Origin of the sequence: Streptomyces sp. DSM 15324, from assembly GCF_001514285.1 — a bacterium.
Taxonomy (GTDB): domain Bacteria; phylum Actinomycetota; class Actinomycetes; order Streptomycetales; family Streptomycetaceae; genus Streptomyces.
This window is the reverse complement of record NZ_KQ949045.1, coordinates 1-43,551: the sequence shown is the minus strand read 5'-3', so window position 1 is coordinate 43,551 and position 43,551 is coordinate 1. Positions and strand designations below refer to the sequence as shown.

Below are 43,551 nucleotides of genomic sequence, written 5' to 3'. Positions count from 1 at the left end.
GGCCTGTAACCGACAACGTCCCACGGGGGCATGCCGGTCTCCGCCCGGCATGCCCCTTCGACCTCACGGAGTATGGCGTGGCAATCAGCGTCTTCGACCTGTTCTCCATCGGTATCGGGCCGTCCAGCTCGCACACCGTCGGCCCGATGCGCGCCGCCGGGATGTTCGTCACCCGGCTGAAGCAGGACGGCCTGCTGGCGCAGACCGCGGCGGTCCGGGCGGAGATGTTCGGTTCCCTGGGCGCCACCGGCCACGGCCACGGCACGCCCAAGGCGGTCCTGCTGGGCCTCGAGGGGTACCAGCCGCACACGGTCGACGTCGCACGGGCCGAACTGGACGTGGAGCGGATCCGCGACACCGGGCGCCTCCGCCTCCTCGGCGCGGAGATCGGCCCCGCCCACGCGATCGACTTCGACCCGGCGACCCAGCTCGTGCTGCACCGCCGGCGCTCGCTGCCCTACCACGCCAACGGCATGATCCTCTTCGCGTACGACGCCGAGGGGGCGCCGCTGTCGCAGCGGACGTACTACTCGGTCGGCGGCGGTTTCGTCGTGGACGAGGACGCCGTCGGCGCCGACCGGATCAAGCCCGACGACACCCCCCTGCCCCACCCGTTCCGCACCGGCGACGAACTGCTGCGCCTCACCGAGGAGACCGGTCTGTCGATCTCCGCGCTGATGCTGGAGAACGAGAAGGCCTGGCGCACCGAGGAGGAGATCCGCGCCGGTCTGCTGGAGATCTGGCACGTCATGCGGGCCTGTGTCGCCAAGGGCCTGGGCCGCGAGGGCATCCTCCCGGGCGGTCTGAGGGTCCGTCGGCGGGCCGCCGCCGCGGCCCGGGCGCTGCGCAGCGAGGGCGACCCGGCGGTCCGCGCGATGGAGTGGGTGACGCTCTACGCGATGGCGGTGAACGAGGAGAACGCCGCGGGCGGCCGGGTCGTCACCGCTCCGACCAACGGCGCGGCGGGCATCATCCCGGCCGTCCTGCACTACTTCCTCGACTTCGTGCCGGGCGCCGACGAGGACGGCGTGGTCCGCTTCCTGCTCGCGGCCGGCGCGATCGGCATGCTCTTCAAGGAGAACGCCTCCATCTCCGGCGCCGAGGTCGGCTGCCAGGGCGAGGTCGGCTCCGCCTGCTCGATGGCGGCCGGCGGACTGGCCGAGGTGCTCGGCGGCACCCCGGAACAGGTGGAGAACGCCGCCGAGATCGGCATGGAGCACAACCTCGGCCTCACCTGCGACCCCGTGGGCGGCCTGGTCCAGATCCCCTGCATCGAGCGCAACGGCATGGCCGCGGTCAAGGCGGTCACCGCCGCCCGGATGGCCCTGCGCGGCGACGGGCGGCACCACGTCTCCCTCGACAAGGTCATCAAGACGATGAAGGAGACCGGCGCCGACATGAAGGTCAAGTACAAGGAGACCGCCCGCGGCGGCCTCGCCGTCAACGTCATCGAGTGCTGAGGCCATGGGACGGGTCACCGAGCGACGGCGCGTCCTGCGGATCCGCGACGGGGCGTTGGGCAGGCGCCCGGACACCCTCGTCGCGGAGGAGCCGCTGGAGATCCGTCTGAACGGCAGGCCACTGGCCATCACCATGCGCACGCCCGGCGACGACTTCGCGCTCGCCGCCGGGTTCCTGGTGAGCGAGGGCGTCCTGGGCCGGGCCGAGGAGGTGGCGAACATCGTGTACTGCGCGGGCGCCACCCGGGACGGCTCGAACACGTACAACGTGGTCGACGTACGGCTCGCCCCCGGTGTGCCCCTGCCCGACATCACGCTCGAACGCAACGTCTACACCACCTCGTCCTGCGGTCTGTGCGGGAAGGCGAGCCTGGACGCCGTGCGGACGACGGCGCGTTGGCCGATCGCCGACACACCGCCGCTCCGGGTCGCCCCCGAACTGCTGGCGGTGCTGCCCGACCGGCTGCGGGCGGCCCAGCGGGTGTTCGACCGGACCGGGGGGCTGCACGCGGCCGCACTGTTCTCACCGGAGGGCGACCTGCTGGACCTGCGCGAGGACGTCGGCCGGCACAACGCCGTCGACAAGCTGGTCGGCCGCGCGCTGCGGTCCGGCGGACTGCCGCTCTCCCGGAGCGTGCTGCTGGTGTCCGGCCGGGCGTCCTTCGAACTGGCCCAGAAGGCCGTCATGGCGGGCATCCCGGTGCTCGCGGCCGTCTCGGCACCGTCCTCCCTCGCGGTGGACCTGGCGGCCGAGACCGGTCTGACGCTCGTCGGCTTCCTGCGCGGTGCCTCGATGAACGTGTACACGGGCGAGGAGCGCATCGACCTGCGGGCCCGCGCCGCGGCGGGGGGACGGGACGGATGAGCGGGTACGGCCGTACCCCGGCCGGCGCCGGGGTCGCCCGGCCCCCGTCGTGGCCGCCCGACGGCCGGCACCGCCCCCGCCGGGTCGCCATGCTCAGCGTGCACACCTCGCCCCTGCACCAGCCCGGCACCGGCGACGCCGGCGGGATGAATGTCTACATCGTGGAACTCGCCAGACGGCTCGCCGCGCTCGGCGTCGAGGTGGAGATCTTCACCCGCACCACCTCGGCCGCGCTTCCGCCCCGCGTCGCACTCGCGCCCGGAGTCCTGGTCCGGCACGTGGACGCCGGCCCCTACGAGGGGCTCGCCAAGGACGAACTGCCCGCCCGGCTCTGCGCCTTCGCGCACGGGGTGAGCCAGGCCTGGGCGGGGGAGCGCCCCGGCCACTACGACCTGGTCCACTCCCACTACTGGCTCTCCGGCCACGTCGGCCGGCTCACCGCGGCGCGCTGGGGAGTCCCGCTGGTGCACGCCATGCACACCATGGCCAAGGTCAAGAACGCCGGTCTCGCCGAGGGCGACACCCCCGAACCCGCGGCCCGGGTGGCCGGTGAGGCGGAGGTCGTGCGGGCCGCCGACCGGCTGATAGCGAACACCGCCGAGGAAGCGGGGGAGTTGCACCGCCACTACGGCGCCGACCCCGGCCGGGTCGCCGTCGTGCACCCCGGGGTCGACCTGGAGCGCTTCCGGCCCGACGCCCGCGGGGTCGACGCCGGGCGTGCCGCGGCCCGGTCCCGGCTCGGCCTTCCGCCGGACGCCCTGATCCCGCTGTTCGTGGGCCGTATCCAGCCGTTGAAGGCGCCGGACGTCCTGCTGCACGCGGTGGCGCGGCTGCTGCGGGAGCGGCCGGGCCTGCGGGAGCGGCTCGTGGTGCCGGTGGTGGGCGGCCCCAGCGGCAGCGGTCTGACCCGGCCGGAGGGCCTGCAGAAACTGGCGGCCCGGCTCGGGGTGTCGGACGTCGTGTTGTTCCGGCCGCCGGTCGCCCAGGACCGGCTGGCGGACTGGTACCGGGCGGCGTCCGTGCTGGTCATGCCGTCCCACAGCGAGTCCTTCGGCCTGGTGGCCGTCGAGGCGCAGGCCTGTGGCACCCCGGTGATCGCCGCCGCGGTGGGCGGTCTGCCGGTGGCCGTGCGCGACGGGGTGAGCGGCGTCCTCGTACGGGGGCACGATCCGGCGCACTACGCGCGGGCGCTGTCCGCCTTCGCCGACGACCCGGCCCGCTCCGCCGGGATGGGCGAGGCCGCGGTCCGCCACGCCCGGTCCTTCGGCTGGACCACGACGGCGACGGCCACGGTGGACGTGTACACAGCAGCCCTACGCACGTACCGGCCCCACCGCGTGCCGTGACCCGCGTGCCACGTGCCGCGTGCCGCGTGCCGCGTTCCCTGACCCGTGACGTGCGTCTCCAGACCCACCGGCGAGAGGTCTGGCTAGGCATGCCGGTGGCCCCGGTCGGTGTCGAAATCGGTCCAGGCTCGCTCCCACTGGCGCCTGCGACGCACGTCCAGCGCTTTGCGGGCGGTCCACCAGCCGCCCGTGACGAGCAGGCCGGCGACCGTCGCGGCGGTGGCGCCGAGGGCCGCCCCCTGGGATGCCGCCTGGGTCGGGGTGGGCGGGGTGGGCCGGACGCGGCCCGTGTCGTCGAGCCACACCGTGGTGGGGGAGCCCGCCCCGCTGCCCGACGGCACCTTCGCCTCACCCGTCACGGACGAGCCGTCGGGCCCGGTCCAGCGCACGGCCGCCCGCACCGACACGTCCGTCGTCCCGCGGAAGCGCGTCGGTGTCGTGGGCGCGTCCTCGACGAGGTGCGCGGCGGTGCGGTGCAGGCCCCGCGCCTGGTCGAGAGCGGAGCGCTCGCCGAACCCGGCCATCACCACACCCACCACCGGGACCGTCAGGAGCAGCGTCGCCGCCGCCGCGGCGCCGACCCACGCCTCGGCGATGTCGGAGCGCCGCCGCAGCGGGTTGCGCCGCCAACGCCAGAACCACACCCTGCCCCCGCGTTTCGGCATACGTGCATCCCTCCGTGCGGGCTGTGCCCGACCGTCACCTTCTCACGATGACGCATCGGCGTTCGAGGGTGGCAGAGGCCGAACGGGACGCCCCGTGAGGGCCGTCCGGCCCGGTGCCGGTGCGGCGCGCCGCCGGTGGACCCGGTGCGGCCGGACCGAAGGGCCGACGGGGATCTGGACGTTGCCGACATCATGGCGACGCGGCGCCTGACGGCGGCGGCCGAGTCCGCACGCCCGGGCCGGGCCGCGGCCACCACGGCCTGCGGCCCCGCCCGTGGCCGCGTCATCACCCCCGGATCAGTAGCCGTAGATCATCTTGTAGGCGGCCTCCGGCAGGAACTGGCCGGCCGAGGAGCCGCTTCCCACGCCGCAATTGCCGTCGGACTCGCCCGGGACCTTGATCCACAAGAGCATCTCGGCGCCTCCGCCCAGCTGGGTGGGGGTGCCGATACGGCGGCCGGAGGGATTGCACCACTGGCCGTTGGAGCCGTTGCCATTGCGGCTGGTGTCCACGACGAACGGCTTGGTGTAGCCGTACCGTGCGGAGAGTTCCCTGTTGACGGCGTTTCCGTAGGCGGTGTTCTCGGCCGTGGTCAGGTAGTTGGAGACGTTGAGCGAGAATCCGTGGGCCTGCCGGAGGCCGGCTTCGTGAAGGCGCTGGGCCATGGTCGCCGCGCTCGCCCAGGCCGGGTTGCCGGAGTCGAGGTAGACCCAGGTGTTGGGGGCCTGGCGGTTGAACGCGGCGATCGCTCCGCTCAGCATGCCCCGGCGCTCGTCGATCTGGGCCTGGCTCATGCAGCCGTAGTCCCCGAGGGAGTCCGGTTCGAGGACGACGACGGCCGGGCGGCCGGCGATCCCACCCGCGAACTGATTGATCCAGTTCGCGTAGGCGGACGGCGAGGAGGCTCCGCCCGCAGAGTGCCCGCCGCAGTAGTCGCGGTTGTAGATGTTGTAGGCGACGAGGACGGGCAGCTTGTCCCGGGCGTCCGCGGCGCCCACGTACGCGCCGGTGGCGGTGCCGATGGCGCCGCTCCAGGAGCCGAACCAACGGGCCGTCGGCGTGTTGGCGATGGAGGCGTTGATCGCGGACGCCCGGCCGTCGCCGGGGTTGGCGGCGACCCACCGCTTGGCGCTGGAATCGGGGTCCACGTAGAACCCGCTGGTCATGGTCGTCGGGTCGGCCGCGTGGGCGGACGGGGCGGCGGCGAGCGCCAACGGCAGCGAGGAGAGCGCTGCCGCCAGGGCGAGGAGTCTACGGCGCATGACGGGTACCTCGGCTTTCTGACAGGGGTGCGTCCGAAGGTCGGCGGCGAGCGGGGGAAGTGCTCCCGTCGGAAGCGCTTCCCGCGGCACGGTCGGTCAGCAGGTCGAGTTGGTCTGGGTCAGGAGGCCGAGCCGCCACGGCAGGAGGTTGTACTCGCCGCCCGCGTTGGGGTTCAGGCCCTGGTAGAGGTACTGGAGCCGGCAGGCGGGAATGGTGAGTGTCTGGTCGTAGCCGGCACGGATCATCTCGCCGTGACTGATGTCCCGGCTCCAGGCGCCCGAGGGGAAGGAGACGTTGTTCGCCCGGGCGAAGGGGGTGCCCTCGGACGCGGCCAGGGGCGTCCAGGAACCGGCGAGGCCGCCCGAGGTCCAGGAGCGGAAGTAGCGTCGGCCGTCCGTTCCGATGGCCTCGACGAGCAGCAGGTACTGGTTGCCGCCCTGCACCTTGTACACGTTGCTCGCCTCGAACAGGGCGTTCCTGTTGGCGTCCTGGGCGGCGATGACGGTGTTGGTGAAGCCGTTCGGGAACTGGCCGACCCCGGTCCGGGAGCGGTACAGGTGTCCGTTGTCGTCGGAGGAGAACAGGTAGCAGTCGGCGCTGTCGCAGATCACCCACATGTCGACCCAGTTGCCGTTGCCGATGTTGCGCCGGATGATGTCGGGCATCGAGGGGTAGAAGTTGCGCGGCGCGCTCCACCCGTTCGGATTGCTGATGTCGGGGTTGGTGGAGTACGAGGCGTTTCCGGTCTGGTAGACGAGGTACCACAGGCGTTGCGGCGCGAAGTAGAACACCTGCGGTGCGGCCCGGTAACCGGTTCCGACGGCGGTGCGGTCCAGGTAGTGGTGCGTGGCCGAGCCGGCCTGGGACCAGTCACTGAAGTTCAGGTACACCAGGCCGTAGCCGGAGCGACTGGCGACGCTCGCGAACACGTGGTACTTGCCGTTGTACTGGACGACCGTCGGGTCCTTGATCCCGGCGATGTTGTGCGCCGCGTCCGGCTTCGGCGCGATCAGTGTGCCGCTGGAGCTCCATGAGTAACGACTGGGCAGCGCGGCGGCGTCGACGGCACCGCGCGAGACGGCCGGCGTGCCAGGGGTGGCGGCGGGCGTGCCGCCCAGCGTCGTCAGGATCGCGTTGTACGCGGCCTTCTTGCCGCCATTGCGGTCGAACGGCAGCGGGTTCTCCGAGGCCCGCCAGGAGTCGCTGTCGCGGATGCCCCAGACCGTGATGCCGTTGCAGCGCGCGACGTTCATACAGGCCCTGACCGTGTTCGCGTACGCGGTCGGCGACGCCTGCGCGATGTCCAGCTCGGTGATCTGGACGTCCACGCCGAGGGCGGCGAAGTTCGCCAGCGTGCTCTGGAAACTGGCGGGCGGGCCGCCGGTGCCGAAGTGTGCCTGGAAGCCGACGCAGTCGATGGGCACGCCGCGCGCCTTGAAGTCGCGCACCATGCGGTAGACGCCCTGGGTCTTCGCGTCGCTCCAGTTCTCGATGCTGTAGTCGTTGTAGCAGAGCTTGGCCGCCGGGTCGGCGGAGCGCGCGGTGCGGAAGGCCTGCTCGATGAAGCCGTCGCCCAGCAGGTTCTGGAACACCGAGGGGCGGTGCTGGCCGCTGCCGCCGTCGGCGAAGGCTTCGTTGACCACGTCCCAGGAGTGGATCCGGCCCTTGTAGTGGTTCATCAGGGTGGTGATGTGGTTGTTCATCACGCTGCGCAGCGTGTTGGCGTCCCTGATGGAGCCGACCCAGCCCGGCAGTTGGGAGTGCCATACCAGGGTGTGGCCGCGTACGCGCTGCCCGTGGGACGCCGCCCGGTTGGCGATCTGGTCACCAGGGCCGAAGTTGAACGAGCCGCGGGACGGCTCGGTCGTCTGCCACTTCATCTCGTTCTCGGGCGTGACCGAGTTGAACTCCCGGTCCAGGATCCTGGTGTACGTGCCGTCGCCGAGCCTTCCGGCGGCCACGGCCGCTCCGAAGTACCGTCCGGACTGGGCCGCTTGGGCCCCCAGGGTGGAGGCTCTGACGGCGTCGGGTGCGCCGGCCGCGACCCCGGGCGTCACCAGGACGGTCGCGGCCAGCAGGCCTAAGAGCGAGGCTCGGCGACGGCCGAGCCGCTTCAGCGGGTTCATGGTTCTCCTCGTACGGGCGGGTGCGGCACGCGAACTGCGACACGGTGCGCTGATGATCAGTACATGACATGCCGAATCACTGATGCACTGTTCGTGATCTCGAACCATGCTCGACTTGCTGGGCATCTGGATGATTGGGGAGTCCTGAAGTGTCGTCAATACCTCACGCATGATTCGAATTGCATCTCGAAACATTCGAACCGGGAGGGCGGCGAGGCCCTGTGGTTCGGTGCAGGCTGAGGCGCATATGGCGCGTTGTCGGCCTGCCGGGAGGGTTTGACGGTCCATTTCCCCGAGGGGTGTTGACATGCTCGATCGCCTCTCTGATTATCCGTGGCACCCTGAATTTCCGAACGGGGACCGAAACTTCCAACGCGCCCTTCGGTCAAAGGAGCCCCTGGTGCCCACACGACCTGGCGGACGACTGCTCCGCCTTCTCGCGGCCGCCGCACTCTCGGTCGCCGCGTCGGTGACGGCCTCCGCCCACTCCACCGCCGCGGCTGCGCCCGGCAGTCCGGCGCTCACTCCACCGTTGGGCTGGAACAGCTGGAACAGCTTCGGGTGCGGGATCACCGAGGCCCAGGTCCGCCAGGCCGCCGACGCGATGGTGTCCTCGGGCATGCGCGACGCCGGCTACCGGTATGTGGTGGTCGACGACTGCTGGTTCGCCCCGCAGCGCGACGCGGCCGGCAACCTGCGGGGCGATCCGGCCAAGTTCCCGAGCGGGATGAAGGCGCTGGGTGACTACATCCACGGCAAGGGTCTGAAGTTCGGGATCTACGAGGTGCCGGGCGACCGCACCTGCGCGCAGACGAGCGGCGCCCATCCCGGGTCGACGGGCAGCAAGGGACACGAGGTCCAGGACGCCACCACGTTCGCCTCGTGGGGCGTCGACTACCTGAAGTACGACTGGTGTTCCTCCAGCGGCACCCGGGACGAGCAGGTCGCCAGGTTCACGCTGATGCGCGACGCCCTGCGCGCCACCGGGCGGCCGATCGTCTACAGCATCAACCCCAACAGCTTCCACGCCATCACCGGGGCCACCTACAACTGGGGCGAGGTCGCCGACCTGTGGCGCACCACCGAGGACCTGCTCGACATCTGGCAGAACGGCAACACCAACAGCTACCCGATGGGCGTCGGCAACGTCCTGGACATCACCGCGCCGCTGGCGGCGCAGTCCGGCCCCGGACACTGGAACGACCCCGACATGCTGGTCGTCGGCCGCCCCGGCCTGTCACTGACCGAGTCCCGCTCCCACTTCGCCCTGTGGGCGCTGATGGGCGCCCCGCTCATGGCCGGCAACGACATCCGCACCATGTCCGCCGACGTGAGCGCGATCCTGCGCAACCCGCGTCTGCTGGCGGTGAACCAGGACGCGCTGGGCGCGGGCGGGCGCAGGGTGCGTGACGACGGCAGCACCGAGGTGTTCGCCAAACCCCTGTCGGACGGCTCGGTCGCGGTGGGCCTGTTCAACCGCGGAGGGGGCACCGCGACCGTCACCACGACGGCCGCGCAGGTCGGCCTGTCCGGCGGCTCGTTCACCCTCACCGACCTGTGGACCGGCGGTACGTCGAGCACGTCCGGGCAGATCTCGGCGAGCGTCCCCGCGCACGGGGCCGCCGTGTTCCGGGTCAGCGGGGGCAGCCCGCTGGCCGCCACCACCTCGCGTCTGCGCGGCACCGCGTCAGGCCGCTGCCTGGACGTCGACAACGCCTCCACGGCGGCCGGGGCCACGGCCCTGATCCGGGACTGCCACACCGCCGCCGACCAGCTGTGGACCACGTGGGCCGGCGGCGAGATCCGCGTCTTCGGCGACAAGTGCCTGGACGCCTACGACCAGGGCACCACCAACGGCACCCGGGTCATCACCTGGGCCTGCAACGGCCAGGACAACCAGAAGTGGACCGTCGGCTCCGACGGAACGATCCGCAACGTCCACGCCGGGCTCTGCCTCGACGTCAACGGTGCCGGCACCGCGAACGGGACCCCGCTGGTCCTGTGGACGTGCAACGGCCAGGCGAGCCAGAAGTGGAATCGCGCGTGACGACGGCACCGCACGGGGGCGCGGCGTAGGCGACGACAGCAGCGCCGTCGCAGGCGCCCCCGGGGTCACGACAACGGCTGGGCCCGAGCCGGCCGGGTGACTCGGCTGGGCCCGAGCCGGCGGGGTGACCGGGTCGCCTGCCGGGTGACTCGGCTGGGCCCGAGCGGGCCGAGTGACCGGCCCACCGGCCGGGTGACCGGCTCGCCTGCCGCGAGGCCGGCCCAGCCCCTCACCGCGGTGTTCTGGACGCTCCGCGCCCGGGGCGACCTCGGGCCATGGCCAGCACGGCGGAGATCAGGGCCCGCAGACAGACCCTCTCGGCCTCCTCGTCCGGCAGGGAGAGGTGCCGCATCGTCAGCCCGTCGAAGCCCGCGAGGAAGAACCTCGCGATCGTCTCGGCGGGCTGGGCGAGCTCGTGCCCGGCGCGCTCGGCGGCCTCGCTGATCAGGTCTCGCCGCCTGGCCCCTGGTGCGCCGGCTCCCGGACGGGCCCGCGGCGCAGGGTGCCGCCTCCGCCGGTACGGGAGGCACCACCGGTGTCAGGCCGACGGCGGTCCTGCTCCTGGGGACCGCGCTCCTGTGGACCGTCACCCAGGGCGCGTGGTCGTACGCCTCGGTCCTGGGCCGTCAGCACACCGGGATGTCGCCCTCGGCCGTATCGGCCGTCCTCGCGGTCTCGAGCGTCGTGGCGCTCGTCGGCGCGGTGGTGGGTCCGGTGGCGGCGCGGCGCTTCGGGCGCCTGCGGTCCATGGCCGCCTTCGTCATGGCACAGGCCCTCGCGATGGCGGGCCTGATCCTCACCCACGACCCGGTGCTCTTCACCGTGGCGGCCGTCCTCCGGCAGGCCTGCCAACTGGCCGTCCTGGTGCAGATGCTGGCCGCCGCGGCGCTCATCGACCCGACCGGACGCCTGGTCGCCTCCCTCAGCGGCGCCGGCGCCCTGGGCACCGGCACCGGGCCCCTGGCCGTCGGCGCCGTGCTCGACACCGCAGGGGCCGGGGTGCTCGGCCTCGTCCTGGCGCTCGGCACCCTCGTCGCCTCGCTGCCCCTGCTCCGGATGACGGTGTCCGAACCTTCACCGTCGCCCCAACCCCTTGTCCGCTCAGGTGGAACAAGTGGAAGCGGGGGTGACGCGGCAGCCGCTTCGTGACCGGCCGTCCAGGGCGGCGAACAGGCTGTCGTGCCGTGCCGGACGGAGGAACAGGGCCCGCCACTCGCACACCGTCTCACGCGAGTAACCGGGCCCCTGCCGTCTCGCCCGGCGGACTCAGAAATCGTGCTGAGCGGGAAGGTCTGCTCGCACCAGCCGGACTCGCTCGGCTGGTATGCGGGAGGGGAGATGGACGAAGCCGTTGCCGTTGTCGAGGAGCAACCCCTCGTCGATGCCGTCCACGGACCAGAGATCGACCGGCCCACCGGTGTTGTTGATCCGAAGGAAGAACCGTACTTCTTCCTCACCCCGACAGACGAAGACCCCTTCCACCTCTGGCTGGCGGCTGCCGGCGATTCCCCGGGCGGCGCCCATGCGGGCCCAGTCCAGGCCATGCCGGGCGATCGACCGCCGGTTGAGCACGGACGAGAGGTGGAAGAGGTTCGACGCATCAGGCACGGCAGGAGTACAGGAAGCCGCGAGGAGACGAGACCGGGTCAGACCGGCAGGTGGAACTGCTGGTCGGCCGTACCGGTGCAGGACCGGATCTGCAGCCGGGCGTTGTCGGCGGTGGACATCTCGGTGACGTCCAGACACGTGCCCGAGGCCGGGGTCGACGCGGTGTGGGGGACCGAAGCGCCGGCCTCCGCGCGCGGCATCCTGCGTACCTGCATTCACCGGCTCCGGAAGGTGCTGGAGCCCGCCGGGGACACGTCGTCGTCCATGATCCGTGCCGCGGGGGACGGCTATCAGCTCACTTCGCCGGGCGAGCTGGATCTGAGCGTCTTCCGGGAGCTGTTCGCCCGGGCCGAGCGGGCGCGGGGGGCGGGAGACGCACAAGGCGCGGCGACGTGCCTGGGTGATGCGCTGGCTCTGTGGCGGGGGGCGGCGTTGGCCGGTATCCGGGGCGAGTACGCGGACAGCCAGCGGCAGCGGCTGAACGAGTCGTCCGGGGGACGGGCAGATCGCCGCCCGTCCCCCGGACCGGTCCAGGGGAGGCAGGGGGGGCACGGCGGCCCCGGGTCTCCTACCGCTTGTGGCCGTTGCCGTGTCCGTTCGGATGCAGGACCACCTTGGTCCAGCCCTCGTCACGGGCGTCGAAGTGCTCGTAGGCCGTGGGGGCCTCGTCCAGGCTGAGCTCGTGGGAGACGACGAAGCTCGGCTTGGCCCTCCCGCCGGCGATCAGGTCCCGCAGGGCCCGGTTGTACTTCTTCACCGGCGCCTGCCCGGTGCCCATGCGCTGGCCCTTGAACCACATCATGCCGAAGTCGATCGGCACCTTCCCCTGGGCTTCCAGCTCGTCCTGCGCCTCTGCGCCGCCGGGGTCCTGGGGCAGGAACACGCCCACCACGCCGATGTCGCCCGTGAACCTGACCGAGTCGATCAGGCCGTTGAGCGTGAGTTTGGCGTCCTCACGCCCCTCGGCATCGTGTGCCTGGTAGCCGACGCATTCGCAGCCGTTGTCGGCGCCCAGGCCGAGGGTGGCCTCCTTGACGACCTCCGCCGGGTCCTGCTCGGCGGTGTTGACCGGGATGGCCCCGAGCTCCTCCGCCTTGCGCAGCCGGTCGGGCTGGTGGTCGGCCACCCAGACACGGCCGGCGCCTTTGAGCAGGGCGGAGTACGTCGCCATCAGCCCGACCGGACCGGCCCCGAAGACGATCGTCTGGTCGCCCGGCTTGACGTGGGCCATCTCGGTGGCGTGATAGCCGGTGGGGAAGATGTCGGCGAGCATCACGTAGTCGGTCTGCCGCTCGGCGGCGTCCTCGCCGAGGCGCAGCGCGTTGAAGTCGCCGTAGGGCACGCGCAGCAGCTCTGCCTGGCCGCCCTGGTAAGGGCCCATGTCGGCGAATCCGTAGGCGGCTCCCGCGAGGGCGGGTTCCGGCTGCATGGTCAGACAGTAGTTGGTCAGCCCCTGCTCGCACTGCTTGCAGAAGCCGCAGGCGATGTTGAAGGGCAGGACCACGTACTCGCCGACCTGGACCTTGCGCACGGCCGAGCCGACCTCCACGACCTGGCCCAGGTTCTCGTGTCCCAGGGTGCGGCCGGACTCGAACGAGGTGCGGCCCTCGTACATGTGCAGGTCGGAACCGCAGATGTTGGTGGTGGTGATCTTGACGATGATGTCGCAGGGGTGCTCGATCTTCGCGTCAGGTACGTCCTTCACTGTGACCGTTCGCGGTCCTTCGTATACCGCGGCTTTCATGGTGACTTCCCTTGGTGTCGCGAGCATGGCCGTGATGGAAGAGGCGCAAGGAGCCGGACTCTCGGAAGTTCTGTGACGGCGTCCTGGGCTCCGGCACGCCTTTGCGGGCCGTTCACCTGGATCAGGTGGAACGGTCGTCTCGCCGCCGGTCCCCGCCGGGCGGCGCTTCGGCGCTCCGGTGCTTCGGCGCTCCCACGGCGTTTTGTCCGGGTCCCCCTCGGTCCCCGACGCGAAACCCACCCGCTAGTCGCCGTGGTCGTCCTGCAACAGCACGCTGCGACGCTCCTGCTCGCGCTTGGAGTAGGCGGCTGCCCGGATCGCCTCGTCGCTCTCCAGGCCCGATCCCAGAGCGCCGCCCACCGTGGCGACCGAAGCGACGAACCAGGCCAGCGTCCAGTATTCGGTGGCGTTCAGCGGGGTTCGTGTCGTGGAGGCGAACACCTGGCGGTTGAGGATGAACAGCGCCCACACCAGGTTGATGACGACCAAGCCCACGTAACAGACGATCACCCCGATACCCACGGTCACGACCGTGGAGGCGTTGTACAGAGCCGTCCGCTTCCTCGCCTCGGGCGAAACCTGATCCGTTCGATGCCACAGGTCCGCGTCCACGATCAGCCAGCCGATCATGAGAGCGACGGACCCGACGGTGGCGATCACCAGCCTTGGCGTGCTCAGGTAGGCGGCCAGGTTCCAGATGGTGGAGTTCACGGTGGCGACTGCTCCCGTGGCGAGTGCGGCGGCCAGGGCTTTCGACAAGCCCGGCACCAAGCGCCACGGCCGGTTGGCGCGGACCATGCCGAGGAGCACCCTCACATAACCGCGCGGCCCACTGACGACGTACCGCAGATCGGCGATCTCCTCCTCACCGACCCGGCCCTCACGCACGGGCGTGAGACGACCGATGAAGGGCCCCCCGAGCGGCTGACTTCCCGGATGCCCCTCAGCCCCCGTGGCCAGCGGGCCCACCAGACTGAGCACGGCTTCTTCCACGGCCTGCCGGGCCCTCGTCTGGAGCCGGAACCCCCCGAGCGAGGGAAGAGACAGCAGCGCCAAGCCGTGTTCGTGACTCAGGTCCACCACGAGCTTGCGCCCCTGTGAGTGCAGCGGAAGGTCGGTGAGGGCCACGACGATGTCCCAGTCCCCGTCACCACCGCGGTCCATGATCCGGTGCATCAAGGTGGCCGGGTCCTCGGCCCCTGCGGTGAAGGGCTCACTCACCACGTCGACGTCGAATCGTCGTCCCCGGCCCGACCTGGCGGCGAGCCGATCAGGAAGCGTCCGGGCCATGCGCTGCGCGATATCCGTCGGCGCATCCGGATCCGCCAGAAGAGCCACGACCGTACGGTCCTGTGACGACACCCGCATGGCTCCCTCTGGTTGTCCGCCCCCGCGATCGCGAGTGCTCACAGGATGCCCCGAGGTGACACCGACGCCGCGTGACACGCTGGCCCCTGCCGGCAGGTGCAGGCGTACGGTCGGATCCCAGGTGGGCAGGGCCTTGGTGGGCAGGGCCCAGGTGGGCAGCGGCCCGCTGACGGCGCCTGTCGCGCGGTTCCCGGCGCGATCGGCCGGGTCGACCGGCATCCCATCGGCCGGACCCCTGATCCAGCCCGCCACCTACACGCGGATGCCCGACGTGGTGCGCAGGCTCGCGATCGTTCCGGCCGAGGCATCAGCCCGGTCCGCCCAGCACGATCTTCCACACCCGGGTCGCCACCTGGAGGTTCAGACGGTCCTCGACGTCCGCGAGGTCGTGGCCGCTGATGTCGCGGATGCGCTGGAGCCGGTAGCGCAGCGTGCTGCGGTGGATCGTGAGGGAGTCGGCGGTCTCGTCGTAGTTGCCGCCGCAGTCGAAGTACCGGGAGAGGGTCTCGACCATGGTCGCGTGGTGCCGGGAGTCGTAGTCGATGAGCTGCCCGAGCCATTCCTGGACGAACGTCTGCAGTTCCTCGTGACCGCTGCCGGGCCCCAGGATGCGGTAGAGACCGAGCTCGTCGAAGAACGAGGTGCCGTAGCGCTCGAGGGAGTGGCGGCGCACGTCCAGGGCGCGCTGCGCCTCCTCGTAGTGGTGGGGGATGTCGTCCACGGAGTCGCAAGGGGCGCTCACCCCGATCGTCCCTGACCGTGTCCCGTTCTCCCGGGCGAGCGCCTCGTACAACGCGCGCGCGTGCGGCCTGTCGCCGGCGATGAGGACGACGTGGTCGGAGCGGCGGGTCAGCAACGAGCGCATGCCCACCGCGGCGGCCACCCGACCCACGGTCTGCGCGAAGGAATCGTCCGCGGTCCGGTTCGACCACTGCACCACGACGATGTAGTGGCTGCCGTGCAGGTCGTGTCCGACTGCCTCGGACCGGGCGTAGGCGCTCGGCTCGTCCGTCCCTGCCAGGAGGTCGTCGGCCAGCTCGCGGCGCAGCCTGAGCTCCACCTCGGCCAGATTGCGCAGGTGCGTCAGCTCCAGGGCGAGCGAGGTGGCGGCGTGTCCGAGCGCGAGGACGGTGTGCTCGTCGGCCTCGTCGCGGGCGTCGACCAGCGCCAGCACGCCCAGGATCTCGCCGTGCGGGCGGATCAGGGTGATCAGCCGGTCCCTGATCCGCACCGGCCCGGCCTGACGGGCGACGGCGTGCAGGGTTTCGTCGTGGTACGCGGGGTCCGGTTCGGGATAGGGGACGGGGCGGCCGGGGCCGGTCCAGCACCTCAGCCGACCGAAACGGTCCTCGACCAGCGCGGGAAGTCCGGTGAGCCCGTACAGCGCGCGGGTGACGGCTTCCTCGCCGCCACCCGAGGCGGCGACGTCGGCCATGAGAGCGTGGACGGCTCGCTCGTAGCCCAGCTCGGCCACCGCGGAGATCAGTTGCCGTTGGAGGGCTGTGCGTTCCTCCCTCAGCCGGTGCAGCTCCCGCGCGTCCTCGCGTCGGCGGCGGTGTGCGAAGGCGACCGACATCGCGGCAGCGGTGTGCCGGACGAGCATCGCGAGCAGGGATCGCTCGGCCCGGGTGGGCCGGGAGCGGGACGTGACCACGAGGTAGCCGTGGAGTCCCTCAGGTCCGCGTAGCGCCAGTGCCCGGCCCCAGGGTCGGCCGGGCACGGTCACCTTGCCGTCCTCCCCGGCCAGCTCCCACACCCTGCGGCCCAGGGCCGAGGCATGTGTTCGCCCGTTCCTCGGGCTGGGGACCAGGTCGCCGCCCACCTTGAGGTATCCGGCCTCGGCGCTGTACGGGCCCCTGGCGCCTATGTGATCCATGGCCAGGCGCAGGATCTCGTCTTCGTCCGGAGCGTCGAACTGGGCGCGGGAGAGCACGACCAGTTCGTGGAGGGCGGAGGCGGCTGCGGTGGGAGCGGGCAGCCGGGACCGCCCGGGCGCGGCCGTGGGGCGCCGCCGGGCGCTGCCCTCCGGAAGGCCGCCCTTCCGGTCGGAGTAGCGGTGGTACAGGCTGGGCGCCCGACTGCCGATCATGGGATCACTCCTTCTTCGGAGGCGAGCGGCTTTTCGCGTACCCGTTTCCGGGGCGCCGTACCCGAGGCGTGGCTCCCCGGGTCGGCCCACGGAGACGCGGGGGTTCCTTCTCTCGTCCTCGTGGGGCGACCGGACCCCGGCATTCCTGACCCGTCAGGCGCAGGCGTGGAGCGATCCGGTTCGTCACCCTGGGGTAGTCCAGACCTTCCGTGCGCACAGGTGGGGTGACAGGGGGGTCCCACCTGCGATCCGGAGAGTCGACGCAGGCGCCGCACCCGGAGGAGTTCCTCATGGCCAAGGCAGTGGGCATCGACCTGGGCACCACCAACTCGGTGATCGCCGTGTGGGAGGGCGGCGAGCCGTCCGTCGTGCCCAACAGCGAGGGCAACCGCACGACACCGTCCGTGGTGGCCTTCACCGACACCGGGGAGCGTCTGGTGGGCCAGCTGGCCCGACGCCAGGCGATCCTCAACCCGAAGGGCACGATCTACTCGGCCAAGCGGTTCATCGGCCGGCACTTCGACGAGATCTCCGACGAGGCCAGGGCGGTGGCGTACGACGTCGTCGAGGGCGAGGGCGGGGCGGCCCGCTTCAAGGTGCGCGACAAGCTGTACGCGCCTGAGGAGATCAGCGCACAGGTGCTGCGCAAACTCGCCGACGACGCGTCCAAGCAGCTGGGGGAGCGGGTCACGGAGGCGGTCATCACCGTGCCCGCCTACTTCAACGACGCTCAGCGCACCGCCACCAAGGACGCCGGACGGATCGCCGGACTGGAGGTGTTGCGGATCATCAACGAGCCGACGGCGGCCGCCCTCGCGTACGGCATGGACAAGAAGGAGCACGAGACCGTCCTCGTCTTCGACCTGGGCGGCGGCACCTTCGACGTGAGCATCCTCGACGTCGGCGACGGCGTGGTGGAGGTGCGCTCCACCGCCGGAGACAGCCACCTGGGCGGCGACGACTTCGACCGGCGCCTGGTGGACCACCTCGCGGACGACTTCCAGAAGGAGAACGGCATCGACCTGCGCAAGGACCCGCAGGCGCTGCAACGGCTGTTCGAGGCGGCGGAGAAGGCCAAGACCGAGCTCAGTTCGGTGACGCAGACGCAGATCAGCCTGCCGTTCATCACCGCCGACGCCTCGGGCCCCAAGCACCTCACCGACTCGGTCATGCGGTCCACTTTCGAGCAGATCACCGGCGACCTGGTGGAGCGTTGCCTGGGACCGGTGCAGCAGGCGATGGCCGATGCGAAGGTCGGCGAGAGCGACATCGACGAGGTCATCCTCGTCGGCGGTTCCACGCGCATCCCCGCCGTCCAGACCCTGGTCCGCCGGCTGACCGGCGGCAAGGAACCCAACATGAGCGTCAACCCCGACGAGGTCGTGGCCCTGGGCGCCGCGATCCAGGCCGGGGTGCTCAAGGGCGAGGTCAAGGACGTCCTGCTGCTCGATGTCACACCCTTGTCGCTGGGCGTGGAGACGCGCGGCGGAGTGATGACGAAGATCATCGAGCGGAACACCACCATTCCGGTGCGCCGCAGCGAGACCTTCTCCACCGCCGAGGACAACCAGCCGGCCGTCGACGTGGTGGTCCTCCAGGGCGAGCGCGAGCGGGCCGCCGACAACCGGGTGCTGGGCCGGTTCCAGCTCACCGACATCCGGTCGGCGCCGCGGGGCGAACCGCAGATCGAGGTCACCTTCGACATCGACGCCAACGGCATCCTGAACGTCAAGGCCCGCGACCGGGACACCGGCAAGGAACAGGGCATCACCATCAGCGAGAGCTCCAACCTGGACCGTGGTGAGGTCGAACGCATGGTCCAGGAGGCCGAGCGCAACCAGGGCCAGGACCAGGCACTCCGCGAGGCCGTCGACGCCCGCAACGAACTCGACGCCGTCGCGTACCAGGTCGAGAAGCGCCTTGGCGAACTGGGCGACGCAGCCCCGGCGCACGAGAAGGCACGCGCCGACATGCTCGTGTCCGACGCGAGGGCGGCGGTCAAGGAAGAGGCGGGCGTGGCGCGCGTGCGGCCTCTGACCTCCGAACTCCAGCAGGTGCTCGCAGGACTGACGGCTCATCAGGGAGCCGGCGCGGCAGGCGGCGGTCCCGGCCAGGACGCCGCCACCGACGGTCCCACGGGTGACGGTGGCGGTGACGACGATGTCATCGACGCCGAGTTCGACAAGGGCTGAGGCGCGCCATGCCCACCCACCCCCAGGAACCCGACCGGGCCGCGTCGGACCCAGGCGCACAGGTCCCGGAAGGCGCCGGACCCGGTCCTCGCGGGGATCTGCCCCCACCGGGCCCACCCCGGTCCGGAGCGGCGAACGGCGAACCCGGCGAACCCGGACCCGACGCCGCCGGCCCCGCGCCTGCCGAGGAGGCGTACACGACCGCGATCCAGGAACTGGAGGACCGCTGGCGGCGCGCGCTCGCCGACCTCGACAACCTGCGCAAGCGTCACGCGAGGGAACGTGAGCGCGAACGGGCGGTCGAGCGGTCCCGCACGGCGGCCGCCTTCCTGCCCGTCCTCGACAACCTCGAACTCGCCCTGACCCACGCCGGCGCCGATCCGGGTGCGATCGTGGAGGGCGTCCGGGCCGTACGCGACCAGGCGGTGAACGTCCTCGAACTGCTCGGCTACCCGCGGCACGCGGAGACCGGCGTCGCCTTCGACCCGGCCCGGCACGAGGTGGTCGGTGTCGTCCAGGACCCCGACGCCCCGCCGGGCACCGTCGTCGAGGTGCTGCGCCCCGGCTACGGGGACGGCGAACGGCAGCTCAGGCCCGCCGCCGTGACGGTCGCGAAGCGGGAGTGACCGGCAATGGCAAGGGACTTCTACCAGGTGCTGGGCGTGTCGCGGACCGCGAGCCAGGACGAGATCCAGCAGGCCTATCGCACACTCGCCCGCAGGTACCACCCGGACGTCAACAAGGACCCCGGGGCGGAGGAGCGTTTCAAGGACCTCAACGAGGCATACAGCGTCCTGTCCGACCCCAGGACCCGGGCCCGCTACGACCGCTTCGGCGAGGACTTCCGCAAGATCCCCGAGGACTTCGACGAACGGGTCGCGGCCGGAGCGGGCGGCAGCTTCCGCGGTGGGAGGACCGCAGGCGGGGGCGGTCCTCGCGTCCGGTACACCACCGGCTTCGGTGACGACTTCGGCGCGGAGGGCGTCGACATCGAGGACCTGCTCGGCTCCATGTTCGGAGCCGGCGCCGCCCGAGGCGGCGTCCCCGGAGCCGACCAGGAGGCCGAACTGCCGCTCACCGTCGAGGAGGCGTACCGAGGCGGTCGTCGCACCGTCACGCTCGCCGGCCCCACCGGGCGGCCGCGGCGGTACGAGGTCGACGTGCCGCCGGGCGTCACCGACGGGCAGCGCATCCGGCTGGCGGGTGAGGGTGGCCGGGGCCGCGGTGACGCCGCCGCGGGCGACCTGTACCTGCGGGTGCGCATCGAGCCCCACCCCCGCTTCCGGCTGGACGGCCGTGACGTGCACGTCCAGGTCCCGGTCGCCCCGTGGGAGGCGGCCCTGGGCGCGACCGTGCCGGTGCCCACACCCGGCGGCGGCACGGCGAAGGTCACGGTGCCCGCGGGCTCGTCCAGCGGCCGGCGACTGCGGCTGCGCGGCGAGGGCATGCCGAACCCGCGGGGCGCGAACGGCGACCTGTACGCCGAACTGCGCGTCATGGTGCCTTCCACCCTCGGCGACCGGGAGCGCGAACTGTTCGAGGAGCTCGCCGCCACTTCCTCGTTCGACCCCAGGAGGACGCGATGAACGACCGACCCGCGGGAGCGGGAGGCATCGGCCGGGCCGACGTGGGCGCCCGTCCGGTACGAACGGGCGCCGACGTCACGGCCTCGACGGCTGTCCGGTACGCGCTCGTGCCCGTCCCCAGGCTCTCCCTGGCCGCCGTGGCTCTCCGCTCGGGCCTCCACCCCGATCTGATCCGCCGGTTCGTCGCCCTCGGCCTGGTCGACGCCGAGCGCGATTCTGCGGGGCGACTGGTGTTCGACCCCACGGCCCCGGCGGTTCTCGCCCGTATCCAGCGGCTGCGCGCCGGACTCTGCCTCAACTACGCATCCATCGGTCTGGTGCTCGATCTGCTCGACCGCATCAGCCTGCTCGAAGCCGCCCTGCGCGGCCGCGGCACGAGGAGTGATACACCCCCATGGACATGAACCGGCTCACCCAGAAGTCGCAGGAAGCCCTCCGGGACGCCCAGAGCGAGGCCGTCGGCATGGGGCACACCGAAGTCGACGGGGAACACCTGCTGCTCGCGCTTCTCGATCAGGAGGACGGCCTGATCCCACGGTTGCTGCACCAGGCCGGTACCGAGCCGAAGGAGCTGCGCACAGCCGTGCGCGAGGAACTCTCCCGCCGCCCGAAGGTCACCGGTCCCGGCGCGGCACCCGGCCAGGTCTTCGTCACCCAGCGCCTGTCCCGCCTGCTCGATGCCGCCGAACGGGATGCCAAACGCCTCAAGGACGAGTACGTGTCCGTGGAGCACCTCCTGCTCGCCCTGGCCGAGGAGGGCTCGGCGACCGCCGCCGGACGCCTGCTCAAGGAGCACGGCGTGACCCGGGATTCGTTCCTGAGCGCGCTCACCCAGGTCCGCGGCAACCAGCGCGTCACCTCCGCCCATCCCGAAGTGGCCTATGAGGCTCTGGAGAAGTACGGCCGCGACCTCGTCCTCGAGGCTCGGTCCGGGCGGCTGGATCCGGTCATCGGCCGTGACGCGGAGATCCGCCGCGTCACCCAGATCCTCAGCCGCAAGACCAAGAACAATCCCGTCCTCATCGGCGATCCCGGCGTCGGCAAGACCGCCATCGTCGAGGGCCTCGCCCAGCGCATCGTTCGCGGCGACGTCCCCGAGGGCCTGCGCGACAAGACGGTGTTCGCCCTCGACATGGGCTCCCTGGTCGCCGGCGCCAAGTACCGCGGCGAGTTCGAGGAACGACTCAAGGCCGTGCTGTCCGAGGTGAAGGCCGCCGAGGGACGGATCCTGCTCTTCGTCGACGAGCTGCACACGGTGGTCGGCGCCGGCGCCGCCGAAGGGGCCATGGACGCGGGCAACATGCTCAAGCCGATGCTCGCCCGCGGTGAACTCCACATGATCGGCGCCACCACCCTCGACGAGTACCGCAAGCACATCGAGAAGGATGCCGCCCTCGAACGCCGCTTCCAGCAGGTCCTGGTCGACGAGCCGAGCGTGGAGGACACCATCTCCATCCTGCGCGGACTGCGCGAACGCCTCGAGGTCTTCCACGGCGTGAAGATCCAGGACACCGCGCTGGTCTCCGCGGCCACCCTCAGCCACCGCTACATCACCGACCGGTTCCTGCCCGACAAGGCGATCGACCTCGTCGACGAGGCGTGCGCCCGGCTGCGTACCGAGATCGACTCGATGCCCGCCGAACTCGACGAGATCACCCGCCGCGTCACCCGCCTGGAGATCGAGGAGGCGGCCCTGTCCAAGGAGACCGACGCCGCCAGCAGAACCCGCCTGGAGGAACTGCGCAAGGAACTGGCCGACCTGCGCGGCGAGGCCGACGCCAAACACGCCCAGTGGGAGGCCGAACGGCAGGCCATCCGCCGCGTGCAGGAACTGCGCCAGGAACTGGAGCAGGTCCGCCACGAGGCGGAGGAGGCCGAACGCGCCTACGACCTCAACCGCGCCGCCGAACTCCGCTACGGCCGCCTCCAGGACCTGGAGCGCCGGCTGCAGGCCGAGGAGGAGCAACTGGCCAGCAAACAAGGGCAGAACCGGCTGCTGCGCGAGGTCGTCACCGAGGAGGAGATCGCCGAGATCGTCGCAGCCTGGACCGGCATCCCCGTCGCCCGTCTCCAGGAGGGCGAACGCCAGAAGCTGCTGCGCCTCGACGAGATCCTGCGCGAGCGCGTCATCGGGCAGGACGAGGCCGTCGGACTCGTCACCGACGCCATCATCCGCGCCCGCTCCGGCATCCGCGACCCGCGCCGCCCCATCGGCTCGTTCATCTTCCTCGGCCCCACCGGCGTCGGGAAGACCGAGCTGGCCAAGACCCTCGCGGCGGCCCTGTTCGACTCCGAGGAGAACATGGTCCGCCTCGACATGAGTGAGTACCAGGAGCGGCACACCGTCAGCCGGCTCATGGGCGCACCACCCGGATACGTCGGCTACGAGGAAGGCGGGCAGCTCACCGAGGCCGTACGCCGCAAGCCCTACTCGGTCGTGCTGTTCGACGAGATCGAGAAGGCGCACACCGATGTCTTCAACACCCTGCTGCAGGTCCTCGACGACGGCCGCATCACCGACGCCCAGGGCCGCACCGTCGACTTCCGCAACACCGTGATCATCATGACGTCCAACATCGGCTCCGAGCACCTCCTCGACGGCGCCACCGCAGAGGGCGAGATCAAGCCGGACGCGCGCGCCCTGGTGATGGGCGAGCTGCGCGGTCACTTCCGCCCGGAGTTCCTCAACCGCGTCGACGACATCGTGCTGTTCAAGCCGCTCGGCGAGCGGCAGATCGAGCGGATCGTGGAGCTGCAGTTCGACGAGCTGCGCCGCCGGCTGGCCGAACGCCGCATCACCGTCGAACTCACCGACGCGGCCAGGGAGGTGATCGCCCACCAGGGCTACGACCCGGTGTACGGGGCCCGGCCGCTGCGGCGTTACATCTCCCACGAGGTCGAGACCATGGTCGGGCGCGCCCTGCTGCGCGGTGACGTCCAGGACGGCGCGACGGTCCGCGTCGACGCCGAACACGGTGAACTGGTGGTCACCTACGACCGGCCCGAGGACGTGAAGGGAGCGCGGGCCGCATGAGCACGATGCAGGCGACGACCGTCGGTTGTCCCCACTGCGGGCGCACCAACCGGGTGCCCGTGGCCGCGGAGGGCCGCCCCAGGTGCGGCCACTGCAAGCAGCCCCTGCCGTGGATGGTTGACGCGGGCGACGACGACTTCACCGAGGTCGCCGAGCGGGCCGACGTCCCCGTCGTGGTCGACCTGTGGGCCACCTGGTGCGGCCCCTGCCGCATGGTCAGCCCCGCACTGGAGAAGGTCGCCACCGATCTCGCCGGCCGCATCAAACTCGTCAAGGTCGACGTCGACAAGAACCCGCGACTGTCACGGCGTTTCGCGGTCCAGGCCGTACCGACCCTGCTGATCCTCCACAAGGGCGAGACGGTCGCCCGGCAGGCGGGAGCGGCGCCCGCCCCCGCTCTCCGCCAGTGGGTGGAACAGTCGATCACCGCCCGGAAAGGGTGATCCGGATGACCCTGCACGCAGACCCCCACCTCGCGCTCGTCCGGCCGGTCCGGCCGCTGACCCCAGAAGGGTGTCAGGAGTGTCTGATGCTCGGCTCCCCGTGGGTCCACCTGAGGCTCTGCCTGACCTGCGGGCACGTCGGCTGCTGCGACTCCTCGCCCCACAAGCACGCGCGCCGGCACGCGGCTGCCGTCGCCCATCCGGTCGTGCAGTCGTTCCAGCCCGGCGAGGAATGGCGCTGGTGCTACGTACACGAGGCGTTCGTCTGATGTCCGGCGCTCAGTCGCTGCCGGGCGAAGAACCGGTGCCGGAGAAGGCGGACGCGGCCGCCTTCTGGGAGACCCCGGACGTCTACGGCGCGTATCCGCGCCTCACGGAGGACCAGACGGCGCGTCTGGCGGAGCACGGGCAACGCCGGACCATGGCTGCGGACGATGTGCTGATCCGGGAAGGGGAGCGCTGCGAGACGTTCTTGGTCGTCCTCAGCGGTACCGTCGCCGTCGTAGAGAATCACGGCACTCCCGAGGAGCACGTGCTGCGCGTGCACGGTCCCGGTCGCTTCATCGGCGAACTCGGCCTGCTGCACGGACAAGTGGCCTTCTACACCGCCGTCGCCAGGGAGCCGGGCGAGGTCCTCGTCGTCCCCTTGGACCGGTTGCGCCGCCTGGTGTCCCAGGACTCCACCATCGGGGACATCGTGCTGCGCGCCTGTCTGTGCCGTCGCGCGCTGCTCGTCGGACAGGGCGCCGGCTTCCGCATCATCGGCTCGCGCTACTCGCCCGACACCAGACGGCTGCGCGAGTTCGCGGTCCGCAACCGGCTGCCGCACCGCTGGATCGACCTGGAGACCGACGAGGAGGCCGAGGAGCTGCTGCGCCGCTTCGGCGTCGGCCCGGCGGAGACACCCCTCGTCATCTGGCGGGACACCACCCTGCTGCGCAACCCCGGCAACGCGGAACTGGCCCGGCTCATCGGCCTGCCGTCACTGCCCGCCGGAAACCGTCACGGCGACGTCCTCATCGTGGGCTCCGGACCCGCCGGCCTCGCTGCCGCGGTCTACGCCGCCTCCGAGGGCCTGAGCACCACGGTGGTGGAGGCGATGGCCACCGGCGGTCAGGCCGGCACGTCGTCGCGCATCGAAAATCTGCTCGGCTTCCCCTCCGGCATCTCCGGCGCCGAACTCACCGAACGCGCCGTGCTCCAGGCCGACAAGTTCGGCGCCAGGATGAGCCTTCCGCTGGAGGCGACCGGTCTCCGTCCCAAGGACGACGACCACTACGTCATGGCGTTCGCCGACGGCACCGAGATCGCCGCCCGCGCCGTCGTCCTGGCCATGGGGGCCCGCTACCGTCGGCTCCGGGTGCCCGGCATCGAACGCCTGGAGGGAACGAGCGTGCACTACTCGGCGACCGTCTACGAGGCCCAGCAGTGCCGCACCGACCCGGTGGCCGTCGTCGGCGGAGGCAACTCGGCGGGCCAGGCGGTGCTGTTCCTCGCCGGGTACGCGCCGAAGGTGCGCCTGCTGGTCCGAGGAGCCGGCCTTGAGACCCACATGTCCCGCTACCTGGTCGACCAGGTCGAGCGCCATCCGGGGGTGGAGGTCATGCTGCACACCGAGGTCACCGAGGTCATCGGCCGGGACGTGCTGGAGGAGCTCGACGTGGTCGACAACCGCACGGGCGGGCACCGCCGTCTCGCGGCACGGAGTCTGTTCGTCTTCACCGGCGCCGACCCTCACACCGCGTGGCTCGCCGGCACCCTCGCCCTCGACTCCCGCGGCTTCGTCCTCACCGGGCCGGAGGCCCAGGAAGCCTGCGCCCACCCCGAGGTGTGGCACGGCCGCGGGCGCTCGTGCATGACCCTGGAGGCCGGCCTGCCCGGGGTCTTCGCGGTGGGGGACGTCCGCAGCGGCTCGGTGAAGCGGGTGGCCTCCGCGGCCGGCGAGGGCGCCATGGCCATCCACTTCGTGCACCGGCACCTGGGGCACTCGGCCGTACCCGGCACCACGGGCACGTCAGCTGTCTCGGGCCACTCGGACGTCTCCCCCCGCATACGCGACAAGGAGTCCGCCTGGCTCGCATGAGGAACGGCGGCCGACGTCACTCGTCTGCGCATCTGGGTTCGACCTGTTCCGGATCGCCCTCTCATGACAACGACCCACGCCTGCAACCTGGTTAGATCGACCGTGGTGACGGTGTCGGAGAGCGCGAAGGCGCCCCCAGGTGAAAAAGGGAGACAAGATGACCATGGCTACGGGGACGGACACACCCTCGCGTGCACCGCACGTTGCCGACAGCCACGACCTGATCCGCGTGCAGGGCGCCCGCGTGAACAACCTCAAGGACGTGAGCGTAGAGATTCCGAAGCGCCGGCTGACGGTGTTAACCGGTGTCTCCGGCTCGGGCAAGAGCTCGCTGGTGTTCGACACGATCGCCGCGGAGTCGCAGCGGCTGATCAACGAGACCTACAGCGCGTTCGTGCAGACGTTCATGCCGACGCTCGGGCGGCCGGAGGTCGATCTGCTGGAGGGGCTGACCACAGCCGTCATCGTCGACCAGGAGCGGATGGGGGCCAACGCCCGCTCCACGGTCGGCACCGCGACGGACGCCAACGCGATGCTGCGGATCGTCTTCAGCAGGCTCGGCGAGCCGAGCGCCGGGCCGTCGTTCCACTACAGCTTCAACCAGCCCGCCGGTGCCTGTCCGCGGTGCGAGGGCACGGGCAGTGTGACCGACATCGACCTCACCCAGCTGTACGACGCGGGCAGGTCCCTCGCCGGGGGCGCGATCACCGTTCCCGGGTACAAGGCGGGCAGCTGGTTGGTGCGGGTCTTCGCCGAGTCGGGCTTTGTCGACCCGGACAAGCCCATCCGCGACTACACCGAGACCGAACTGCACGACTTCCTCCACCGCGAGCCGACCAAGGTGAAGGTCGGCGACATCAACGTCACGTACGAGGGTCTGGTCCCCAAGGTGCGGAAGTCGATGCTGTCCAAGGACCAGGACAGCCTTCAGCCGCACGTCCGAACCTTCGTCGAGCGGGCGGTCACCTTCGTCACCTGCCCCGAGTGCGCGGGCACCCGGCTCAACGAGGCGGCCCGGTCCTCGAAGATCGAGGGCATCAACATCGCCGACGCGTGCGCGATGCAGATCAGCGACCTGGCCGAGTGGGTACGAGGACTGAACGAGCCCTCGGTCGCGCCCCTGCTGGCCACCGTGCTGCAGACCCTCGACTCGTTCGTGGAGATCGGCCTCGGCTATCTCTCGCTGGACCGGCCATCGGGCACGCTGTCCGGCGGTGAGGCCCAGCGCGTGAAGATGGTCCGTCATCTCGGTTCCTCGCTGACCGATGTCACCTATGTCTTCGACGAGCCCAGCACGGGTCTGCACCCCCATGACATCCAGCGGATGAACGGCCTGCTGCTGCGGCTGCGGGACAAGGGGAACACGGTGCTCGTCGTGGAGCACAAGCCGGAGGTGATCGCGATCGCGGACCATGTGGTCGACCTCGGTCCCGGCGCCGGAACGGCCGGGGGCACCGTCTGTTTCGAGGGCAGCGTCGCCGGGCTGCGGGCCAGCGGCACGCTGACCGGCCGTCACCTCGACGACCGAGCCGCTCTCAAGGAGACGGTGCGCAAACCCACCGGCACGCTTGAGATCCGCGGCGCGAGGGCCCACAACCTGCGCGATGTCGACGTCGACGTCCCGCTCGGGGTGCTCGCCGTCGTCACCGGGGTCGCCGGTTCCGGCAAGAGTTCGCTGCTGCACGGGTCGATCCCCGCCGGCGCGGGTGTGGTGTCGGTCGGCCAGGGCGCGATCCGCGGCTCCAGGCGGAGCAACCCGGCGACCTACACCGGACTGCTCGACCCGATCCGCAAGGCGTTCGCCAAGGTCAACGGCGTGAAGCCGGCGCTGTTCAGCGCCAACTCCGAGGGCGCCTGCCCCACGTGCAACGGCGCGGGCGTCGTCTACACCGACCTGGCGATGATGGCCGACGTCGCCACCACCTGTGAGGAGTGCGCGGGCAAGCGGTTCCGGGCCTCGGTGTTGGAGTACCGCCTCGGCGGGCGCGACATCAGCGAGGTGCTCGCGATGCCGGTGACCGAGGCCGAGGAGTTCTTCCGTACCGGCGAAGCGCGCATCCCGGCCGCCCATGCCATCCTGCACCGGCTCGCCGACGTCGGGCTTGGCTATCTCACCCTCGGCCAGCCGCTGACCACGCTGTCGGGGGGCGAGCGGCAGCGGCTCAAGCTGGCCACACACATGGGCGAGAAGGGCGGCGTCTACGTGCTGGACGAGCCGACGACTGGTCTGCATCTCGCCGATGTCGAGCAGCTGCTCGGCATGCTGGACCGGCTGGTCGACTCCGGCAAGTCGGTCATCGTCATCGAGCACCACCAGGCGGTCATGGCGCACGCCGACTGGATCATCGACCTCGGCCCCGGCGCGGGCCACGACGGCGGCCGGATCGTCTTCGAGGGCACCCCCGCCGACCTCGTCGCTGCCCGTGCCACCCTCACCGGCGAACACCTCGCGGCCTACGTCGGCGGTTGATACGGCCCCGCGAACGCCGTGAGACGGGCGCCGCGCGCTGGTGTGACGCCCTCGGAGTCGGCCGGTGTCAGGGGCGTTCGGCCGCGGCGGAGAACGTGAGGCGGGCGCGCAGGATCTCGCACACCCGGTCACGCTGTGCGTCGAGGAAGAAGTGGCCGCCGGGCAGTTCGTGGAACGCGAAGTCGCGGCGGGTGAGGTTCGCCCAGCCGGCGGCCTCCGGCACCGTGACGTACGGATCGGCGGTGCCGGTGAGGGCGACGACCGGACAGTCGAGGGGAGGCGCGTCCGCACGGCGATAGGTCTCGATGGCCCGGTAGTCGGCCCGGATGGTCGGCAGCAGCACATCGAGCAGGTCACGGTCGGCGAGGATGTCCGGGTCCGTCGCGCCCAGGCGGCGCAGCTCCGCGGCCAGCCGGTCGTCGGGGAGGGCGTGGATGCCGTTGTCCCGGTCGGCCGAGGGAGTCCGCTGGCCGGAGACGAAGAGGGTCCGCAACGCCTGGGCCCGTGCCTCCAGCCGGAGCGCCACCTCGTAGGCCACGGCGGCCCCCATGCTGTGGCCGAGGAGGGACGTGGGCCGGTGCAGGAGCGGACGCACCGCCTCGGCGATGCCGTCGGCCAGCTCGGTGACGCTGTCCACGAGCCGCTCCTGGAAGCGGTCTTGGCGGCCCGGGTACTGGACGGCGAGGATGTCGACCTCGGGAGCGAGCGCCGCCGCCAACGGCCCGTAGAAGGCCGCGACGCCGCCGGCATGGGGGAAGCACAGGAGCTGCACGGGCGCGGTCGGTGCCAGCCCGAAGCTGCGGATCCAGGGATTGACCGGGATGAGCACGTGTTCTCCGAGGTGATTCGGGGCGGGGTGGGCAGGGCCGTTCCATGGTGCGCGGCCGTACGTATCGGTCACCCAGTCTGGCCGAGCCGGCCGGATTCACCAGGGGTGAGCCGCGGGCAGGTCCCGCCCCGGACACCGTGCCGGTGTGTCCCGCCGGCGGGACACACAAGGCATTCCCGGTCGTGGGTCGGGGGACCGAATTCCTTGATGCTTCTTTCTGGCCGCCGATATGGTTTCGTCAGCCAATAAATCGGTGCGGGGCACGCACGACAAAATACCCGCGCCCATTTCTTCATGGTGCCGTCGGAGGGAATCGACAGCAGTGTCAATCGATGTGTTGGCAGTCGACGTCGGGAAAGCCCTCGACAGCGTCGACGAATGGCTGGATTCCTATATAACCCAGCCCCACGAGCAGCTCGGCCGGTCCGGCGCGGTCTGCCCGTTCGTGATGCCCGCCCGACGGGCCGACGCTGTCGAGACGGTGGTGCGGCTGGTGGGTCCGGCCGCCAGCCTCTCGTTGCTCAAAGAGATCATCCGCTGCGGCCTGGACGAGTTCGAGCAGTTCGACTGGCAGACGTCGAACGCGGCGCTCCGGGCGCTGCTCATCGTGCTGCCGGACCTGCCGCACGAGGCGTTCGGGATGCTTGACGAGGCGCATGCGCAGGTCAAGACCGAGACCGTCGAACGGGGGCTGATGATCGGTCAGTTCCATCCGGAGTGTGACGAACCCGCGGCCCGCAACCCGGCCTTCATGGTGAGCCGGTCACCCGTTCCGCTGGTCGCGGTGCGGGCGATCGCCGTGCACGACATCCTCTTCCTCGGGGAGCGGGCGGACTGGTTCGCCCAGTACCACCGGCGTTTCGGCGAGCGGTACCGGTCCGGTTCGGACGGTGCCGGTCCCCTGCTGATGACGGCGTATCACAAGGCGCTGGCCCTGCACGGAACCGGTGCCCCGCCGCCGACGGACTCCCCCGAACCCCGCGCGCCGCAGCCTCGGGGGCGTGCCGAATGACCTCCGTGCAACCGGGCGAGGACCTGGACCGCACGGGAGGGAGTCGCTGCCCCTACGGCGGCGAGGTCGGCGGACCCCCCACGGCATACGCCGAGTACGCGGAGATGGATGCCCTTCTCGCGCTCCAGCATCCCCGGACCCCGGCGGCCACCGAGCCCGGCTTCATCGTCATGAGCCAGGTCATGGAGCTGCTCTTCAAACTCCTGTGCACAGAATTCACGGCGGCCCGGGACCGGTTGTCCGACGACGATGCGGATGCCGCGTTGTGGACACTGCGCCGGGCCACCCGTGTACAGCAGGTTGCGTTGTCGTCCTGGGATTTCTTCAGCGCGATGACACCGGTGGAATTCGCCGAGTTCCGTGACGTCCTGGGCACTGCCTCGGGTTTTCAGTCCGCCTCGTACCGCCGCCTCGAATTCCTCCTCGGCAACAAGAACCCGCAGATGGTCGTGCCGCACCGTCATGCGTCCAGCTACGAGGCGGTGTACCGGCAGTTGTACGAGGCGAGCCTGTACGACGCGGCGCTGGCCCTGCTGCGCCGCCGCGGTCTGCCCGTCGCGGACGCCGTTCTGTCGCGTCCGCGCGAGGCGCCGTACGAACCTCATGACAGTGTCGAGCAGGCCTGGCGTGAGGTGTACGAGAACAGCGCCGAGCACCACAGCCTGTTCCTGCTCGGCGAGGCCCTGACCGACGTCGCCGAGTCCTTCGCCCGGTGGCGGTACACCCACCTCACGGTCGTTCAGCGTGTTCTCGGCGGCAAACCCGGGACCGGGGGCACCGACGGCGTGTCCTGGCTCACGCGTATCAGCGGCCACCGGTTCTTCCCGGAACTGTGGTCCGTACGGTCGCTCCTGTAGTGCACACGGTCGGCCGCCCGTACCTCACCGCCCTGTCACCTCATCGACCACTCACCCCACGAGGGAGCGCATCATGCCCCAGGCCGGCCCCGTCGACCGCGACGGACTGACCCGGATCCTTTTCGGAGCCTCCGCCTTCCAGCTGCTCCACGCCGGCTGTGAACTCGGACTCTTCACCCAGCTGCACGAGGAAGGACCGCTGACCGCGGAGCAGATCGCCGTCGGCCTGAAGCTTCAACCGAGGGCGACGCAGATCCTCTTGCTGGGCACGACGTCGCTCGGGCTGACCTCTCGGGACAACGACCGCTACACCAACGCCGAGTTGATCGGGACGATGATCGCCGACGGCAGCTGGAGCATCATCGAGGACATCGTCGAGTTCGAGGACCGCATCGTGATCCCGGCCGCCGGCGACCTGGTGGAGGCGCTGCGGCAGAACAGGAACGTCGGGCTGCGGAGCATCCCGGGTGAGGGCGACGATCTCTACCACCGGCTGGCCTCACAGCCGGAACTGGAGGCGCTGTTCTACCGTTGCATGCGATCCTGGTCGCGCCTGTCCAATCCGGTACTCGTGGACCGGGCCGATCTGAGCGGTGTGTCCCGGGTGCTGGACGTGGGCGGCGGTGACGGTGTCAACGCGATCGCCCTGGCGGAGGCGAACCCGGGGACGTCCTTCACGGTCGTCGACATGCCGGGGGCCCTCGACATCGCCCAGCGCAAGATCGCCGAGAGCGGCCTGGACGGGCGTATTTCCGTGCGGCCCGGCGACATCTTCGCCGACGACTTCCCGGCCGGCCACGACTGCGTACTGTTCGCCAACCAGCTCGTCATCTGGTCTCCGCAGGAGAACGTGACCCTTCTGAGGAAGGCGTTCGACTGTCTGGCCCCGGGCGGGCAGGTGCTCATCTTCAACGCGTTCTCCGACGACACCGGGGACGGACCGCTGTACGCAGCGCTCGACAACGTCTACTTCGCCACTCTGCCGGCGCCGAGCAGCACCCTCTACCACTGGGGGCAGTACGAGGCGTGGCTGCGGGACGCCGGCTTCCGGAGCGTCGAGCGACTTCCCGGCAAGACCTGGACGCCGCACGGTGTGCTGAGGGCGTGGAAGTAGCCGGAAGCCGAGGGACGACGGGCAGGTGAGGCAAGCAGTCTGCCTCACCTGTCTCGGTGAGATCTCACCCCGACATCGAGGCGGGACCGGGCCGCGCCGGCCGGCCCTCCCGGGGCTACCCGGGAAGGCTGGCCAGCGCGGCCTCGTCGAGTGCCCGCAGCACCCACTGCTCGAACTGGTCGCCGGCGAGCTCGGCGGCCTTGCGCCACCGCTGCACGCGTTCGGCCGGGGCGCTGAGCTTGGGGAGGTAGTCCTTCGGCGGTTCGCCCTTGCCGTCGCGCTGACGATGGGAGCGTATGTTCCGGCGCAGTTCGTTGCGCGACCAGTTGAACTCGTCAGCCAGGTCGAGCCACTTGTCCTGCTCGCTGGGCGGCAGGGAACTCACCTCGGCGTGGTGCTGGAAGCTCAACGTCTCGCGGCGGCGGCTCAGTTCGAACTTGCGGGCGACCCAGGCGTAGTTGCGCAGTGTCTGGTAGTCGAGTCCGCAGGCCTCGATCGCACGCAGATAGCGGTCGGAGAACTCCTCCTGGCCGTAGACGAGCCAGTCGCCGAGACACCAGGACGAGGAGTCGACGATCCGTGAGATCTGCGAGCCGGCGTGCTGCCATCGTTCGAACGTCAGGGAGGCGGGAATTCTCAGTCCCACGCGTGTGGTGAGGATGTCCTTCCCGTTCCGCCCCGCATCGGCTCCGTTCCTCCGAAGGGGCGCGCTGGTACGCGGGCGGTTCCGCTGAGCGCGGTCCACGGAGTGCTGCATACGAACCTCTCTTCCGGCGTTGGTCTTGCCTCTGGTGATGCAGAAGCCGCGTGGTTGAGGTGATTCGGGCGTCGGCCGTGTGACGGCGCCGCCGGTGGGCTTGGTGTGGCGACCCGCAGCGTGCGCCGAAGCGGCTGAACGCGGGATGGGTGTGCGGCTCGTGTGATGGGTTCTTTTTTCTAGAACCTGAAAATCAACGGGTGAGTCAGATCGCCCGTGATGAAGAAAATCAACGAAAACACCCCCGTTGAGCACTGGCGAAGCAAATGATGCCGAAACCCGGAGCTGGTGTACCGGCCACGTGCGCCAGCTGCTGGATTTTCGTCATATGGCCGCATCGCTGTCCGTGACGGACTTGAGCGTATCAACGAATTTCGATCACATGTATGGCGAACAGCGGATTGGCTTGATTCGATCCTGCGGGGTTGACGCTGGACTTTCGCTCCGAATTCAGGCTGTGTCAGAGCCCTTGGGGCACAGCGCGGCGGAACATCCCGGGACCGGGAGACGCCGGTGCGCGGCACCTCCCGGTCGGGGTGTGAGGGGTCAGGAGGACTGGGCCTGCGCCTCGGCCAGGCGCTCCTGTGCCTCGGCGAGGTCCTCGGACGTGGGCGCGTCGTCCTGGGTGAGCTTCAGACGCCAGTAACCCGAGAAGTCGATCCGGCTCTTGGGCATGCCGCGGTCGTCCACCAGGTGCCGCCGGAGCCGGCGGACCAGGCCGGCCTCGCCGGCGATCCAGGCGAAGCCCTCGCCCTCGGGAAGCGTGGTGGCCTGGAGCGCCTGGGCGAGCAGGTCGCTGTACCCGGGCTCGCTCGAGCCGCGGTGGAGCCATGTCGTGGTCAGGTCGCCCTCGGTGCTGAACGGCTGTTCGTCGGTCGAGTCCCGGACCTCGACGAACGCGACCGCCCGCTTGCCGGACGGCAGGCTCTCGATGATCGTGGCCATGCCGGGGATCGCGGCGTCGTCACCGGCCAGCAGGATCCAGTCCGCCTCCTCGACCGAGGAGGACAGGGGCTTGGGGCGCGCAAAGTAGTCGGTCGGCCCGAACACGCCGAGGCAGTCGCCCTCCTTGGCGTCCAGCGCCCACCGGGTGGCCGGCCCGGCGTGCTCGTGCAGGACGAAGTCGAAGCTGATGGAGTCCGTGGCCGGGTCGTGCGCGCGGACCGTGTAACTGCGCATCCAGGGCCGGTCGTCCTCCGGGATGGCGCTGTACGCCTGGTACCACGAGGTCAGATCGGTGGTTTCGGTGACCTCCGGCAGGAGCGGCCGGGACTGGCCCGGGCGCGGGAAATACAGCTTGACCTGCTGGTCGGCTTCCTTCAGGGAAAAGCCGCGCACATCGTCACCGGTCAGGGTGATGCGCGCCATGTGGGGGGTGATCCGCTCTGTCCGGGTGACGTGCAGAAGCCAGATCGGCAAGTTATTCATGGATTCCTTCGCGCGATCGGGGCGGGGTGGCGAGGGGGTGCTGCCCGGCTATTGCCGCCGCCCAGCCGTGATTCCCCCTGTGGAGCCCATTGTCGGTGATACTTTACGCCATAAGGAGCTGCTGGTGCAGGCATGGGTGCGCGCCGGTCCGCCGCAAGGACGGCGCGGCACCGGTACGGCCCGCGCCGTCGTCCTTTCGGCGCGGGCCGTACCGCTCACTCCCGGCCGTCGGCGCGGGCGGCCAGATCCGCCGCGATCAACCGGCCGATCGCCTCCAGCGAGGCGTCCCGGTTGAGCAGGGTGCCGTGCTCGCCCGGCAGCACGTGCCGCTCGATACGGCCGTCGACGTAGGGAGTCCACGCCCGGTGGGTCACCGACGGCTCCTGCTGGTCGGTGGCGGTCAGCAGCAGAAGGTCGCCGGTCAGGCGCTCGGGGACGTAGTCGACGAGGAGGTGGGTGTTGTTGGCGGAGATCTCCATGATCGCCCGCAGCTGCTCCTCCCGCAGGCTCGCCAGCGCACTGCCCCGCCGCCGCAGGATCTCCGTCGTCCGCTCCATGGTCAGCCGCTCCCCGTCGCCGACCTCGGACGCCGCGTCGACGAGCCCCACCAGGTAGGCGAGATGTTCGTGCAGGTCCTCCTCGTCCAGCTCCGGGACGTCGTCATGGGTCAGTCCTTTCCAGCCGGGGCAGGTGTCGATGACGGCGACCATCCCCAGGGACTGCCCGCGCCGCTGCAACTCGACGGCCACCGCGTAGGCCGCCAGCCCGCCGAACGACCAGCCGAGCAGGTGGTAGGGGCCCGAGGGCTGTACCCGCTGGATCTCGTCCGCGTAGTCGACCGCCATCGCCTCCAGCGTGTCCGGCCGGGGTTCAGGCGTGCCCAGACCGCGTGCCTGGATGCCGAACACCGGCCGCTCGGCCTCGAGATGCTTCAGCAGACCGGCGTACGACCAGCTGATCCCTCCGCCGGGATGCACACAGAACAGCGCCTCGCGCTCGCCCCGCGGACGCAGCGGCAGCATGACCTCGAAGCCGTCGCCGGTGTCACCGGCGGCGAGGCGCCGCGACATGCCGGCCGGCGTCGGCGTCTCGAACAGGGCCCGCAGGCCCAGCTCCACGCCGAAGGCCGCGCGGATCCGGGCCTTGAGCCGGGCCGCCAGCAGCGAGTGCCCGCCGAGCTGGAAGAAGTCGTCGTCGACGTGGACCCGCGGCAGGCCCAGCACCTCGGCGAACAGCTCGCACATCAGCTCTTCCTGCGGCAGGCGCGGAGCACGGCCGTCCGCACCCGAGTCGAGCTCGGGCGCGGGGAGCGCCGAGCGGTCCAGCTTGCCGTTGCGGGTCAACGGGAGTCCGCTGAGCGGCACCACGGCGGCGGGCACCATGTACTCCGGCAGGTGGCTCCGGGCATGGTCGAGCACACTGTTCACCAACGCGCCCGCCGCCCGTGCCGTCAGCGGTGCCCGCACCCACCGGGTCAGCGGTGTGCCGGTGCCGTGCGGGGCCCGCGGCCGGTACAGGTCGACCACCGGGGAGGCGTCGTCCGGCCCGGTGAACACCACGTCCAGGCGAGCAGGGTCGGGCGACCACGTCACGTGCGCGGCCAGCCCCAGCCGTCCGGCCAGTTCGTCCACCGCCGCCAGCGGCGGTGCGTCCGCCGCCACATCGGGGTCCTCCTCGTGGATCGCCGCCGACACGACCGCGTCCTCGGCGACGCGCTCGTCGGGCACACCCGTGACCCGCAGCGGCCCCCGCGCCCCGGAGAGCGCCTCCTCCAGCCCGGCCAGTCCCGTGGCGTCGTGCCACGCGACGGCCGGCACCTCGCGAGCCGAGGTGACCGGGGTGCCCCCCTCCTTGAAGAGCGTGACGTCGTAGCGGTAACGCGTCAGCTCGTTGTGGAACGAGCCCCGCTTGACCAGGACCCGGGCGCCCGCGACGCCGTCGACGTGCTCGCCGAGCACCGTGAACAGCTCGGGCGCGACGAGCAGCTCCTTCTCCAGCACCAGGGCACGCTCGATCGCCCGCCGCAGGTTCGCGCGGTCGTGCCGGTCGTGCACCTTCCGGGCCAGGGCCGCGGAGGTGAGCATGCGGTGCCGATGCAGGTTCCGTACATCGCCCAGGAACAGGGCGCCGCCCGGCGCCAGCGACCGCAGGGATGCCTCGATCACCTGCACCAGGTACTCGGCGCTCGGGAAGTACTGCACGATCGAGTTGAGCACGACCGTGTCGAAGTACCCCTGAGGCAGATCCCCGGTGTCATGGGCGGCCAGCACCCGCAACCGCACCCTGTCCCGCAGCTCCGGATCCCGCGTCACATGCCCGCGCAGCGTCTCGACGACCCTCGGCGAGAAGTCCGTCGCCCAGTACTCCTGCGCGTCCCGGGCGAGCTGCGACAGCAGCAGACCCGTCCCGGCTCCGATCTCCAGCACCCGGCGCGGACGCAGCCGCCGGATGCGGCCAACCGTCTCCCGGCGCCACTCGCGCATCTGCTCCACAGGGATGGGCGCCGAGTCGTAGCTGCTGTTCCAGCCGGAGAAGTCCTCCCCGAACTCGGCCGTCGGCGCGGCGTACAGGGATTCGTAGACGCCCTGCCACTCGTCGACCTGGTCCTGCTCGGCGGCCTTGTCCCGGCCCGCGGCCTCGGGGCCGGCGACCACGTACGCCACCAGCCGTGGATCGGACGCCCGTGCCTCGCGTACCAGCACCGCCGCCTGCCCGACCGCCGGGTGGCGCAGCAGCACGCTCTCCACCTCGCCCGGCTCGATGCGGAAGCCCCGCAGCTTGACCTGGTCGTCTCCGCGCCCGACGTAGTCCAGCGCACCCTGTGCGGACCACCGCACCAGATCCCCGGTCCGGTACATGCGTGCCCCGGGCTTCCCGAACGGGTCGGCGACGAACCGCCACGCCGTCAGGCCCGGCCGGTCCTGATAGCCCCGGGCGAGACCGGTACCGGCGATGTACAGCTCCCCGACCACACCCGGCGGTACCGGGCGCAGCTCCGGATCCAGTACATAGAGCCGGGTGTTGGCCATCGGCCGGCCGATCGGCACGGACGTCGCGTCGGCGGCGAGCGCACCGACGGGCCAGCTCGCGGCGAAGGTGGTCGTCTCGGTCGGCCCGTACCCGTTGACGACGACCAGGCCGGGACAGGCCGCCAGCACCGTGCGCACCGCGTGCGGCGACACGGCCTCGCCGCCCGTCCACACCTGCCGGACCTCGGCCAGGCACTCCGGCATGCTCTCCGCGACCAGCGTGAACAGGGAACTGGTCAGCCACAGACCGGTGACCCGTTGCCGGACGATCGTGTCGGCCAGGACGTGCAGGTCCAGATCGCCGTCCGGGGCCACCACGACGGTGCCCCCGGTGAGCAGCGGCACCCACAGCTCGTACGTCGACGCGTCGAACGCCGGCGAGGAGTGCAGCAGCACCCGCCCCTGCGCCTCGGTGCGCCAGCCCGGATCGGCCGCCAGCTCGGCCACGTTCCGGTGCGTGACACCGATGCCCTTGGGCTGCCCGGTGGAACCGGAGGTGTACATGATGTACGCCAGATCCTCCGGACCCGGCGCGTGCGCCGCGGCCGACGCCACCCCGTCCCGGGCCCGGTCCGGGACGAAACCCTCGCCGAGGTCGGTGCCGACGAGCACGACCGTGGTGCCCTCGGGAACCGACCCCGGCGCCGGCGCCCGGTCGGTGACCAGGACGCGGGCCCCGCTCTCGGCCGTGATCATCCGCGCACGCGCCGCCGGATACCGCGGATCCAGCGGTACGTAGGCCGCCCCCGCCTTCAGGATGCCGAGGATCGCGGCGACCAGGCCGGGGGAGCGGGGGAGGAGCAGCGCCACGGTGTCCGCCCGGCGCACCCCCCGGCGCACCAGCGCCGCCGTGATGTCCTCCGCGGCGTCGCACAGCGCGCGGTAGCTGATCTCCCGGTCGCCGTGCACCAGCGCCGGCGCGTCGGGATGCCTGGCCACCCGGGCGTCGAACAGTTCCGGCAGGCCCTCCTCCGCCGCCGGCCGGGCGGTGTCGTTGTGCTGCTCCAGCCGCAGGCTCTCCCGCGCGGTGAGCAGATCGGCCGAGCCGATCGCCCGGTGCGGGGCCGCCACGAGAGACGTCAGCAGCTGCACCCAGCGGTCGAACAGGGCGGTCACCGTCGGCTCGTCATACAGGTCGCTCGCGTATTCGACGACTCCGGTGATGCCCTCCGCCCGGCCCGTGTCGCCCAGGTGTTCCGAGAGGCTGAAGAACAGATCGAACTTCGAGGAACCGGTACGCCCCGGTGCGATGTCGACGCGCAGCCCGGGCAGCCGGAAGGAACCGGCGGGCGCGTTCTGCAGGGCCAGCATCGTCTGGAACAGCGGATGCCGGCCGAGCGAGCGCGGCGGGTTCAGCTTCTCCACCAGATACTCGAACGGCACGTCCTGATGGGCGTAGGCGCTCAGCGCGGTGTTCCGCACCCGGGCGATCAGCTCACGGAAGCTGGGCCGCCCCGAGGTGTCGGTCCGCAGCACCAGCGTATTGACGAAGAAGCCCACCAGATCGTCGAGTTCCTGATCGGTGCGACCGGCGATCGGACTGCCGAGGGGAATGTCCGAGCTGCCGCTCAGGCGGGACAGCAGCGCCGCGAGTCCCGCCTGGAGCACCATGAACACCGTGGCACCGGAGTGCCGGGCCAGATCGGCGATCCGCTGGTGCAGGTCCGCGCCGATGGCGACCTTCACGTAGTCGCCGCGATAGGACGCCACGGCGGGCCGCGGCCGGTCGGTGGGCAGCCGCAACTCCTCCGGCAGGGACCGCAGTTGACGGCCCCAGTAGTCCAGCTGCGTGGCGAAGAGGCTGTCCGCGTCGACTTGGTCACCCAGCAGGTCGTTCTGCCACAGGGTGTAGTCGGCGTACTGCACCGGCAGCGGCGCCCACGACGGGGCCTCGCCGCGGCACCGCGCCTCGTACGCCTGCGCCAGGTCGCGGGCCAGGGGGTTCAGCGACCAGCCGTCCCCGGCGATGTGGTGCACCACGAGGAGCAGCACGTGCTCCTCCGCGGAGAGCGCGAACAGATGGACACGCAGCGGCGGTTCACCGGCCAGCTCGAAGCCCCGCTGGGCCGCCGCGTCCAGCTGTCCGGACAGGCCCTGCTCGTCGGTGACGACCACCTCCACCGCCGGTGCCGCCTCGGCGGTGTCCAGTACCCGCTGCCACGGCACCCCGCTGCTCTCCGGGAAGACCGTGCGCAGGCTCTCGTGGCGCGTCACCACGTCCGCGAGCGCCGCCCGCAGCGCATCCCTGTCCAGCGAGCCGGTCAGGCGCAGCGCGAGGGGGATGTTGTAGGTCGCGCTGGGACCCTCCATCTTGTGGATGAACCACAGGCGGCGCTGGGCGAAGGACAAGGGCAGCCGGTCCGGTCGCGGCCGGCGGGCGACCCCCAGCCGGCTCGGCGCCGCCGTGTCCAGTGTCCCGGCCACCGCCGCGGGGGTCGCGTTCTCGAACAGCACCCGCAGGGCCAGTTCCACGCCGAACGTGGACCGGATCGAGGCGATCAGCCGGGTGGCGAGCAGCGAGTGACCGCCCAGCTCGAAGAAGTTGTCGTCGGCACCGACCCGGGGCAGGCCCAGGACCTGCGCGAACAGATCGCACACGATCTGCTCCTGCGGGGTACGCGGATCGCGTTCCGTGCCACCCGTGGTCAGCGCCGGAGCCGGGAGCGCCGCGCGGTTCAGCTTGCCGTTGGCGGTCAGTGGCAGCGCGCCGATCGGTACGAAGGTGCCGGGCACCATGTACCCCGGCAGCGTCTGCTCGGCGTGCCGGCGCAGCCTCGCCAGCAGCGCGCCGCTGGTGCGTGGGGCCATGGGGTCGCTGGTCAGAGCCACCAGCGAGGTGCGCGGGCCGGGCGCCGTCAGCGGCAGGCAGGTGCCGGTCAGCGGGGCGTCCCCGCGGGCCAGGACGAAGTCGACCAGCCGCGGATGCGACGACCAGGCCGCCGCCGTGCGGTAGCCCAGCTCCGCACCCAGCCGGTGCAGGTCCGCCAGGTCCACCGTCGGCGCGGGCACCACCGGACCGACACCGGTGCGGATCGCCTCCGCCAGGGCCAGTTCGGCGGCGATCCGGTCGTTCGGGACACCGGTCACACGCAGCCGCTCGGGCCGGTGCTCGGCCAGATGGGCGCGTAGGGCGTCCAGACCGCCGAGGTCGTCCCAGGACACCGCGGGCGCGGTGCGCACATCGGTCGTCGGCGCGTCCCGGTGGTGCAGGGTCACGTCGTAGCGGTACCGGCTCAGCTCGTTGTCGTAGGAGCCCTCCTTGAGCGACACGCCCACGGCGGTGATGCCCTGGAGGCGGTCGGCGGCCACGGTGAAGAAGTCCGGGTCGACGAGGAGTTCCTTCTCGGTCATCAGGTCGTGCTCGACCTCACGGCGCAGCACGGCCAGGTCCGGCGGTCCTGACATCCGGTGCGCCTGGACGCCGGCCCTCAGTGCCCGCAGCAGCCGCACATTGCGCACATCGCCGACGAACAGGGTGCCGCCGGGGGCCAGCAGACGGCTCGCGACCGTGAGGACCTCGGTCAGATGGCCGGCGCTCGGAAAGTACTGGACGACGGAGTTCAGCACGATCGTGTCGAAGTACCCCGTGGGCAGCCCACCGGGATCGTGCGCCGCCTGCACCCGCAGCGTGACCCGCTCGCGCAGCACCGGATCCGCCTCCACGTGCCGGCGCAGCTCCGCGACGACGTGGTCGGAGAAGTCCGTGCCCCAGTACTCCGCGCACTGCGGCGCGACACGGGAGAGCAACAGGCCCGTGCCCACACCCAGTTCGAGCACCCGGCGGGGTTTCAGGTCGAGGATCCGCCGCACCGTGTCCGCACGCCACCCGCGCATCTCGGCCGGCGGGATGGGCTCGTCGGTGTAGCTGCTGTTCCAGCTGGCGAAGTCCTCGCCGAACGGCGCGTCCGCCGCGTCGGCGTAGACCGAGTCGTACAACTGCCGCCAGTCCTCCAACTGGTGGCGCTCCGCCCCTTCTTCACGGTCGTCGGCTGCGGTGTCGGCCACGACGTAGGCCACCAGCCGCCGGTCACCCGGGCGGTCCTCGCGGACCGTGACGGCAGCCTGCCGCACCCCGGGCTGCTCACCGAGGACGCGCTCGATCTCGCCGAGTTCGATCCGGAAGCCACGCAGCTTGACCTGGTCGTCGGCCCGGCCGAGGAACTCCAGCTCGCCGTCGGCGGTCCAGCGGGCCAGATCACCCGTGCGGTACATCCTCTCGCCCGAGCCGCCGTGCCGACAGGCCACGAAACGCGAGGCCGTCAGACCGGGCCGGCGCAGGTAGCCGTGCGCGAGACCGGTTCCGCCGAGATACAGGTCGCCGAGGACACCGGGCGGCACCGGCCGCAGTCGTGCGTCGAGCACATACGCCCGGGTGTTGTCGATCGGCGTGCCGATCAGCGGCGACCGTGCCCCCGTCTCCCGGCTCGCCGTCGACCAGATGGTCGTCTCGGTCGGCCCGTACAGGTTCACCACCTCGCCCAGCCCGGCCAGGGCCGCGGCGAGCCGCTCGGGCAGCGCCTCTCCGCCGGTGAGGATGCGCAGACCCCGCAGGGGCGCCGGATCGTGCGAGACCAGCGCCTGCCACAGCGCCGGGGTCGCCTGCATGACGGTGATGCCCTGCCCGGACACCAGCTCCAGCAGCGCCGACGGCTGCGGCACCACGTCTCGGGGAGCGAGGACGACCCGGGCACCCCGCAGCAGCGGCAGCCAGATCTCCAGTGCCGCGATGTCGAAGGAGACCGTGGTGACGGCCAGCAGCCGGTCCTCGGGTGTGAGCGGGACCAGGCGGCCCATGGCATGCAGGAAGTTGACGAGCGCCAGGTGCGGTACGACCACGCCCTTGGGAGTGCCGGTCGACCCGGACGTGTAGATGACGTACGCGGGCTGCTGGGCCGCGAGCGTGATACTCGGCGGCGTGTCCGGCCGCGACCGGAGAGCGGCCAGGGTCCGTGGGTCGTCCAGCTCCAGGCGCGGCAGGCCGTCGACCTCGGGTACGAGCTTGCCGGTCGCCTGGGTGGTGATCAGCACCGCCGGCCGCGCGTCGCGCACCATGAACTCCAGCCGAGGCGCCGGATACTCCGTGTCGAGCGGCAGATAGGCGGCACCGCTGCGCAGCACCGCCAGCAGCGTGACGGGAAGCTCCACCGTGCGCGGCAGCGCCAGCGCCACCACCGTGCCGGGGCCGCCGCCGCGAGCCACGATCTCCGCGGCCAGCCGATTGGCCTGCTGATCCAGCTCCCGGTACGTCAGCGTGGTGCCGTCGGCCACCACGGCGACGGCATCGGGCGTCGCCGCCACCCGCTCGTCCAGCAACTGCGGCAGCAGAGCAGGAGCCACCGGCACGGCCGTGTCGTTCCAGGTGCGCAGCACCCGCTCGCGTTCGGAGGCCGTCAGCACGTCGACCTGTGCGATCGGACGGTTCGGGGCGTCCGCGACAGCGGCCAGCAGACGCACCCAGCGCTCGAACAGCACACGCACGGTGTCCGGTTCGTACAGATCGCTGGAGTACTCCACCGCGCCCTCGATGCCGTCCGGCGCCCCGTCGTCCGTCTTGCGTTCCACGAGGCTGAAGAACAGGTCGAACTTCGCGGTGCCGGTGCGGGCCTGGAAGACGGTGGCTTCCAGGCCGGGCAGTTCGAAGCGGGCCTTGGGCGCGTTCTGCAGGGCCAGCATCACCTGGAACAGCGGGTGGTGTGTCAGCGACCGGGCCGGGTTGAGCACCTCGACGAGGTACTCGAACGGCAGGTCCTGGTGGGCGTAGGCGTTCAGGGCGGTGTCCCGGACCCGCCTCAGCAACTGGGTGAACGTCGGGTTGCCGGAGGTGTCGGTGCGCAGGACGAGGGTGTTGACGAAGAAGCCGATGAGGTCGTCCATGGCCTGGTCGGTGCGTCCGGCGATGGGGCTGCCGATGGGGATGTCGGTGCCGCAGCCCATGCGTGTCATCAGGGCGGCCAGTCCGGCCTGGAGGACCATGAAGAGGGTGGTGCCGTTGCGGCGGGCCAGTTCGGTGAGGGCGCGGTGCAGATCCGCGTCCATCCCGACTTCGAGATAGTCCCCTTCGTACGATGCGGAGGCCGGACGCGGCCGGTCACCGGGCAGCGAGACCTGCTCGGGCATGTCCGCCAACTGGGCTTT

30 protein-coding genes and 1 pseudogene are annotated in these 43,551 nt (G+C 71.1%); 18 read left to right on the top strand and 13 right to left on the bottom strand.

The window, feature by feature from the left end; translation table 11 throughout:
* Positions 1-77 precede the first annotated feature (77 nt).
* The 3 genes from AQJ58_RS39560 to mshA are packed head-to-tail and all read left to right on the top strand — an operon-like array spanning position 78 to position 3,671.
* Positions 78-1,460, top strand: coding sequence for an L-serine ammonia-lyase (locus AQJ58_RS39560; protein ID WP_067259413.1), 1,383 nt, complete (start codon positions 78-80; stop codon positions 1,458-1,460).
* A gap of 4 nt (positions 1,461-1,464) precedes the next feature.
* A complete protein-coding gene (gene fdhD / locus AQJ58_RS39555) occupies positions 1,465-2,325 on the top strand; it encodes a formate dehydrogenase accessory sulfurtransferase FdhD (RefSeq protein ID WP_067259411.1) in 861 nt (286 codons plus the stop codon).
* Positions 2,322-3,671 carry a D-inositol-3-phosphate glycosyltransferase gene (gene mshA, locus AQJ58_RS39550; protein ID WP_067259409.1) on the top strand — a complete coding sequence of 450 codons (1,350 nt, stop codon included), beginning with the start codon at positions 2,322-2,324 and terminating at the stop codon, positions 3,669-3,671. The genes fdhD and mshA overlap by 4 nt, the downstream gene beginning before the upstream one ends.
* A gap of 83 nt (positions 3,672-3,754) precedes the next feature.
* Here the strand turns inward: mshA and AQJ58_RS39545 are convergent, their stop codons facing one another.
* From AQJ58_RS39545 to AQJ58_RS39535, 3 genes are all read right to left on the bottom strand, one after another.
* Positions 3,755-4,336 carry an Rv1733c family protein gene (locus AQJ58_RS39545; RefSeq protein ID WP_067259408.1) on the bottom strand — a complete coding sequence of 194 codons (582 nt, stop codon included), beginning with the start codon at positions 4,334-4,336 and terminating at the stop codon, positions 3,755-3,757.
* A 297-nt stretch (positions 4,337-4,633) separates the two neighbouring features.
* On the bottom strand, positions 4,634-5,599 hold the full coding sequence (locus AQJ58_RS39540; RefSeq protein ID WP_067259406.1) for a glycoside hydrolase family 6 protein: 966 nt from the start codon (positions 5,597-5,599) through the stop codon (positions 4,634-4,636).
* Positions 5,600-5,695: 96 nt separating this feature from the next.
* On the bottom strand, positions 5,696-7,726 hold the full coding sequence (locus tag AQJ58_RS39535) for a glycoside hydrolase (RefSeq protein WP_067259404.1): 2,031 nt from the start codon (positions 7,724-7,726) through the stop codon (positions 5,696-5,698).
* 400 nt (positions 7,727-8,126) lie between these two features.
* On the opposite strand from AQJ58_RS39535, the gene AQJ58_RS39530 reads away from it, so the two are divergent.
* On the top strand, positions 8,127-9,773 hold the full coding sequence (locus AQJ58_RS39530) for a glycoside hydrolase family 27 protein (RefSeq protein ID WP_067259402.1): 1,647 nt from the start codon (positions 8,127-8,129) through the stop codon (positions 9,771-9,773).
* Positions 9,774-10,002: 229 nt separating this feature from the next.
* On the opposite strand, the pseudogene AQJ58_RS45265 reads toward AQJ58_RS39530, so the two are convergent.
* Positions 10,003-10,221, bottom strand: a pseudogene (locus AQJ58_RS45265) (TetR/AcrR family transcriptional regulator); the annotation flags it as partial.
* Positions 10,222-10,241: 20 nt separating this feature from the next.
* Between AQJ58_RS45265 and AQJ58_RS39525 the strand changes: the two are divergent.
* Positions 10,242-10,922 carry an MFS transporter gene (locus AQJ58_RS39525; protein WP_107122276.1) on the top strand — a complete coding sequence of 227 codons (681 nt, stop codon included), beginning with the start codon at positions 10,242-10,244 and terminating at the stop codon, positions 10,920-10,922.
* Between the two features lie 117 nt (positions 10,923-11,039).
* Here AQJ58_RS39525 and AQJ58_RS39520 read toward each other — a convergent pair whose 3' ends face one another.
* Positions 11,040-11,381 (bottom strand): hypothetical protein, encoded by a 342-nt coding sequence (locus AQJ58_RS39520; protein WP_067259401.1) that lies wholly within the window; start codon positions 11,379-11,381, stop codon positions 11,040-11,042.
* 38 nt (positions 11,382-11,419) lie between these two features.
* Entirely contained in the window at positions 11,420-11,596 is a 177-nt protein-coding gene (locus AQJ58_RS45260; protein ID WP_107122275.1) for an RICIN domain-containing protein, read from the bottom strand.
* A gap of 49 nt (positions 11,597-11,645) precedes the next feature.
* Here AQJ58_RS45260 and AQJ58_RS42175 point away from each other — a divergent pair, with 49 nt between their 5' ends.
* On the top strand, positions 11,646-12,059 hold the full coding sequence (locus AQJ58_RS42175; protein ID WP_234360470.1) for an AfsR/SARP family transcriptional regulator: 414 nt from the start codon (positions 11,646-11,648) through the stop codon (positions 12,057-12,059).
* Here the strand turns inward: AQJ58_RS42175 and AQJ58_RS39515 are convergent.
* From AQJ58_RS39515 to AQJ58_RS39505, 3 genes are all read right to left on the bottom strand, one after another.
* On the bottom strand, positions 11,950-13,125 hold the full coding sequence (locus AQJ58_RS39515; RefSeq protein WP_067259399.1) for a glutathione-independent formaldehyde dehydrogenase: 1,176 nt from the start codon (positions 13,123-13,125) through the stop codon (positions 11,950-11,952). The two genes, AQJ58_RS42175 and AQJ58_RS39515, sit on opposite strands and share 110 nt — an antisense overlap.
* Positions 13,126-13,368: 243 nt before the next feature.
* Positions 13,369-14,493: a hypothetical protein gene (locus AQJ58_RS39510; RefSeq protein WP_199844801.1), complete on the bottom strand. Its 1,125-nt coding sequence runs from the start codon at positions 14,491-14,493 to the stop codon at positions 13,369-13,371.
* 307 nt (positions 14,494-14,800) lie between these two features.
* Positions 14,801-16,582, bottom strand: coding sequence for a PucR family transcriptional regulator (locus AQJ58_RS39505; RefSeq protein ID WP_079079521.1), 1,782 nt, complete (start codon positions 16,580-16,582; stop codon positions 14,801-14,803).
* A 290-nt stretch (positions 16,583-16,872) separates the two neighbouring features.
* Between AQJ58_RS39505 and dnaK the strand changes: the two genes are divergently transcribed.
* From dnaK to AQJ58_RS39460, 9 genes are all read left to right on the top strand, one after another.
* Positions 16,873-18,774: a molecular chaperone DnaK gene (gene dnaK, locus AQJ58_RS39500; protein WP_067259397.1), complete on the top strand. Its 1,902-nt coding sequence runs from the start codon at positions 16,873-16,875 to the stop codon at positions 18,772-18,774.
* Positions 18,775-18,782: 8 nt separating this feature from the next.
* Entirely contained in the window at positions 18,783-19,400 is a 618-nt protein-coding gene (locus AQJ58_RS39495) for a nucleotide exchange factor GrpE (RefSeq protein ID WP_067259395.1), read from the top strand.
* A gap of 6 nt (positions 19,401-19,406) precedes the next feature.
* A complete protein-coding gene (locus tag AQJ58_RS39490) occupies positions 19,407-20,360 on the top strand; it encodes a DnaJ C-terminal domain-containing protein (protein WP_067259394.1) in 954 nt (317 codons plus the stop codon).
* Entirely contained in the window at positions 20,357-20,764 is a 408-nt protein-coding gene (locus AQJ58_RS39485) for a chaperone modulator CbpM (RefSeq protein ID WP_067259392.1), read from the top strand. Before AQJ58_RS39490 ends, AQJ58_RS39485 begins: the two co-directional genes overlap by 4 nt.
* On the top strand, positions 20,755-23,394 hold the full coding sequence (gene clpB, locus AQJ58_RS39480; RefSeq protein WP_067259390.1) for an ATP-dependent chaperone ClpB: 2,640 nt from the start codon (positions 20,755-20,757) through the stop codon (positions 23,392-23,394). The genes AQJ58_RS39485 and clpB overlap by 10 nt, the downstream gene beginning before the upstream one ends.
* Positions 23,391-23,837 carry a thioredoxin gene (trxA, locus tag AQJ58_RS39475; protein ID WP_067259389.1) on the top strand — a complete coding sequence of 149 codons (447 nt, stop codon included), beginning with the start codon at positions 23,391-23,393 and terminating at the stop codon, positions 23,835-23,837. The genes clpB and trxA overlap by 4 nt, the downstream gene beginning before the upstream one ends.
* A gap of 5 nt (positions 23,838-23,842) precedes the next feature.
* Positions 23,843-24,106, top strand: coding sequence for a UBP-type zinc finger domain-containing protein (locus tag AQJ58_RS39470; RefSeq protein WP_067259416.1), 264 nt, complete (start codon positions 23,843-23,845; stop codon positions 24,104-24,106).
* Positions 24,106-25,920, top strand: coding sequence for an FAD-dependent oxidoreductase (locus tag AQJ58_RS39465; protein WP_067259387.1), 1,815 nt, complete (start codon positions 24,106-24,108; stop codon positions 25,918-25,920). Before AQJ58_RS39470 ends, AQJ58_RS39465 begins: the two co-directional genes overlap by 1 nt.
* 157 nt (positions 25,921-26,077) lie before the next feature.
* Positions 26,078-28,390, top strand: a complete 2,313-nt coding sequence (locus AQJ58_RS39460; RefSeq protein ID WP_067259384.1) for an ATP-binding cassette domain-containing protein — start codon at positions 26,078-26,080, stop codon at positions 28,388-28,390.
* A gap of 67 nt (positions 28,391-28,457) precedes the next feature.
* On the opposite strand, the gene AQJ58_RS39455 is transcribed toward AQJ58_RS39460, so the two are convergent.
* Positions 28,458-29,219, bottom strand: coding sequence for a thioesterase II family protein (locus AQJ58_RS39455; RefSeq protein ID WP_067259383.1), 762 nt, complete (start codon positions 29,217-29,219; stop codon positions 28,458-28,460).
* Positions 29,220-29,556: 337 nt separating this feature from the next.
* Here AQJ58_RS39455 and AQJ58_RS39450 point away from each other — a divergent pair, with 337 nt between their 5' ends.
* From AQJ58_RS39450 to AQJ58_RS39440, 3 genes are all read left to right on the top strand, one after another.
* Positions 29,557-30,231, top strand: a complete 675-nt coding sequence (locus AQJ58_RS39450; RefSeq protein WP_067259381.1) for a DUF6875 domain-containing protein — start codon at positions 29,557-29,559, stop codon at positions 30,229-30,231.
* On the top strand, positions 30,228-31,088 hold the full coding sequence (locus AQJ58_RS39445) for a tryptophan 2,3-dioxygenase (protein ID WP_079079520.1): 861 nt from the start codon (positions 30,228-30,230) through the stop codon (positions 31,086-31,088). Before AQJ58_RS39450 ends, AQJ58_RS39445 begins: the two co-directional genes overlap by 4 nt.
* A 73-nt stretch (positions 31,089-31,161) precedes the next feature.
* Positions 31,162-32,202, top strand: a complete 1,041-nt coding sequence (locus AQJ58_RS39440) for a methyltransferase (protein ID WP_067259379.1) — start codon at positions 31,162-31,164, stop codon at positions 32,200-32,202.
* A 115-nt stretch (positions 32,203-32,317) separates the two neighbouring features.
* Here the strand turns inward: AQJ58_RS39440 and AQJ58_RS39435 are convergent, their stop codons facing one another.
* The 3 genes from AQJ58_RS39435 to AQJ58_RS39425 all read right to left on the bottom strand — a co-directional run bounded on the left by AQJ58_RS39435 (position 32,318) and on the right by AQJ58_RS39425 (position 43,533).
* On the bottom strand, positions 32,318-32,848 hold the full coding sequence (locus tag AQJ58_RS39435; protein ID WP_067259377.1) for an LmbU family transcriptional regulator: 531 nt from the start codon (positions 32,846-32,848) through the stop codon (positions 32,318-32,320).
* 657 nt (positions 32,849-33,505) lie between these two features.
* Complete coding sequence (locus AQJ58_RS39430) at positions 33,506-34,387, bottom strand: siderophore-interacting protein (protein WP_067259376.1); 882 nt, start codon at positions 34,385-34,387, stop codon at positions 33,506-33,508.
* Between the two features lie 215 nt (positions 34,388-34,602).
* The gene (locus AQJ58_RS39425) at positions 34,603-43,533 is read right to left on the bottom strand and encodes a non-ribosomal peptide synthetase (RefSeq protein ID WP_067259374.1); all 8,931 of its coding nucleotides are present in this window, start codon (positions 43,531-43,533) and stop codon (positions 34,603-34,605) included.
* Between the last annotated feature and the right edge of the window lie 18 nt (positions 43,534-43,551).

Coding starts and splice junctions, on each gene's coding strand:
- fdhD (WP_067259411.1), top strand. CDS start 1,465: ATGGGACGGGTCACCGAGCGACGGCGCGTCCTGCGGATCCGCGACGGG.
- mshA (WP_067259409.1), top strand. CDS start 2,322: ATGAGCGGGTACGGCCGTACCCCGGCCGGCGCCGGGGTCGCCCGGCCC.
- AQJ58_RS39425 (WP_067259374.1), bottom strand. CDS start 43,533: ATGCCCGAGCAGGTCTCGCTGCCCGGTGACCGGCCGCGTCCGGCCTCC.
- AQJ58_RS39510 (WP_199844801.1), bottom strand. CDS start 14,493: ATGCGGGTGTCGTCACAGGACCGTACGGTCGTGGCTCTTCTGGCGGAT.
- AQJ58_RS39540 (WP_067259406.1), bottom strand. CDS start 5,599: ATGCGCCGTAGACTCCTCGCCCTGGCGGCAGCGCTCTCCTCGCTGCCG.
- AQJ58_RS39535 (WP_067259404.1), bottom strand. CDS start 7,726: ATGAACCCGCTGAAGCGGCTCGGCCGTCGCCGAGCCTCGCTCTTAGGC.
- AQJ58_RS42175 (WP_234360470.1), top strand. CDS start 11,646: ATGATCCGTGCCGCGGGGGACGGCTATCAGCTCACTTCGCCGGGCGAG.
- AQJ58_RS39545 (WP_067259408.1), bottom strand. CDS start 4,336: ATGCCGAAACGCGGGGGCAGGGTGTGGTTCTGGCGTTGGCGGCGCAAC.
- AQJ58_RS39460 (WP_067259384.1), top strand. CDS start 26,078: ATGACCATGGCTACGGGGACGGACACACCCTCGCGTGCACCGCACGTT.
- AQJ58_RS45260 (WP_107122275.1), bottom strand. CDS start 11,596: ATGCAGGTACGCAGGATGCCGCGCGCGGAGGCCGGCGCTTCGGTCCCC.
- AQJ58_RS39445 (WP_079079520.1), top strand. CDS start 30,228: ATGACCTCCGTGCAACCGGGCGAGGACCTGGACCGCACGGGAGGGAGT.
- AQJ58_RS39465 (WP_067259387.1), top strand. CDS start 24,106: ATGTCCGGCGCTCAGTCGCTGCCGGGCGAAGAACCGGTGCCGGAGAAG.
- AQJ58_RS39440 (WP_067259379.1), top strand. CDS start 31,162: ATGCCCCAGGCCGGCCCCGTCGACCGCGACGGACTGACCCGGATCCTT.
- AQJ58_RS39470 (WP_067259416.1), top strand. CDS start 23,843: ATGACCCTGCACGCAGACCCCCACCTCGCGCTCGTCCGGCCGGTCCGG.
- AQJ58_RS39485 (WP_067259392.1), top strand. CDS start 20,357: ATGAACGACCGACCCGCGGGAGCGGGAGGCATCGGCCGGGCCGACGTG.
- AQJ58_RS39430 (WP_067259376.1), bottom strand. CDS start 34,387: ATGAATAACTTGCCGATCTGGCTTCTGCACGTCACCCGGACAGAGCGG.
- AQJ58_RS39505 (WP_079079521.1), bottom strand. CDS start 16,582: ATGATCGGCAGTCGGGCGCCCAGCCTGTACCACCGCTACTCCGACCGG.
- AQJ58_RS39515 (WP_067259399.1), bottom strand. CDS start 13,125: ATGAAAGCCGCGGTATACGAAGGACCGCGAACGGTCACAGTGAAGGAC.
- AQJ58_RS39495 (WP_067259395.1), top strand. CDS start 18,783: ATGCCCACCCACCCCCAGGAACCCGACCGGGCCGCGTCGGACCCAGGC.
- dnaK (WP_067259397.1), top strand. CDS start 16,873: ATGGCCAAGGCAGTGGGCATCGACCTGGGCACCACCAACTCGGTGATC.
- AQJ58_RS39490 (WP_067259394.1), top strand. CDS start 19,407: ATGGCAAGGGACTTCTACCAGGTGCTGGGCGTGTCGCGGACCGCGAGC.
- trxA (WP_067259389.1), top strand. CDS start 23,391: ATGAGCACGATGCAGGCGACGACCGTCGGTTGTCCCCACTGCGGGCGC.
- clpB (WP_067259390.1), top strand. CDS start 20,755: ATGGACATGAACCGGCTCACCCAGAAGTCGCAGGAAGCCCTCCGGGAC.